This window comes from Cyclobacterium plantarum (assembly GCF_011290685.1).
Taxonomy (GTDB): Bacteria; Bacteroidota; Bacteroidia; order Cytophagales; family Cyclobacteriaceae; genus Cyclobacterium; species Cyclobacterium plantarum.
Genome location: NZ_JAANYN010000009.1, coordinates 1 through 57671 on the forward strand (window position 1 = coordinate 1; position 57671 = coordinate 57671).

Annotated in this window: 41 protein-coding genes (1 of these 41 running past the window's edge); 11 read left to right on the forward strand and 30 right to left on the reverse strand. The window is 43.9% G+C overall.

Going from position 1 to position 57671, the window contains the following annotated elements:
- Nucleotides 1-494: 494 nt before the first annotated feature.
- The 8 genes from G9Q97_RS18730 to G9Q97_RS18765 all read left to right on the forward strand — a co-directional run bounded on the left by G9Q97_RS18730 (nucleotide 495) and on the right by G9Q97_RS18765 (nucleotide 7138).
- Nucleotides 495-1493, forward strand: coding sequence for a response regulator transcription factor (locus tag G9Q97_RS18730; RefSeq protein WP_166149650.1), 999 nt, complete (start codon nucleotides 495-497; stop codon nucleotides 1491-1493).
- A 275-nt stretch (nucleotides 1494-1768) separates the two neighbouring features.
- Nucleotides 1769-2161 carry a hypothetical protein gene (locus G9Q97_RS18735; protein ID WP_166149652.1) on the forward strand — a complete coding sequence of 131 codons (393 nt, stop codon included), beginning with the start codon at nucleotides 1769-1771 and terminating at the stop codon, nucleotides 2159-2161.
- A 43-nt stretch (nucleotides 2162-2204) separates the two neighbouring features.
- On the forward strand, nucleotides 2205-3260 hold the full coding sequence (locus tag G9Q97_RS18740) for a hypothetical protein (RefSeq protein ID WP_166149654.1): 1056 nt from the start codon (nucleotides 2205-2207) through the stop codon (nucleotides 3258-3260).
- A gap of 106 nt (nucleotides 3261-3366) precedes the next feature.
- Nucleotides 3367-4041, forward strand: a complete 675-nt coding sequence (locus G9Q97_RS18745) for a hypothetical protein (RefSeq protein ID WP_166149656.1) — start codon at nucleotides 3367-3369, stop codon at nucleotides 4039-4041.
- A gap of 94 nt (nucleotides 4042-4135) precedes the next feature.
- On the forward strand, nucleotides 4136-4648 hold the full coding sequence (locus G9Q97_RS18750) for a CsgE family curli-type amyloid fiber assembly protein (protein WP_166149658.1): 513 nt from the start codon (nucleotides 4136-4138) through the stop codon (nucleotides 4646-4648).
- Between the two features lie 11 nt (nucleotides 4649-4659).
- On the forward strand, nucleotides 4660-5088 hold the full coding sequence (locus G9Q97_RS18755; protein WP_166149660.1) for a curli production assembly/transport component CsgF: 429 nt from the start codon (nucleotides 4660-4662) through the stop codon (nucleotides 5086-5088).
- Nucleotides 5089-5244: 156 nt separating this feature from the next.
- Nucleotides 5245-6495, forward strand: a complete 1251-nt coding sequence (locus G9Q97_RS18760; RefSeq protein WP_166149662.1) for a CsgG/HfaB family protein — start codon at nucleotides 5245-5247, stop codon at nucleotides 6493-6495.
- Between the two features lie 7 nt (nucleotides 6496-6502).
- A complete protein-coding gene (locus tag G9Q97_RS18765; protein ID WP_166149664.1) occupies nucleotides 6503-7138 on the forward strand; it encodes a carboxypeptidase-like regulatory domain-containing protein in 636 nt (211 codons plus the stop codon).
- 128 nt (nucleotides 7139-7266) lie between these two features.
- Here G9Q97_RS18765 and G9Q97_RS18770 read toward each other — a convergent pair whose 3' ends face one another.
- Nucleotides 7267-9345 carry a CehA/McbA family metallohydrolase domain-containing protein gene (locus G9Q97_RS18770; protein WP_166149666.1) on the reverse strand — a complete coding sequence of 693 codons (2079 nt, stop codon included), beginning with the start codon at nucleotides 9343-9345 and terminating at the stop codon, nucleotides 7267-7269.
- 222 nt (nucleotides 9346-9567) lie between these two features.
- On the opposite strand from G9Q97_RS18770, the gene G9Q97_RS18775 reads away from it, so the two are divergent.
- Nucleotides 9568-9990, forward strand: a complete 423-nt coding sequence (locus tag G9Q97_RS18775; protein WP_166149668.1) for a c-type cytochrome — start codon at nucleotides 9568-9570, stop codon at nucleotides 9988-9990.
- 389 nt (nucleotides 9991-10379) lie between these two features.
- Here the strand turns inward: G9Q97_RS18775 and G9Q97_RS18780 are convergent, their stop codons facing one another.
- From G9Q97_RS18780 to G9Q97_RS18845, 14 genes are all read right to left on the reverse strand, one after another.
- The gene (locus G9Q97_RS18780; protein WP_166149669.1) at nucleotides 10380-11747 is read right to left on the reverse strand and encodes a hypothetical protein; all 1368 of its coding nucleotides are present in this window, start codon (nucleotides 11745-11747) and stop codon (nucleotides 10380-10382) included.
- Nucleotides 11748-11788: 41 nt separating this feature from the next.
- Nucleotides 11789-12874, reverse strand: a complete 1086-nt coding sequence (locus G9Q97_RS18785; RefSeq protein ID WP_166149671.1) for a dipeptidase — start codon at nucleotides 12872-12874, stop codon at nucleotides 11789-11791.
- Nucleotides 12871-13260, reverse strand: coding sequence for a RidA family protein (locus G9Q97_RS18790; protein ID WP_166149673.1), 390 nt, complete (start codon nucleotides 13258-13260; stop codon nucleotides 12871-12873). The genes G9Q97_RS18785 and G9Q97_RS18790 overlap by 4 nt, the downstream gene beginning before the upstream one ends.
- A gap of 31 nt (nucleotides 13261-13291) precedes the next feature.
- Complete coding sequence (locus G9Q97_RS18795) at nucleotides 13292-14071, reverse strand: SDR family oxidoreductase (protein ID WP_166149675.1); 780 nt, start codon at nucleotides 14069-14071, stop codon at nucleotides 13292-13294.
- 20 nt (nucleotides 14072-14091) lie between these two features.
- Nucleotides 14092-14868 (reverse strand): SDR family oxidoreductase, encoded by a 777-nt coding sequence (locus G9Q97_RS18800; RefSeq protein ID WP_166149677.1) that lies wholly within the window; start codon nucleotides 14866-14868, stop codon nucleotides 14092-14094.
- A gap of 1 nt (nucleotide 14869) precedes the next feature.
- Nucleotides 14870-15790 (reverse strand): Gfo/Idh/MocA family oxidoreductase, encoded by a 921-nt coding sequence (locus G9Q97_RS18805; RefSeq protein ID WP_166149679.1) that lies wholly within the window; start codon nucleotides 15788-15790, stop codon nucleotides 14870-14872.
- A 14-nt stretch (nucleotides 15791-15804) separates the two neighbouring features.
- Nucleotides 15805-16755 (reverse strand): aldo/keto reductase, encoded by a 951-nt coding sequence (locus G9Q97_RS18810; RefSeq protein ID WP_166149681.1) that lies wholly within the window; start codon nucleotides 16753-16755, stop codon nucleotides 15805-15807.
- On the reverse strand, nucleotides 16752-17567 hold the full coding sequence (locus tag G9Q97_RS18815; protein WP_166149683.1) for an HpcH/HpaI aldolase family protein: 816 nt from the start codon (nucleotides 17565-17567) through the stop codon (nucleotides 16752-16754). The genes G9Q97_RS18810 and G9Q97_RS18815 overlap by 4 nt, the downstream gene beginning before the upstream one ends.
- A 327-nt stretch (nucleotides 17568-17894) precedes the next feature.
- Nucleotides 17895-19178, reverse strand: coding sequence for an exo-alpha-sialidase (locus G9Q97_RS18820; protein ID WP_166149685.1), 1284 nt, complete (start codon nucleotides 19176-19178; stop codon nucleotides 17895-17897).
- A gap of 391 nt (nucleotides 19179-19569) precedes the next feature.
- Complete coding sequence (locus G9Q97_RS18825; protein WP_246255784.1) at nucleotides 19570-22005, reverse strand: sodium:solute symporter family transporter; 2436 nt, start codon at nucleotides 22003-22005, stop codon at nucleotides 19570-19572.
- An 80-nt stretch (nucleotides 22006-22085) separates the two neighbouring features.
- On the reverse strand, nucleotides 22086-22823 hold the full coding sequence (locus G9Q97_RS18830) for a phytanoyl-CoA dioxygenase family protein (protein ID WP_166149689.1): 738 nt from the start codon (nucleotides 22821-22823) through the stop codon (nucleotides 22086-22088).
- A 5-nt stretch (nucleotides 22824-22828) separates the two neighbouring features.
- A complete protein-coding gene (locus tag G9Q97_RS18835; protein WP_166149691.1) occupies nucleotides 22829-23809 on the reverse strand; it encodes a 3-hydroxyacyl-CoA dehydrogenase NAD-binding domain-containing protein in 981 nt (326 codons plus the stop codon).
- Nucleotides 23806-25116 (reverse strand): aspartate aminotransferase family protein, encoded by a 1311-nt coding sequence (locus G9Q97_RS18840; RefSeq protein WP_166149693.1) that lies wholly within the window; start codon nucleotides 25114-25116, stop codon nucleotides 23806-23808. The genes G9Q97_RS18835 and G9Q97_RS18840 overlap by 4 nt, the downstream gene beginning before the upstream one ends.
- A gap of 9 nt (nucleotides 25117-25125) precedes the next feature.
- Nucleotides 25126-26094, reverse strand: a complete 969-nt coding sequence (locus tag G9Q97_RS18845) for a 3-hydroxyacyl-CoA dehydrogenase family protein (RefSeq protein ID WP_166149695.1) — start codon at nucleotides 26092-26094, stop codon at nucleotides 25126-25128.
- Nucleotides 26095-26454: 360 nt separating this feature from the next.
- Between G9Q97_RS18845 and G9Q97_RS18850 the strand changes: the two genes are divergently transcribed.
- A complete protein-coding gene (locus tag G9Q97_RS18850) occupies nucleotides 26455-27333 on the forward strand; it encodes an AraC family transcriptional regulator (protein ID WP_166149697.1) in 879 nt (292 codons plus the stop codon).
- A 1659-nt stretch (nucleotides 27334-28992) separates the two neighbouring features.
- Here G9Q97_RS18850 and G9Q97_RS18855 read toward each other — a convergent pair.
- From G9Q97_RS18855 to G9Q97_RS18925, 15 genes are all read right to left on the reverse strand, one after another.
- Entirely contained in the window at nucleotides 28993-29193 is a 201-nt protein-coding gene (locus tag G9Q97_RS18855) for a hypothetical protein (protein ID WP_166149699.1), read from the reverse strand.
- Nucleotides 29194-29244: 51 nt separating this feature from the next.
- Nucleotides 29245-30432, reverse strand: a complete 1188-nt coding sequence (locus G9Q97_RS18860; RefSeq protein WP_246255785.1) for a hypothetical protein — start codon at nucleotides 30430-30432, stop codon at nucleotides 29245-29247.
- Between the two features lie 951 nt (nucleotides 30433-31383).
- Complete coding sequence (locus G9Q97_RS18865) at nucleotides 31384-32526, reverse strand: DUF4221 family protein (RefSeq protein ID WP_166149701.1); 1143 nt, start codon at nucleotides 32524-32526, stop codon at nucleotides 31384-31386.
- Between the two features lie 1946 nt (nucleotides 32527-34472).
- A complete protein-coding gene (locus G9Q97_RS18870) occupies nucleotides 34473-35627 on the reverse strand; it encodes a hypothetical protein (protein WP_166149703.1) in 1155 nt (384 codons plus the stop codon).
- A 383-nt stretch (nucleotides 35628-36010) separates the two neighbouring features.
- The gene (locus tag G9Q97_RS18875; protein WP_166149705.1) at nucleotides 36011-38944 is read right to left on the reverse strand and encodes a PVC-type heme-binding CxxCH protein; all 2934 of its coding nucleotides are present in this window, start codon (nucleotides 38942-38944) and stop codon (nucleotides 36011-36013) included.
- Nucleotides 38945-39139: 195 nt separating this feature from the next.
- Nucleotides 39140-41428 carry a family 16 glycoside hydrolase gene (locus G9Q97_RS18880; protein WP_222852029.1) on the reverse strand — a complete coding sequence of 763 codons (2289 nt, stop codon included), beginning with the start codon at nucleotides 41426-41428 and terminating at the stop codon, nucleotides 39140-39142.
- Nucleotides 41429-41884: 456 nt separating this feature from the next.
- Entirely contained in the window at nucleotides 41885-43333 is a 1449-nt protein-coding gene (locus tag G9Q97_RS18885; protein ID WP_246255786.1) for a hypothetical protein, read from the reverse strand.
- A gap of 235 nt (nucleotides 43334-43568) precedes the next feature.
- Complete coding sequence (locus tag G9Q97_RS18890; protein WP_166149707.1) at nucleotides 43569-44750, reverse strand: sialidase family protein; 1182 nt, start codon at nucleotides 44748-44750, stop codon at nucleotides 43569-43571.
- Between the two features lie 139 nt (nucleotides 44751-44889).
- The gene (locus G9Q97_RS18895) at nucleotides 44890-45894 is read right to left on the reverse strand and encodes a hypothetical protein (RefSeq protein WP_166149708.1); all 1005 of its coding nucleotides are present in this window, start codon (nucleotides 45892-45894) and stop codon (nucleotides 44890-44892) included.
- A 29-nt stretch (nucleotides 45895-45923) separates the two neighbouring features.
- Nucleotides 45924-46853: a dihydrodipicolinate synthase family protein gene (locus G9Q97_RS18900; protein ID WP_166149710.1), complete on the reverse strand. Its 930-nt coding sequence runs from the start codon at nucleotides 46851-46853 to the stop codon at nucleotides 45924-45926.
- A 7-nt stretch (nucleotides 46854-46860) separates the two neighbouring features.
- Entirely contained in the window at nucleotides 46861-47991 is a 1131-nt protein-coding gene (locus tag G9Q97_RS18905) for a sialidase family protein (RefSeq protein ID WP_166149712.1), read from the reverse strand.
- Between the two features lie 31 nt (nucleotides 47992-48022).
- The gene (locus tag G9Q97_RS18910; RefSeq protein WP_166149714.1) at nucleotides 48023-49495 is read right to left on the reverse strand and encodes a RagB/SusD family nutrient uptake outer membrane protein; all 1473 of its coding nucleotides are present in this window, start codon (nucleotides 49493-49495) and stop codon (nucleotides 48023-48025) included.
- A gap of 17 nt (nucleotides 49496-49512) precedes the next feature.
- The gene (locus G9Q97_RS18915; RefSeq protein ID WP_166149716.1) at nucleotides 49513-52731 is read right to left on the reverse strand and encodes a SusC/RagA family TonB-linked outer membrane protein; all 3219 of its coding nucleotides are present in this window, start codon (nucleotides 52729-52731) and stop codon (nucleotides 49513-49515) included.
- Between the two features lie 602 nt (nucleotides 52732-53333).
- Entirely contained in the window at nucleotides 53334-53861 is a 528-nt protein-coding gene (locus tag G9Q97_RS18920; protein ID WP_166149718.1) for an RNA polymerase sigma factor, read from the reverse strand.
- Nucleotides 53862-54335: 474 nt separating this feature from the next.
- On the reverse strand, nucleotides 54336-56963 hold the full coding sequence (locus G9Q97_RS18925; RefSeq protein ID WP_166149720.1) for a family 20 glycosylhydrolase: 2628 nt from the start codon (nucleotides 56961-56963) through the stop codon (nucleotides 54336-54338).
- 78 nt (nucleotides 56964-57041) lie between these two features.
- Here G9Q97_RS18925 and G9Q97_RS18930 point away from each other — a divergent pair, with 78 nt between their 5' ends.
- On the forward strand, nucleotides 57042-57671 hold the 5' portion of the coding sequence (locus G9Q97_RS18930; RefSeq protein ID WP_166149722.1) for an acyltransferase family protein. The gene runs 468 nt beyond the window's last position; 630 of the gene's 1098 nt are visible here — the first part of the coding sequence; the start codon lies at nucleotides 57042-57044; the stop codon falls past the right edge of the window.

Here is a 57671-nt window from a genome sequence, read left to right on the forward strand (position 1 = left end):
AAACCGCTTTTCCATAACTTTCTGCTTACGCTGTCAATATACCTGCTTTTTAGTTATTGAAAAAGTGCCTTGTTCAATTAATTAAATTATACCACATAATTTGAATAAAAAAATTTTATACCTAAAATTTATTATATGTATAAGAAATCAAGTGTTAATAAAAAATTGTAAATTCTTCAAAATTTAATATTTAATAAAAAACTCTTCTTTTCATCAAATAAAAAATAATTTTTTTACTATATTTTTAAAATTAACTTTTGTTGAAATAACTAAGTAAAAAATTAAGTTTTAATTTAGTTGATAAAAAACTGCATCTTTTTGTATCTTAGCAGTTGATTTTTGTATTTCATATCAGTTGACAGACCAGGTGTTTCCTAACTGTTCAAAATAAATTGAATAAAGCAAATGACCACTAAAAGAACTGAAAATTATTAAAACTAGACTATTTGAATTTAAATTATATTCTTTATAAATTTTAAAATATTTTTATAACAATGACTAAAACCCAAAACAACCTATTATTTATAAGTCCGCCCGAACATATAAATGAGCAAGTTATTGATCTCATGAGATCCAATGGATTCAAAGTAAATATTGTTTCCGAAGTAGATGATGCCTTGAAATGTCTTCAAAATACCAAATACCAACTAACATTAAGCACGGAATTCATTGATGAGGCAAAAGGCGATCTGATTTTTCAAACGCTGGAACCTGAGCTACTCTCTCAAGCAATTCCTTTTTTTTTAATATTGGAGGATTGCAAAAAAGAGGATATCATGCTTGCGTTAGAGCTTGGAATTGACAATATCATTTTTCTACCATTGGACCAAGAAGCAACCATTAGGAAAGTAAATAAAGAAATCGCTAAAAAAAAGTATTTTAATTTTTTGAATACTTCTGATTTCAAATTTTATTTTAATAATTCCCATATACCTATGCTTTTGGTTGATAACGACCACATTCAGGAAGTCAACAACTCTTTTAGCTGCATTCATCAAAAAAATGGTCTGAAGGGGAAGCGTATTGATGAAGTTTTTGAATTCCCTGATTCCTCACTGGAAAAATTAAATTACAAACGGTTTGATAGCAAAATCTCAAATTATTGTAAAATAAAGAACATTTCCTTTAAAGAGGCTAGAGAAATCAGTTTTAACATATTGATGTTTAAAGGTACTTATTTTAACCATAAGACCTACTTGATTGAATTGTCCCCGAATCCCGAATCTGGGATGGAAATAAGTTATAATAGTAAAAGGGAAGAGCTTGGAAATTACCGAAACCCTATTCTTACACCCAGGGAGCACCAGGTATTGGAATTGTCTTCAGAGGGACTTCCAATTAAATTAATTGCAGATCGGTTGTCTGTTTCAAACCGTACGATTGAGAAGCATCGATCAAATATTATGGAAAAATTAGGAGTAAGGAATATTATAGAGGCAGTTTCGACAGTAAATACTCTAAGAGGGGGTAATAACCATATTGAAGCCTTATAAAATTCTAAGGGTACTTTAACATTTTTCTTGTGTTTATAATTTTTCTTTAAGCGGCCACTTGGAGTCGCACATGGTTGATAGTCATCCTATTGTGTAACGGCTACGTAATGCTCGATTTCAACTGAATTTTCATACGTATTTTCACTAACACGAAATTTTTAGCCCTCGGAAATCACGCATTGCCTGGGTCGATTTTTATACCTAAATTTGTTTTAACAGAGTACGAATTACATTTTAATTATATTGATATGCATCTTTTTGTATTTAACCTTAATATGCTTTTCAGAATATTCTTTTTCCTGACCATTGGTCTTCTACTGGCCAATTTCGCAAAATCACAAGATTTGAAAACTTCAAAAAACGTTGCTCGCGAGCAAAAACGCGATGCTCAGGAGCACGAAATCAGCACTGTTGATAGTATTTATATCCAAACTCAAGGTAATTCGAATTTTATAAAAATTAACGATAAAACCTTTCAAAACATTAAAACCATAATGGTCAAGGATTCAGTAAGCGGGACATTAATTCAAAAAGGAGGAAAAAATTCAATAAATGTAAGCGTAAATAATGTTGAAGGCTCTTCCATCACCGTACGACAATCCGGCCAAAACAACCAAGCGACAATCAAACAGAGTACCAAAAATGAAAGACAAAAAGATGATCAATAAAGATATACTAATCAATCAATTATAAACCAAAACAAAAACAAAAATGAAAAAAGCAAGTATTTTATTCTCCATGTTGTTTGCTGCAGGCATTGCCTTCGCACAGGACGATCCAAACAACACCTCTCAGATTACACAATCTGGAAACAATCAAAACGCTGATGTTGAACAATCTGGCGCAAACGAAAATTCTTCGGTGATCAACCAAGAAAATCGGGACAATGTAGCGAATGTTACTCAAATTTCAACAAGTGCTTTTGAGGAAAACACCACGCTTTCTAACATTAACCAAATTGGACGAAACAATGAGGCCACAGTAGAACAAACCCACGACGGAGCGCTTGAATCAAGAGCTGGAGCTTTGGCGGCGTACATTACACAGTCAGGTAATAATAACGAAGCTATTCAAAGACAAGGTCCACACGGTCAGTTGGGTACAAGTACCGCCTCCATTAACCAAAGTGGCAGTGATAACTTTGCCTCACAAAATCAGGTGAGGTATGGAAATACAGCTTCCATAGTCCAATCCGGTGATAACAATAATGCACAGCAAGCTCAGGACATCAATATGCTTATTGATGAAGAAGGTAGTATGAACAACGGATCGATTAATCAGGCCGGAGATAATAATACGGCTACTCAAGTGCAAGACGGATGGGCCAATACCGCTACAGCCAACCAGTCTGGTAATCATAATTCAAGCACCCAAACCCAAGATGCCTGGGTAAGCACAGCCTCCGTTAATCAAGCCGGTAATGACAATAGTGCCATGCAAGATCAAACTGGAAGTCTTAACTTCGGATATATCAATCAGTACGGAAACAGGGGTACCGCAGAACAAACTCAAAGTTCAGACCTAAGACGTTCTAGTGGATATGATCCATTAAACCTCGCAACCATCAATCAGTATGGAGTTGATAACGAGGCTTATCAAACTCAAACTACACCTGGCGGAGATATCGTATTGAATGAAGCCATGATCCTACAGGACGGAGCTCGCAATTATGCAAACCAGATCCAAACGGGCGGAAGTAATTTTAGCAATGTGTCGCAAGTTGGTAATGACCTAACTGCAAACGTTAATCAAACTTTCGGACTGTAAACTTCGCTCCTATTTTATTTTAGGTTTCCATCAATTTTGTTGGTGGAAACCTATTTTTAAAATAAAATCTTTTTGCAATGTCGCAAAAATTCCTTTTATTGATTCAATGTCTTCTCCGATTTCATATTACTTTATTTTATTGATCAATGTTAGTGCCATACAGGCATTTTCTCAAGAATCAATAGACCCTGAGGCAAGTATTTTACTTAATGTTCAAGCCATTGAAATGTATGAACAGCAGGAACGGAACAACAGTGTAATTATTGAGCAGGTGGGTAGCAATAGCAATGCAAGGGTATTTCAGGAAAATAAAGGAAATGGGGTTAACTTTATAATTCTGAAACAGTCAGGCAATAGCAACAGGGGATACGTAGACCAAAGTGGTAGGGGACATCGTACTGAAGTCAATCAAAATGGTGACCAAAATGAGGCCAATTTATGGTCAATAGGAGAAGGGGTAATCACAAGTGTGCTACAAAACGGTAATGAAAACAGCATCAATAGCTATATTTTTCAGGACGGAATAACCTATAGGTCAGCGGCTTTGATACAAGAAGGGAACCGAAACAGTATTGATCTTTCATTGGTAGGAAATGGAGTTGATACCAATATAACTAATCAAAACGTACGGATTTCACAATTTGGAAATCAAAATGAGGTAGACGCGATGATGGAAGGTTTCAGCTCATCTTTTGAAATAACACAAAATCCGGGTATAAATGGAGAGGGAATGAAAATAAATATTTCCACATCTCAATTTAACTTTCCTATGAAAAGATAAAGAAAAAATTTAATCGCCGAAACTTCTTTTAATTTACAAAAATTTTATATTCCTTCACAGGCGGATTGGTGTAACATTTAGATTGGTATAGGAAATGAAGATGTTGATAATGTATATATCGCTTTTTATATTTTTTTCTGACGATTTATTGGCACAATCTGACAGCACAAAGGTGCAAACCGGCAACGATTCTATTAAAGAAGCCCCAGAGGCCCTGATTAATTTATTGGAATCCATTACCGAAGAAGAAAAAAAACGAGCGAAGGAAGTGTCGGAGTTGGAAATAGATGGCCTGCTTATAGATGAAACAAAGACCAAAAGTGGTAGGGATTTTTTCGAATTCTTTTATAGACAATGGGAGGCACCTCAGGATGCCAGTAATTACTCCATATTTATTAAAGAAAAACCATTTCGGCTCAGTACAACTATGATTGAAATTTATATCAATGAAACGATGGTATTTCAATCTCTATTACAACCAAGAAATGATGTTGTGGAGCAATTGGTGTCACAATCGATTGGCTCAACTTACATGTATTTGGCAAGGTATGAGGAAATAGTAAGGGAACTTGCCGGGGAAGAACGCTCTGGTTCTGGCATATTTTAAACTAAACGACAATGAAGAAGATTCTATTTATTTTAACTCTGTGTATTTATTATTCGATTGGTTTTTGTGAAGCTCAGCAAATGGTATACAAGCCAAAAAACCCAGCATTTGGTGGAGAAACTTTTAATTATCAATGGATGCTAAGTTCTGCTCAGGCGCAAGATACCACCGTCGACCCTTCGCAGCAGCAAAGGACCCAAACGGGATTTTCCCAACGATCGCCACTCAATGATTTTACGGAAAGTTTGAACAGACAAATCTTAAGCAGGCTTTCCAGAGAACTGGTATTGAGACAATTCGGGGAAGATGAAATACAAGAAGGTAGTTACCAATTAGGAGATTATCAAATAGAAATTGGAAGTGGAGGTGCCGGAATTAATATCAATATAGTGGACAACAGAACCGGCGCAAGTACAGTAGTCGATGTTCCATTTTTTTAGTAAGAATATTTTAACTTAGTGTTGATGAAATTTTTGTGGAAGCAGTTGAATTCGTATGTCCAAATTCTAGCAGTATTAATTTTCCTGGGTGGTTGTAGCCCATTTTTTTACCAGCCTTTTGGAGACAGGGATGCTGCTCTTGGCCCTGAAACAAAAATGAAGAAGGAGCTTTTGTCCTTACCTGAGCCAAAAGAACCAGTGGTAGTGGCAGTATACAAGTTCAGGGACCAAACAGGTCAGTACAAGGAGTCGAATGTTGGTGCCAGCTGGTCCACAGCAGTGACCCAGGGGGCAACGAATATATTGATAAGGGCATTGGAAGAGTCTGGCTGGTTTGTCCCCATAGAAAGAGAAAATATCAGTAATCTATTAAATGAAAGAAAAATAATCCGATCAAGTAGGGAGCAATATGAGGGAAACAATAACATTCTTTTGCCTCCGCTCTTATTCGCAGGTGTTCTTCTAGAAGGAGGTATTGTTTCCTATGAAACCAATGTTTTTACAGGCGGAGCAGGAATAAGGTACTTTGGTTCAAATGTTTCTTCGCAGTACAGGGAAGACAGGGTATCCATTTATTTAAGAGCTGTGTCTACAAGTAACGGAAAGGTGTTAAAAACTGTATATACCACCAAATCAATCTTGTCTCAAGAAGTGAGTACGGGCATTTTTCGGTATGTGAAATTCAAAAGATTACTGGAGGCAGAAATGGGTTATACCCACAATGAACCCAGAGAACTGGCCATTACCGAAGCGGTGGAAAAAGCTGTTCACAGCCTGGTCATAGAAGGGATAATAGGTCGACTTTGGGAATTAAATGAACCAATCGACTCGGCACAACATATTATTGATGATTATCTGGAAGAAAAGGAAGCCAACCGTGAAATTGACTATATGGGTCAGCCCCATATTTATCAAAACAGATCGGGATTTTATCTAAACCCCATGTTGACCACTCAAAATTACTTAGGAGATTATCCTTCAAGTGAGATTCGGGGGGGAATCAATTATTCAATCGGATTTGGAATCAATAAATCACTTTATTTTGAAACAAGCCTTGGCTATCACCAGGTTAATGTAGAAAATTTAATGAATTCATTTGAATTCTATGGGGATGGAAACTTGGTTTTCTTAGCTAACCCCACAGGTAAACTATCTCCCTTATTTAGTATTGGTGGGGGTACTTATTATAATTTCGGCAATGAAATAGGCCTCTCTCAAAATCAATTGTTACCATATTTTACCTACGGGGCTGGTATTGAATATTTAGTCTCACCAAAATCAGCACTTACTTTGAAGGCATACTTAAACCAACATATGACAGATAGTTATGATGGTGTCGTTGCAGGCTCACTTGACGATATTATAGTGGGGGCCAGAATAGGATTAAAAATTTACTTAGGAAATTGATCGTAAAATGAAGGTAGTTTATTATTTAATATCAGCCGGCTTGTTTATTTTTTTCACAGGATGTGAATTAGAGCATATCACCGAAGACAAATTTGGCACTATTTCCGGAATAGTGGTTGATGGAGAAAATTACGAACCATTGTCAGGGGTTCAAATTTCAACAACGCCCCCAAGTACCATCGTATTAACCGATGAAGAAGGGGCTTTTCTAATAGAAATGGTAAAAGACGGTGAAGTAGTGATTTCTGCAAGAAAAATGGATTATTTAACCGCCAGTGTGAGTGTAGCCGTAAATGAGGACCTCAATACCTCCCTGACTTTTTTTCTTTTAGAAGATGATAATGATGTTGGAAACGTAGTCATATACGATCCAATACCAGGAAACGGGGCCGTAGGACAAACGGAAGATTTGACCCTGGAGTGGAAAGTGGATCAGGATGTCAGGTCCAGGGAACTAGAATTCAATGTTTATATCTTTGAATCAAATTCCACTACTCAAACCCTATTGGGTGAAAATCTATTAGGAAGGGAAATAGGGGTTTCCAACTTAAAACCAAACACAACCTATTTCTGGTATGTTGTTGCCAAATACCAAGGAAGAAACGTAGCAAATAGTCCAACCTGGACTTTTAGGACTGACTAAATAAAGTTTTTATTGGTATGCTTTAATTTTTGGTGAAGAACAAAATTTTTAACGATTAGATTAGTATTAGATTTTCAGTAGCATTAAATGTAGTAAGTTTTACTTGCCATTGGTACTTATTTTTGGAATTATTCCAACCAGATAAATTGAGTGAAAGCACCATTGGCCGCTATGTCCCAAACTTCTACCCTGACCCAGGATCTTCCCCGGAGGTCAATGGGGAATTCAAACTGCTGACTTCCGAATGAGTGGGTTGCCTTCATGCTGATTTTTTTCCGGTACACCCTTTCCCCGTCCCCTGAGATGACCTCAACAAAATTAAGCGGAAATGTCCAGCTTAGATTCAGGTTCAGGTTTACATCAGCAGGGTCTTCCAATACCAAAACCTCCCCGGACCTTTTCCCATTTATGGTAAAATCCGGGATCAAAACTTCTCCGGTGGTTACAAAAAATTCACCCTTCTCCATTGCATCCAGGACCGGTTGCCAACCATCTTCAAATTTTGGCAGCTTATTCATGCGCAGGTAATTGATATTCATGTGTCCATATATTTCATATTCAGGCTCCAGTTTAAAAAGATCCGCTTCTCCTATGGCATATTTCTTATGGCCCCAATTGGCCATGTCATCCATCAAATCCAGGACCCTTTTCCCAATTCTGGGCTGAGAAAGGTCGGCGGGAATGGCTTTCCATGCGGCACCAAGGAAACGATCGGAATGAAAAAATGCCTCATCCCGGTATTGGTCGGGAAAGCCTGTGGAACCTTTGGTACGCGCATGTGCCGTCCAGGCAAGGCCCTTCTCCTCCTCCAGTAACCTGAGCATTTCTTCTTTGTTGCCTACGCGGTATACTTTGCCATATTCGGGGTCCTCCTCCACAAAAGGCTGACCCTGTTCCCTTGACATGATCCAGTAAACGGGTTTAGGAAAAATGTTCATCCAGTGTCCGCCAAAATGACTATTGGGTTCTTCTCCCGGTAGCATTAAGAAATCCCCGGAAGAAAGCCTGGCACATTCCTCAAACATGGTGCGAAATTCTGACAACCTTCTGGGGCCATGATCTCTCGGGTTCCCTGCCAGGTGAAATTCCCCCAGGTGCATGATGTTTACACCCATATCCCGCAAAGCCCTGACATGCCCCGGAATTTCCGGAAGGGGTTTGTGGGTAAGTACATCATTTACGTGCTCCGTATGAAAATGACTCGCCATGGTTCGGTACCCCGGAAGGGGTTGATATGAATCATCATGAGTATATTTCTTTACCTCCTCAAGCACTTGCCCGTCCTTCTCTGCACTCAACAAAAGGAAAAAATTCAATCGCTGTTCTGTACCCGGTGGAGCATTAAACCAGGGCACATGCCGCCTGTCTCCCATCAAATCCTGCCGTATCCCCAAGCCAAAACCTGGAATCAAATCCCGGTAGCCCTTGCCAAACCAGGTAAATTTAAGGTTGTAGGCGTTGTCCAGGGGATAGAAATATTGGTGCGGAGGGGGGAAGACAGCCAGGCTTCCGCCTTTACTTTCGCCAATTATTGTCCGGTATTTTACGGCAAGCTCCTTGCTTTGGCTTGATGAATCTACACTTTTAGCCTGAAGATACCCCTCCGTATTCGACCAGAAAATCTCCTCCCAAACAGGTTCCTGGCTTACCAATCCGGCATCATAGATAATGGCCACTGAATCTTTTTTCGTTTGCATCACGGCCGCCAGATTCAAAAGGGGACTTTCTTCATACAAAGTGATTTCCAGCTTACCGGAAAAATGATCCGCTGACATTTCAGACAAAATGATTTTTATTCGGCTGCCTTCGTTTTCTACCGTAGCATCAGTTTTTTTAATTTCTACCAAATGCGGGGTGTAGGGAAGGTAGGCTGTCCGGTCAAAAAAAATGTTCCAGCCACTATCCTTTGTCAGGTCCCTTTTGCCTTCAGTGAGTACAAAGACCGGATCAATTCCCTGGGCAATTTCCGTATAATTCCCATCATCGGTGCTTAACTGTATGCTTTTAAATAATGGCTGACCCTCCTCCAGGTTTATTAGGAGTTTTCCCTTCTCCAGGTCACCGGTGGGCCAGGTGACCTCCAGTACATTTTCTCTTACGGAGACGGTAGCCTCTCCCTTTTGATCAAAACCGGAAAAGTCAACCTTATTTTGGGCAGAAAGATTCAAATTTAAAACAAGCAAACAACCTAAAAAGAAAATTTTCATCTGAATTCCTTTAAAACAAGTGGACAATGGAGCGTATTTTCAATTGGTCCCAGAAGCTAGGCAATCTCTATTACTTAATCAAAAAAAGTAAGTGATTTTTCTTCCTTCGAAAATTTTGAAGGTTTTTTCATTCCTCCCCAGTCTGCTTTTTCAAAATAAAACGGGGGAACGATTTTCTAACAACAAATTAAGACTTTTTTATCTTTTTTATTAGATTTGCATATGATTTCTCAGAAGTTTGTCTTATTTCCATTATTGACCTTATTGCTGGTCTCAGTTTTATTAGTAGGCTGTCAGAAAAACGCTCCTACCCAAGAAGAAAATAAGTCACCGAAAAAAGATTATATCCGAAAAATAGAAGGAAAAAGTGAACACATACCAGATGAGGTGGTGGCAAAAGGAGAAGTACTGGTAGCCTATTCCGGATGCGCAGACTGTCACCGGGTGGATACCAAAGCCAAGGGACCCGCTTTCAGAGATATCGCCCAAAGGTACCCGGTTCAGCCTGCCTATGTGGACATGCTGGCCAGAAAGGTTATTTCAGGCGGTTTTGGCTCCTGGGGCAATCCCATCATGAGTCCTCATCCCCACCTGAGTATAGAAGATACCCGGACCATGGTGTATTACATCCTGTCTTTGGATTAAATTTACACCAGGGCATTAACCTGAGATTGATCGATAAACCTTCCTTTGGAATAAATTTCAATTGCTCAAACAATTCTACCAGTGAAAATTCCTATTCAGAAAAAGAAGATCGGGTAAAGCCTCCTTTATAAGTGGGTCCGGTGAATTATCAACCAATTATTGAATAGCAATTTTTATTAAATCCCTTTAATTCAGTTGAAACATCCTCCTGCCTTGGGTTAAAACAAGCCCTATGTAAAGAGGGGTCGCTGGAAATGGAATTCGGTTTGGTGCTTTGGTGATTTGCGGCATCAGGGGATTTTCCATTTGCCTGGGAAAGGAATGGCTCCTTCCAATCGCAATATTTTATTTTCATATCCCGGTTACATTTTTTTCCGGGAAAACATTTTTCATTCATTTCCATTAATCAATTCCAATAATTTATTTCTCAGGATTTCTTCTGCCTGCCCATCCAAATTACTGATCCGGCAACGCCAGGTTTCGTAGCCACCTCTTTCCAGTTCATGCGCTGGTGGCACATAGCCCAGATTTCCATTTGCCATACATACCGTAAAGTATGGCTTTCCCTTCAATTCCTGCTTAATCTTTAAGCCCGTTTCAGCAAAAATCTCCCCTGGCAAAGCCCCAACTCTTCCCTCTCCGATATGAAAAACCTGCACCGGACATTGGGCAATTGAATGAAACTCTGCCAATAATACCTGTTCCCTGGCATAAAGGTATGCCCAACCCTCCTGATTGGGTTGCAGATTTTCATAATCGCCCCTGGCTACCATTTCCCTGGCCCTGGCCAGTTCTCTTTCGTTGGGAAGTCTGCGATTTACCTCCACAACTTTATAGGAGATGCCTAATTCAGGGTGGGTTTCCCATTGCAACGAGGGGATTTGTTCGGTTACTTTACCGGCAAGGTCCGCACCAATCAGTTTACTTTTGGCAAAATGGACCTTAGGATAATTTTTTTCCTTCAGAAAATCCCAGATATTGACATCCCCACTGGTGCCATTGGTAAGGATCCCAACAAAATCTTCATTCGCACCAAGCATCTTTTTCAGTGCCCCACTGAATGTCCCAAAATAATCAGCCGTAATGGTACCGTTTTCCCAATCGCCTACATAATGCATGGAATAGTTGGCCAGGATGCTGATCCATTCTCCTTGCACTGTCTGAACAGCCAAAAAAGCCAGTTCAGTGTCCGGACTGGATACCGGCCTGATGATCTCCTTTTCAGCTCCAGAAGGATTGGTTTTAACTGCGTCCCGGTCTCCGGTTACGGGATTGATAGGGATATAATTCTCCTGCATCCAAAACCTCCTGCAAACCGCATGTTCCGGAGCCCTGGCGGAACCAAAAGCCAGGCGGGCGGGCTTTCTTTTTTCCCTGGCCTGGGAGACTGCCTGGGCTATCTTGCCTGGTATTTTTCTGCGATATGCAAGGTCTGCCTGTACCAAATGTACTTCTTCCACGGCTCCTGCGGCATGGGTATGCGTACTGCAGACCATGATGCAGGAGGGATCCAGGCCCTGCTCCTGCCGGATCTGGGCTTTGGCTTCATCTATTAACTTCTGCCCCATTACACAGATATCTACTACCACAAAGACCAGGGTAGAAACTCCATTCTCCAGCCATAAGGCTTTGGCAAAAAGTGGATCATGGATCTCATTGGCATAATGAGTGATAAAATCACCATTGATAATGGTACCCAGTGGGGGTGTGGTGTCCACTTTGGCTGCTCCGGCCATGAATGATACGTCTGCTTTCATAGGTTGCCTGTTGTTGATTTTAAAATGGCTTTGGCAGGATCTTATTCCGGCAGGGCTTTGCGCAAAAAACGAAGCCAGTTGCCATGGAAAATATGGTCAATATCCTGACTGGAATAGCCTCTTCTATCCAGGATTTCTTCATATTTTTGAAGGTCTGCGATAGAATTCATGTCCCAGGGTGACTGCTCGGTACCGAAAATTCCATCCAGATCACTTCCTATTCCTATGTGCAGGCAATCACCCGCAAGTTGGCAAATATGATCCCAGTGGTCTACCAGCTGCTCCAGCCTGATGTCCAGTTGCCAGGGATCGGATATAGTATCAATAAAGCGGATGTCCATGGCCCAGCAATCCAACATGCCTCCGATTACAGCCCCTCTTTCTACCAGCCGTTTGATCTGTTCATCTGTCAGTTGCCGTTGGTTGGGCACGATTTTTCTTACATTGTGGTGACTGGCCCAGACCGGACCATCATAGCTATCCAGGGCCTGATCAAATCCCTGATCCGTCAGGTGGGTGACATCCAGAATCAGCTGGTATTGTCCCATCACCTTAAGCAGTTCCTTTCCCATGGAAGTAAGATTTCCTTCCGTTTTGGTCCCCGGAGCATACCTGCCGGGACCAAAATGCGACAGCCCCAGGGCCCTCAGGCCATAGGCGTGGGCTTTTTCCAGGTAGGAAACATCCACCAGGGAGTCTGCCCCTTCCAGGTTGAGCAGGTAGCCAATGGGCTTGTTCTCATCCGGAAAAGAATCGTCTTTCCACAGGTCTACCATTTCGTCCAATGTTACCCGGTTGGTGATTTGTTTCATTTCTCCCAGGGCTTCCATTTCCCGGTACCAGGCCAATTGGGCCTGGGTCATGGCCCAGGCTTGCTGGGGCGATTTCCACCCTGCAAGGGCTGAATCGGGAGGAGAATACCGGGCCAGTTGGGTGGCCACCACCAAACCAATTTTGCCTTTTCTCAATTCAGGCAGGCATACTGTACCCTTGCCCCTGTCGGGTTTGTCCGGCAGATGCATTTCTGCTTTCCGAATTTCAACCAGAGGCATGCGCAAGTCCCGGTTCCATTCAATGGCGTTCATGGCCAGGTCAAGGTGGGCATCAAAAATCAGCCTTTTTTTCATGTACTTTGGGGGATCCTGGCGATACAATCAATTTCCACCTTCAAACCTTCTGCCAATACGGATTGCACGGTAATTCTGGCCGGTTTGGTCTCTTGAAAATAACCAGCATACACTTTGTTGTACCTGTCAAATTCTTTAATGTCCGCCAAATGAACCGTACATTTGACGATTTGGTCCATGCTTCCACCGGCAGCTTCCACAATGGCTTTGATATTTTCCAAAGTTTGGGTGGTTTCTTCCTCAATAGTTCCCAACCTAAATTTGGAGGTTTCAAAATCCACTGATGCCTGACCGCTGACAAAGAGAAACCCATCTACTAATATCGCATCAGAATAAGCACCGGTATCAAAACCCTTGTCTCGTTTTGGATGAATAATTTTTTTCATGGTCATTTGATTTCACTGTTAAACATAAATTTTACCAACCTGTCCAACCTCCATCCACCACCAGGTTATGTCCCGTAATGAAAGAAGAAATATCAGACAGCAGAAAAGCAACAGGTCCTGATACCTCACTGGCATCGCCTGTCCTCTGTAAAAAGGTTTTCTTTTCCAGCTTTGCAATAAATTCCGGATGTTTTTTCTTTACCTCCAAATTGGGGAAAGGACCCGGCGAAATACAGTTGAAGCGGACATTTTGAAGCCCATAGTACATGGCCAGGTATTTGGTCATTTGAATAATGCCTGCCTTTCCCACCCCATATTCTATGGGGTTGGGATTCATGGGCGCATCATATAATTTGGGGTCAGGAACCACCATTCCATACATGCTGCCAAAAAATACTACGCTTCCGCCCCCATGGGTTGCCATGGCCTTGCCCATTTCTTTTCCCAAGATAAAATTAGCCGTAAGGCCCGAATGATTTACCGCATCAAATTCTTCACCAGAAAGGTCCTCCATTTTTTTGACCGTAGAAGCATAAGCCAGGTTGACGAGGCCATCGGGAGGGCCGTGTTTTTTGATTTGTGTAGCAATAAATTCCATAAGGGCACTTTCATTTCCTATATCCAGGGTTTCCGGAACCATTTTGTCTGCAAAACCATGTTCTTCGCCCAGCTTAAAGGCTTTACTCTCCAGGTCTGCGCAAATCACCTTTGCACCCAATTCGGTCAGCCGTTTCATTACAGCTACCCCAAGGTAACCCGCACCGCCTATTACCCATATCCATTTGCCCTTTAATCCGAATTGATCTTTCATCGCAGCTTTTGAATTATTGTCTAAGCATTGAGTCCCCCATCCATCAGGATATTTTCACCATTGATGTAGGCCCCTGCGTCGGAAGCCAATAATACCGCAAGACCTTTGATGTCATCATTGTTGGCCATTCTGCCCAGAGGTACTTTTTTACAATAATTGTCCAAAAAGGCCTGTGGCTGATGGTTGAACAGCCCTCCCGGGGAAATACAATTGAATCGGATGTTTTTCCCCGCATGGATTTTAGCCAGGTAACGGCTGAGGTTAATCAGCCCGGCATTGTGGAAGAAATAATCCGGAGGTAAATCACCCATATCCGTACCTTCATAATTGGAAAGGTCAGGGCCTTTCATCCCCATCATGGAGCTAATGCTGATGACGGATCCGCCACCAGAAGCTATGATGCTTTCGATCATGGTCCGCAGCAAATCCACCATACCGGTAGCATTCACCCGCATCGATTCGGCAAACTGCTCCAAAGGGCCATTGTAGCCCTTCATGGGACGGGATACGGCATTGTTTACAAATACATCTAACCTCTTGTACTTTTCTTTCAAATCAGCAGCAAATTGCTTTACCGATCCGGGATCAGCCTGATCCAATTCCATGGGCTGTACGTCCAGACCCCTGCTTTGAAACAGGGCAGCAGTTTTTTCTGCAGATTGCAGGTTTCTGGAGGTGGTAATGACTGTACCCCCAGCTTCCGCCATGCCTTCTACCAGACATTTTCCATATAATCCGGATCCTCCCGTAACCACGATTACCTTCCCCTTCAGGTTAAATAAATCCTTTATATGCATATTAGTTCAATGAAAATTTTTTTCCTCCATTTTCAAAACTTTCCTGAGCTCCAATTACCGTTTGAATGATGGCCTTGGTTTTACTGAAATCCAACCTGGATGCGCCGGATTCCACCGAACGGATAAATTCGACCAGGTTGTCCCGAAACATGGCATATGAATTTTTTATTTCCACCAGGCGCCATCCATTTGTACCAAAAAAAGAAAGCTGAAAAGTACCGCAAATATCCTGAAACAGATGGACAGTGGTTTTCAGGCCATTGGCAAATCCAATGACCACAATATCCTTGTCTTTCTCGCCCACGTGCTGTACCCATAATGGGCTGGGATCATCCAGGGTGGCAAACAAGGCCTCCAGAAGGTGAACGCCATACTTTTTCCAATCTTTTTTGCCCACAGCTGTGACTAAATGGAGTGGACCCAAAGCCTTGATCTCTGTTTTGATCGTCCGGCATTCTTGTGCATAGCGCATGGAAGAACAAGACATCAGGAATTTACCAGATTGATGCTGATCTTTAAAATAGGCCAGATCTTCCCATGTAAATGCCAGTGGTTTATCAATAAATAGGGGAATACCAGCTTCCAAAAAGGGTTTGGCCATGTACACATGGTTTTCGGGGTCATCCCTGGCCAGGATTACTGCATCTATCTCTCCTATCATGGATTCCATTTGCTCTACCACATGGGAAATACCCGAATGCCTGGCAATATCCGTACTGATCTTCAGGTCCTGGGTCCAAACATGACTTACCCTTGCTCCCGGAATGCCCAGGGTATCCTGATTGGCCTGAAGGTAGTCTCCAACTGCAGGATAGCCAGCCTCCGTAATGCGCTCCCGGTCAAACTCCCCATTAATTATGGCAGACCAGGAATATGGATGCGCATTCCCTGGGCTCATGCCGATCATTCCAATATTCAACATAGTGATCATTTAATTTATTCCAACCAACCCATACGGTCCCAATAGGGAATATCAATAAATTCCGGATCGGGAAAAGGTATCGCCCCTTCGAGCAAAGACGCTGCAATCAACTCCATATCAGCCGTTTCCACTGCCCTATCCAGGTATTCCTGTTTGTCAATGCCGACCAATACAGCGGCAAACTGTGGCTGAGCCAGCACAAAGCGAGTGGCATATTCCGGAAGTTCCATGTGGTGACTTGCAGCCAGATTCCTGTATTTGGAAATATGCCTTTCTATTTCGGCAAGTGGAGCTTGCATATGAACGCCCCGTCGAGTCAACATGCCACGCAACAGGACTGACCTGGCCACCAGCCCAACTCCCTGATCCCCTGCCAATCCAAAAACTGCAGATTGCCTTTGGTCCAGCAAGTTGAAGGGCAACTGCACTACCTGCCAGATTCCAGACCGGATGGCCCTCTCGGATTCGGAAACCGAATAGGTAGATGCTCCAATGCTCCTTGCCCATCCTTTCTTTTGAATATCCTGGAATACCCGGCAAACGGTTTCGTGCTGCAGGATTTCCAAATCGGCCTGGTGCAACATCCATACATCCAGGTAATCCGTACGCAGGGCCTTCAGGCTTTCCTCCAGGGATTGGTAGATCAAAACAGCCAATTGCTCCGGATCAGGCAGCCGCCCTGAAGCGTCCCGCAGGTGCCGGCACTTGGAACAAAGCACTACCTCTCCCCTGATTCCCCGGAAGGCCTCTCCCATCAGTTCCTCACTCTTTCCATACATCCTGGCCGTATCAAAAAAATTGATACCCTGATCCAAGGCATTTCTCAGCAAATGTACGGCCTCGTTTTCGTTCAACATTTCCTGTTCATTACGGATGCCTGGTCCATAAGGTAAGCCAATTTCCACTCCGCCAAATGCTATTTCGGAAACTGAGATACCGGTATTTCCAAGTAGGTTGTATCTCATCCTTTGTAATATTGATCAGCAGGACCACCATTCTGTTCCTCATCCTTAAAACCAGTCAACAGCCCCTTACAATATTGTGTCAGGGCGATAACGTCAGCACCAATGCTGATAAACTGATAACCCATGGACTGATAGGCCTGTACTTTGTCCGGGGTTCCGGTGGTACCGGCAAATTTCCCGTATTTCAGTGCCACCTCCACTACCTTTTTCCTGGCGGAAACAATCTCAGGATGATTCATTTCTCCAGGAGCGCCTATGGCCTGGCTAAAATCTCCGGGGCCAAAAAAAAGCATGTCGTAACCCTCAAGGCGGGCAATGTCTTCCAATCCTTCCAGCGCTTCAGGATCCTCAATCTGAAGGATCACAAAACGCTGCTGATTGGCATCCTTCAGGTATTGCTTGAAATCAGCAGCAGTATATGCCCCATCAGCATTGCCCCCGTCAATGGCCCGCATGCCCAATGGATGAAACCGGGTCATGCCCACCACCTTTCGGGCATCGGCCACATTCATCACATGAGGGACCATGATTCCCGTGGCATCCATTTCCAGGGGCTTGACATAATCACTGTAACTGCCCCTGCACACTCTCACCAGTGTATCCTTATTTTGAGATTTGGCCGCCCAAATCTGAGCAGCAAGGATAGACCAGTCCTGCCCTATGTGCTCCTGATCCAGCCAGATGCAGTCAAAGCCGGCAAGGGCTGCGATTTCCACTACACGGGCATCGGCCAGATTCACTTTAAAACAAGCCACATTTTCACCGGACCGCAATTTTTGCAGGACCAGGCTGGGTTTCATGGATACAGTCATATAGGTTTTTGCTTGATCAAATGTAAGGCTGTCGCTACACCATAACTATTACTTTTATCTGGAAAGATGGTACTTTTTTTCCAATCCGTAAAGAACAAGGACCTGCCTGAACTCCAAATTACCAGATTGATATGAATAAAAAAAATCGGCCTTGCCTGGCTCGAACTTCAAATCCAAATTAACTGGTGGAAATATAAATATCTATTTCGGCAAGCTGAAGCCCAAGGAGTTTAAATCCGGGAATAGTTAATTTTTCCATTATTTTCAAGGCGTTGATTGGTTACATTTGAAGTGTTCGGATTGAAGCAGAATACCGCTTACGGAAATTTACCTGCTAAACGAGGCATTGGGGCGGGTCCAGCGGATTTTGGCCACATAGACGCTGCCATCGCTGCCCTGCTTTTCCACTCCCTCAGGCTGCATCCATTCCGATACCGTTACCCAGGTTTCATCCGGGCTAACTGCGGTCACTCCGAAATTACCCAGTCGCGCTCCTCTTTCGGGAACCAGGATCCTTTCTGTATGGCGAATCACCTCCAGCTTTTCGGGATCTACCCTGGCCATAAAGAGGGGTGCCCGGTGTCGGAACACATGGTCATTGCCTGCTCCACGGCGGGTATAGACCAGGTAAAGTGCTTCGCTATGCATCACCCAGTGCTGCTGGGTATTGTAATTGCCCAAATCCGTACCATCATCGAATTTCCAGGGCTGAATAGGTGCGTAATGTAAACCATCATCACTATGGGTAACAAACCCCTGATTGTCATTCCGGATGGTAAGGAAATATTTACCCTGAAAGTGTGTCAACGAAGGTTCGTGCAGCCCCCTGCTATCATCGTCAATGGACAAGTCATTGCCTTGTTCCAAAAAGCGGAGCGCTTTCCCATCAAAAGCACATCTGGTTACCGTTACCTGGGAGTTGCTTCCCGGGGGTGTAAAATAAATGGGTAAAAGGATGTTCCCATCAGGTTCATCCCACCGCTGCACGCAACCTGCGCCCGCATTTTGAAATTTTTCATTGTCTCCCATGTCCAATTTCTCCCAATCAGACCAAAGGTTTCGGTCCGGTTCATATACGGCAAATGCGGTATGGCGGGGTCTTGGGTGGGCCACTTTCCAGTCCTTGGTATAGACAATTGTATGCCCGGTACCCAATAGGGTTTTGCTGTCCTTGTGCCAGGTGGGCCAGAAATCACTGGCTGCTACCGGTCGATCCTCTCCCTCCACCTGTTCGAACCTGGGAGCCAGGGATGGCAGGGCTTCCGGTGCTGTCCAGTTGGCCCCTCCATCATCCGAATGCATGCCAAACATCCCTTTAAACACATCGCTCCCGGAAAGATCCAGGGTATTCATCGTCATCACCATGCGGGGCATACCCTCTTTTACAGCTTCAGGAACGACCCCTGCTCTGGGATGCACCCAGCATTTTTCTCCATCAAACAAACGGGTAGGAACCTGTAGGTCAAGGCTGTAATTCAGTGCCTCCTGTACTGGAAAAGACCTGTCCTTATTGGCAAAAAGGGAAAGCGGAGCCATACCGGAAAGTGTTATTCCTGCGATCAGGCTATCCTTTACAAAAGATCTTCGGCTTTTTGGGCTGGCATGGTTCATAAGGTATTCCGGGATTTTGATTTAAGAGTTAAAATACAAATTTTATTCTTTACCTCTAAGATTGTGTTGCAGTTGTTCCAAGGCTTTTTTCAGGGTTATTAAATTCTAAGGTAATTCATTTAGTTTTTAATTCTATTGGATGTACAAGAAAAATTTGGCTAACCGACGGGCATATTTACTCAACCCAAAATTTGCATTAATTATTCTCCTTGATTCCCTTCTGGCATCACGTTGGATTACTTCAGGCAGTTTTCCTGAATCACCTAAAAAAATATTTTCAATCAATCAAAGTAATTGTCCACCTGATTAATTATTTTTTACTAAGCCTTAAAACCAAAACGGTAACCTTGAAAAAAGGGCTGATTAGCAACTTTCCCTTTTTCAATACGCACTATTGTTGGCTTTCTCTGGAGGCTTTGAAAATAGCCGCTTCCCTGCTTCTTTTGGCCATGGTCTCTTTGTTTCCCAATAGCCAGTGGTCGAAATAACTGAAAATGGATCCCGATACCATTCCTACAATAAGCGATACCGGCAGGATAAAAAGCACCTCAATGCCCATAATTTTATAAAATGAGATGGCCACAGCGACAGCTACACTGAGAAGCCCGCCCACAAAGGTGCCCCTGGCCGTGGCAAAGGGCACAAACAGGGCCATGAAAAACAGGACAAATAAAGGTGAAACAAATAAATTCACCACCTTGACGATCACATCGTACAGGTTTCCCTCCACCTTGCTGATCAACACGCTGAGGAACAGGGCAAATATCCCCACAAAGAAAGAAAGATTGCGCACCCTTGACATTTGGTTTTTAGGGGCTTTGTAATTTTTTGTAAACCTTTTGATCAGGTCTTCGGAAATTACGGAAGAGGTGCTGTTCAGTCCGGAAGAAAGACTGGACATGGCCGCTGCCAGTATGCCTGCAGCCACCAGGCCGGAAATACCCACAGGCAGGCCTACCAGGATAAATTTAGGGAACAACTGGTCGGCATGGCTGGCTACCGTTTCTCCTGGATTCAGGTATTGGGGAAATTCAATAAAATAAGCCAGTACAGCAAGCCCCACCAGGCCAAGTAGAAATTGGACAACAAAGTTGGTGAGCAGGGAAACCCCAAAGGTTTTTCTGGCAGTATGTAAATTTTCGGTGGCCAAAAATCGCTGAATGGACATCTGGTCTGAGCCAGAGGAAGCCACATACCAAATAAAGGTAGTCAGCAGGGCATTGCCTATGGTCAGCCGCTCCATGGCATCCAATCCTAATTTTAGCTCTCCCCAGTGCCCCAACCACTCACCGGGAATCCAGGAGGTAAAAGATCCCAGGGAATAACTGACCACCAGCAAGGTAAGGATGGCTCCTCCCATTAACACGCCGGATTGGATCACATCGGTAAAAACCACCGCTTTCAGGCCTCCCAGGGTGGTGTAAAATATGGTTATCCCCATCAGCAAAATACTGATCAGCAGGGTATATTTGGAATCAAATCCGAAAATGGCCAATATGGCAGTATGGACGGTAATGAAAATTATGGTACCCATCCAAAGAAAACGCAGGGACAGGAAAAAGAAAGTGGCCAGCAAACGGATGCTGACACCCAGGTTGATTTCCAGGATCTCATAGGCACTGGTGACCCGCAATTTCATGAATTTGGGAATCAAAAACCAGCCTACCACATAATACACCAAAGGAAACACCAATATTCCGGATAGGATCACCGGCCCATATTTTACCATTTCACCCGGATAGGAAAGGTAGCTTAGGGAGCTTAACAAGGTGGCAAATAGGGACAATCCAACTGCGACAGGATTCATCTTTCCTCCTCCCAAAAAATAGTCTTTTTCATTTTTGTTTTTTTTGGAAAAATAATAGCCGATACCCAACATGCCACCCAGATAGCACAGCACCACCAGCCAATCACCAAATGCCAGGCTGTATGTCTGACTTCGTTCAAGTGTCAATATACCATAGGCAGCAGTAGCCCTGATATCTGCCTGATCCTCTGGTTTAATGATCGCATTATCTCTCTTACCCTCCTCCAATGGGGGGTATTTATTTTCCAGCAGCTCCACCAATACCGGTAAATCTTCCGGCAGGCCACTCTTTCCCAGTGCAATGGCCATTTCCATTCGCTCTGCTTTGCCTGGAGATTTCGCATAGGCCAGCAATTCGTCCCTTATAGATTTCCAGGTTCCCCCTCCTTTTTCTGATACAGGTGCATGGATATAGGCCGCTGACAAAAGGTATACCTTCTCCATTGCCCCCTCAGGCAGTGCCCGTGCTTCCGCTGCAAGTTCCTTCCATTGAGTAATATTTCCCTCATTTCTCAGGGCATAAGCCGCTTGCATGCGGACGAGATCTCCCAATTCCCTGTCCAGAGCCAAGTCCATCAATGCCGAAACACCAGCTGCCGACGCAGTACCCTGAAGTGTGCTCCAGAGGGTGTAAACATACAGCGAGTTGATAGGACCGGCCAATACCTCCCTTGTGGCCTCCGGAGCCCATTCGTTCAGGTTTTGACCCAATTTGGCCATGGTTTCGGCTGCATGTACCCTGTCCGTTCCCTGCCTGTCCTGAAAAGCCTTGGTGATTTTCTCCAGGTACTCGTTGGCTAATGCCGGATCGGATTGGGCCAAAACACGCCAAATTCCTATCCTGTACGGGGATTGGGAGCCCCTTTGCCGCTGCTCTTCCAAAAATGCCTCCTTTACGCCCTCCGGATATCCCAACCCAATTTTGTATTCTGCTGCATGCACCGTCACCCAGGATTCCTGGTTTTCCATCACACTGTCCAGTTCCTGCACAGCGTTTTGCCTCAATGATTCAGAAAGCATTGCACCTTTATTGTTACAGCAAAAAGCCATAAACAGCCAGAAAAAAAGCAGGAATCCAGAAATTGGGTTTTTTAAGGTCATCAGGTGCTTTGGTTCAATGCTTTCACATAGGCCGCTTTGGCAGCAACATCCTCCATGGCAGAATCACCAAAATAAATCAGGCCCAAGGCCTTGCGGCTTCTTTTGCTACTGGTATTTGGGCTGGCCCGGTGGATCGTCAAAGCATGATGTACGAGTAGGTCTCCGGGTTCCGCAGGAAAATACACTTCATTTTCCAAATCTGAAGGCAAACCAAAATCAGGAATTCCTTGTGAAAAACCGGGGGTTTGGGTGAGCGAATGGTCCCGCATGCCCTTTTTGTGTGAACCCCGCACATAACTTACCCAGCCGTTTTCCTGATCCACCTCCTCCAGAGCCATCCACATGGTAACCGCCGACATTGGATTTAGCATAAAATAATAACCATCCTGATGCGGAGGAGTCGCTTTTCCTATTTTGGGAGGTTTGTTAAAATACTCCAGTGTTTTACCGATTACCTTTTCTTCAAGTAGTACTTCAGCAAGCCTCGTGAAGGTACTTTCAAAGAGAATATCTGCAAAAAAGGTATCGTATAGCTGCAAGTCCTGCAGCATTTTTAAAGTTGATGGATCGCCTTTTGCTTCAAACTTGACGTGTTCAGGGGGCAGTTTGGAAATTTTTGAAATTATGAAAGCCTTTAGCTTTTGGTTGATTTCTGCTACCTGATCCCTTTTCAAAAAACCGGGCATATGCAGGTATCCATCTTCGTCAAATGATCTTTTTATTTTTAAGGCATCCATTTTTTTTACTTTTTGTGGTTATTGCTGGTATTTTTCTGCTTAGCGGTAACCCCCACTTCTTCCGGATAATCCCCTTTGGGAAAAGGGTACCTGTCCATAAGGCTTCTCATCTCCCGGCTGAATTCCAAAAAGGATAATTCCAGCTTTTCGTTTTCATCAACCGTATGGGTATAAAATCCCTGGGAAGTTCTACCTTGATCGAGGGATATCTCCATCAAACTATTGAATTGATCAGGTATTTCCCTGGCCCTGGACAATTCTGGATTGAGGTCTTCCATGACAATACCGTAAATAAAAGTACCCATCAGGTCCATGTAGCGGCAATTTCCGGCAAAAGGAAGGTAATATCCCGGATCATTTCTGCAGGCCCGGTCAATATCAGCGACTTCTACGTACCCCTGATCTACAAGAAAAAAAGCTTCCCTGGCCATGGCAGCCATTAAGCGGCTGCGAATCCCCATTCCTCTTTTCAACAAGTAGGGGTCCTTATCCCAGGTTTCACGTACCAATGTCATCAGGTTTTCTGTCATTTCGGTATCAGTTTGCTGATTGGCAATAACCTCGGCAAAAAGGGTTTGGTGTGCAGGATAAGTCCAGTTTAAACCCACTAATCTTGAGGGTAACTGCATTTGGTCCTGCAATTGGTCCAGGGTTATGCTTTCTGAATTCAGCGCTATTAAAGTATCCTGATTGGCGACTTTTTCAATCTTTCTAAGCATGGCCGCCTTTTCTTCCATCTTTTCCGGAGTCAGGGCCACCACAATGGCGCAATCTGCCAATTCGGGATGCCCTTCAAGGTTTTTCTCCCATTCCCCGTTGCCCAAACAGGAAAAGCCGGCAATTTCCGCCAGCCGCCTCACCTCACCGGCAGGGTCCCGTGAAGTAAAGGATTTTACCTGGTGCCCTGCCCTGAGCAGACAACAGACCACGGAGGGGATCATATTGCCCTCGCCAATTACTGCCACTTTACATTTCAGGTAATTCATATGTCTTGTGCAGTTAATACTTCTCTGGCCAACCCCAGGGCCTGGTCAATTTCCTCCTCAGTGTGTACCGCGCTGATATACCAGAGCCCGCGACCAATGACCCTCAGACCACGGTCATGCAAGCGGGAAACAAATGTTTTTAATTTTGTTGTATCAAATTGAAGCACATCCCGGAAATCTACTGCTTTTTCCTGGCTGGTAAAACCTGTATGCACCACAGGGCCAATACCCGAGACCAACAGCTGATGGCCGGTTTCTTTGGCAATTTTGCGGAGGCCCTGCCTGAGTCTTTCTCCCAGAGCAAACATTGCGGGGTAGGGATTCTCCCTTTCCAGAATGCTTATGGTGGCAAGCGCAGCCGCCACGGTGGGATTTCCGGTGTTCATGGTCCCGGCATGAATGACCCTGGCTGTAGAAATTTCCTCCATCCATTCCTTTTTACCAACAATGGCACTGATGGGATATCCACTCCCTATGGCCTTGGCAAAAACGGCCATGTCCGGTTTAACTCCAAAAAATGCCTGCGCCCCACCCAGGCCAAGCCGAAAACCGGTAATGACCTCATCAAAAATAAGGGCAATCCCATAATCGCTGCACAACGCTCTCAGTCCCTGCAGGAAACCCTCTTTGGGAGGAATGCAGCCATTGTTGCACATGACCGGTTCCGTAATAATGGCAGCCATTTCCTGATGGTGTTTTGCCACATGCTGCTTTACCAGATCCAAATCATTCCAGGGCAACAGAAAGCTTTCCTCCTTCGCACCATCGGGCAAACCCTGAGTCCAGGGATGCATTTGGGGACTCTCCCGGGGACCCATGGCCTCCGGTGAAGGGCTGGAAATACCAAAGCAAACGTTATCCAGCCAGCCATGGTAATGCCCTTCAAAGCGTAAAAACTTTTGCTTCCCGGTTTTGGCCCTGGCCACCCTCAGGGCAGTTTGTACCGCTTCCGAGCCGTCCAGGCAAAAACGCATCAGCTCGGCAGCAGGGATGATTGCTTGCAGCTTTTCTGCCAATTCAATTTCTTTGGCATGCTGCCCTGCATACAATTGCCCCTGTAAAGATTCCTGGTGAACTGCCTCCAGCACTTCTGGATGGGAATGCCCAAGGATCAGGGGACCCTGGCTCAGGGTGAAGTCCAGGTATTCATTGCCATCTACATCATAGATTTTGCTGCCTTTGCCGTGGGTATAGAAAAGGGCATGGGGGTGATTGTATTTTCTAAACTCGGAGGAAACCCCTGCGGCCAGTACTTTTTTTGCCCTTTCCAGCCAGGCTGCAGATGATGAATAGCTAAACTTTGTCATAATAAAACCTTATTCGTTTTTTATTTTTTGGTAATTATCTGCCAGCTGGTAAATCTCTTTATTGAATTTCGCAAAGGCATTTTCCCATGCCCTGGCCTCCTCAGGGCTATAGGCGTACAATCCCCTGGCTTGCTGAACACCTCTCACCTTTCCCGCCACCATTTCCTGCATCATTTCAGGTACCCTGGAAGTATTGCTCAATTTCGGAAAAACCCGCTGAAATGTTTCCCTAAAATCGGATAATCCCATTTGATCCATCCTTTCGAATATCCCCATAAAAGTCATCCATGAACCGGCATCATAACGGAAAGCTTTATCTGTGTCTTCTATACTGGTTTCACCGGATTCGATCAAATGGAAAATTTCCCGGTAAACGGCATACATCAGGCGGTTGGTAACAAATCCCCGGATATCCTTTTGCAAAAAGGTAGGTTCTTTCCCCCACAAATGAGCCAATTCATAGACCCAGTTGGCATGGCTATCCGCTGTTTTCTCTCCTTTGGTAATTTCCATAAATCGGGTCATGTAAGCCGGTTCTGCCCAATGGATTCCCAAAAAACGCCCAGGTTCGGGTACCATATCCTGCAAAATACTTACCGGAATGGCAGATGTGTTGCTGGAAATCACGGTATCCACTTTGGTTTGGTCTGCAATTTTTTGGTAAACTCGGGATTTCGCATTTTTGTCTTCAATCACGCACTCCTGAACCAACCGGCAGTTTTGCAATATGCTATAATCCTCTGAAAGGGTTATTCTTTTCCAATAATGAGGCTTGGATTGCTGCAAAAGTCCACTGTCAGCTGCATGCTGTAGCAGCTGGGCAATGGTTTTTTTTGCATTTTCTAATTCATTTTTCACAGGAGCCACCGCTTTTACCGGGTGACCTGCAATACATAGTGCCACCGCGATACTGCTGCCCATCATTCCCAAACCTACCACTCCTGTTTCTATTTCGGAAATATCCATTGGCTTCCTCATCAATACCTTTTCATTAATTTAAAAATTATACCTGCTATGATTGAATTTGCACTTAGCGGATGGTTTAAAATGTAATCAAAATTATCAGGAACATCGAAAACTTACTATTCATATTATCTGGAATGCTGGTACTATCTTTCATAAAGGGTCAACCGCATTTTATTATTGCTGGCAGCAAATGGGTTAAAAAGTTGCGACATTTTCTTAAATTACTGACATCCATTCAAATAAAGTGATGGTAAAACCATACTTCAACTGTTACTATTCTTTATATTTATGGTACTATTTTTCAGATGACGAACCTTATCCTTTTATGTATTCATACTTTATTTTATATTAATAAGCCAAAAGAAGGACCCTATGAAATCGATAGAAGTAAGATTACCCCAGGATTTCGATAAATCCTTTATCGTGTTTAAAGAAAAAGGGCAATATTTCCCCTGTCCCTGGCATTACCATCCGGAGTATGAGTTGGTTTTGGTACTCAAGAGTCAGGGTAGAAGGATGGTGGGTGACCATATCGGCTACTTCCAGGAGGGAGATTTGGTATGCATGGGCCCCTATCTGCCCCATGTCTGGGTCAATGAACCCAATTTTGTAAATGGACAGGCCGGCTATGAGGCAGAGGCCATTGTGATTCACTTTCAAAAAGATTTTTTGGGCGAAGATTTTCTGAAAATCCCTGAAATGGAAACCTTGAAAAATTTTCTGAGATTGTCAAAGCGGGGCCTGGCCTTACAAGGTAAAGCCAAAGAGCAAATTAATGCCTTGATGAAAGAAATGATACATATGAATGGCATTCAGCGCTTGTCCAGCTTGCTTTCCATATTTGATATCCTTTCCCAAACCAGGGAATATGAACTGCTGGCCAGCCCGGGTTACCTGAATCAGATTGACCCCCAGGGCTCAGACCGGCTGGATAAAATAAAGGCCTATATTCATAAAAATTTCGACAAGGACATCTCCTTACCGGAAGCAGCAGCCATGGCCAATATGGCCGTGACCACTTTTTGTAATTTCTTTAAGGAACAATACCGGATTACCTTTGTAGAATACCTGCATACGGTCCGGCTGGGTCATGCCTGTAGAATGCTTTCGGAAACGGACATGAACATAGTAGAAGTGGCCTTCGAATGTGGTTTTAACAACCTGGCGAATTTTAACCGGCAATTCAAAAAGTATAAAAAAATGACACCCACTCATTTTCGGAAAATGGTCAACATGCAGGAGGTGGCGTAGGAAGCTGTCCTTATTTTGGGCTAAAGCCCATCAATTTTCATAGTTTTCTCTGGAACGAGCTATTTCCTATTGAATATTTATATCAATTTCCTAATAGCTGTAGGCAATAATTCATTCGCCAGCATCATTGGCTTTAGCCAAAACTTTATCCCCAAACCATAAAATCCAAATTTACAGTTCAACCTGTGGATGGGGCAATTACCTATTGAGGGCTAATGATTTGCTGGTGTTATTCCCAGCAATTTTGGCTAAAGCCAGAGATTGGAAATCTATAATTAGGAATGGGCTAAAGCCCAATCCTATTGAGGTAGGTTTGGATTCCGGGAGTCTGCAAATTTATTTATAAGCCAAAATCACGCTGCTATTTTGGAATCAGCATTCTTTTGGTTCAATTGCCTCCTGCTTTAGCTGGAGGCAATATGGGATTTTAATACCTCCCTTGGCTTTAGCCAAAACTTTATCCCCAAAGCCTAAAATCCAATTTTACAGTTCAACCTGTGGATGGGGCAATTACCTATTGAGGGCTAATGATTTGCTGGTGTTATTCCCAGCAATTTTGGCTAAAGCCAGAGATTGGAAATCTATAATTAGGAATGGGCTAAAGCCCAATCCTATTGAGGTAGGTTTGGATTCCGGGAGTCTGCAAATTTATTTATAAGCCAAAATCACGCTGCTATTTTGGAATCAGCATTCTTTTGGTTCAATTGCCTCCTGCTTTACCTGGAGGCAATATGGGATTTTAACACCTTCCTTGGCTTTAGCCAAAACTTTATCCCCAAACCCTAATATCCCAATTTACAATTCAACCTGTGGATGGGGCAATTACCTATTGAGAGGACTAATGATTTGCTGGTGTTATTCCCAGCAATTTTGGCTAAAGCCTGGGATTGGAAATCTATAATTAGGAATGGGCTAAAGCCCACTCCTATTGAGGATTGTTCGGTTAATGACAGATCCATCATGATCCGGAACCAGCTTTACCTTTCATCAATTGCTTAAAAGCTGTAGACAATCGGATTATTGTCCGCATCCCTGGTTTTAGCCAAACCTAGATAACCTTACATTTGCCCGATCCAATAGTTTGGCCTAAAGCCCAGAAATTTTGATTGCTATTTTTTATGGAATGGGCTATTTCCTATTGAAGAGGGATCGCCCATTGATTTCGGCCCTAATTTGGAATCAGGGGTTTTTTGGTTCAATTGCCTCCTGCTTTAGCTGGAGGAAATATGGGATTTTAACACCTTCTTTGGCTTTAGCCAAAACTTTATCCCCAAAGCCTAAAATCCAATTTTACAGTTCAACCTGTGGATGGGGCAATTACCTATTGAGGGCTAATGATTTGCTGGTGTTAATCCCAGCAATTTTGGCTAAAGCCAGGGGATTGGAAATCTATAATTAGGAATGGGCTAAAGCCCAGAAATTTTGATTGCTATTTTTTATGGAATGGGCTATTTCCTATTGAGGAGGGATCGCCCATAGATTTCAGCCATAATTTGGAATCAGGGGTTTTTTGGTTCAATTGCCTCCTGCTTTAGCTGGAGGCAATGTTGAATTTATTGATATCTCCGGCTTTAGCCAAACAATTTATACCTAACAGCTAAAATCCCGATTTCACATTAAATGCTCTGCCTCCCTCATGAACAGAAAAAAACCAAAATGCTATTCGCTAATCGCCAACCTGACAAACCCCATTTCATCTTCCATTTTTTCATAAATCCATATCTTCCCATCCTTGGCAAAATGTCTCGCAGGTTTTTTTCTCAATTGGGGGACTAAAATTTCTCCCAGCATGTTTAAGTCCTTGTCAAATGCGGTTAAATACACCTTTGTTTCGCTCTCATTTTCCTCATAGGTAACCAATAAAATTATGGCGAGGTAACATTCATTCCATATCTCGTATTTGTTTTAAAATCAATCCAAGCTATTCTTATTCGCCACCCTGAGTTCCACCCGAAAAAGTCGGAAATAATCTCGCTCTTCTTCTTTATCCGGTTTTTCTTGCATCCATAGCTCATTATTTCTGAGCAACATGCTTTGAGGAATCAATCCCTCGGGCACAAAATCTCCAATGGTGTTGCCTAAAGTGTCTAAAACGGCTATCCTTTTGGCATATTTATTCAGCATTCTTTCCCGGAATAGTAGGTTTTCCTGCTGGGTTTTATTCTCGTTTTCCGCTTCCTTATCTGCATCCGAATACCCGGGGAAATAGGCGATCACAAAATACCCATCTACCTTCTTTATATTCAAAATATTGCCAGAAGTGAACATTAAGGTGTGATCTACGGAATTATCGATTGAACCCCTGAAATACCGGTAATCTGCCAGATCAAGTGGAATACTTGAAAGCAAAGAATAGGGTTTTTTTAAGCTGTAAACATAGATCACTGGTTCGGCTCCAAACACCACATATATCCGGTCATCGGCCAGTGTAAAAGAAGGTGCCCAGGAATCCCTAAAAAAGTATTTTCCACTTTTAAATATACTGCTTTCGGGAAATTGGATAAAGGGTTCCTTCTCTCCTGTTTCCGGATCCAGCCAATTCAATAATCTCATTTCATTGTAAGCCTCTATGCTACTGTAGTCGATATCCTGGGATCCCTGATCTACATATAAATATTTGCTTTTCCATTTTTCCATTCCAAATCCCATCGCCTTCCGTGTAAAATTTGGAACCCGAAATTCTTTCAGTTTTACCCGTGATTGAAGTTCTCCGGTAAAATCATAAGTCATAAAACCATTGTATCCGTAGGCCAGAAAAGTTTTGTCATCAAGTATTCTTAATGTTGACATCAACTTTCCATACCCATCGGGGACATCTCCCAATTTGGAGAAGGATGCGAGGATTTCTCCTTCAAAATCAGCCCCCATGATGTCTTCTGATGATTGCCTATGTTCCATAAACAGGATGGTACCTGACTTAGGGTCAAGGTCATGTACGGAGGGGTTTCCCAGGTAGTCAATCCGAATGCTGTCCAGTTTTTCAAAATACACGGCCGTATTTGAACCTTCGATTTCTTTATTACCGCCTTTATCCTTATTCCCAGAATCACAGGAAAACAACAAAAGGACAATCCAATAGGGATACAATAAACGAAGCATGGCTGGTGAATTTTTCACCATAGAAAAGGGATGGCTCATTTACACTACCTGGGATATGGTTTAAAAACGCTTTTTCAACTATTAATTTATTAATTAAAATTTTAAAATCAAACTTTTCTTATGGGTTAAATTAGATTTAAGATTTGCCGATCCGAAATTTGGGCTAAAGCCCGGGACCTTTAATTGCTAATTTTTTTTGAATGGGCTAAAGCCGCATTCCTATTGAGGAGATTTGGTTTTTGAATTATAGACAAAATTTGGAAACCAGATTCATTTAAATCAATTCTCTAATAGCTGAAGGCAATCTGGAATTTGCTATCATCCCAGGCATTAGCTAAATCTGGATTACCCTACACTTGTCTTTTCCCAAATTTGGCCTAAAGCCCATGAACATTGATTGCTATTTTTTATGGAATGGGCTATTTCCTATTGAAGAGGGATCGCCAATTGATTTCAGTTCTAATTTGGAATCAGGGTTCTTTTGGTTCAATTGCCTCCTGCTTTAGCTGGAGGCAATATGGGATTTTGACTCCTTCCTTGGCTTTAGCCAAAACTTTATCCCCAAACCATAAAATCCAAATTTACAGTTCAACCTGTGGATTGGGCATTTACGTATTGAGAGGACTAATGATTTGCTGGTGTTCTTCCCAGCAATTTTGGCTAAAGCCAGAGATTGGAAATCTATAATTAGGAATGGGCTAAAGCCCAATCCTATTGAGGTAGGTTTGGATTCCGGGAGTCTGCAAATTTATTTATAAGCCAAAATCAGGCTGCTATTTTGGAATCAGCATTCTTTTGGTTCAATTGCCTCCTGCTTTAGCTGGAGGCAATGTTGAATTTATCGATGTCCCCGGCTTTAGCCAAACCATTTATCCCTGAAAGCTCAAATCCCAATTTCACCATAAATGCTCCGCCTCTCAACTGGAATAGGTACAGGATAATGTAATGATTTCATTCACTTATGTCCAGCCTGATAAAGCCCAACTCATCATCCACATTCTGAAACACCCATAGCTTCCCATTTTTGGAAAAGTACTTTACATAGTCAGTACTCAATTCAGGAATAGCTGTTTCAGCAATTAAATTGAACGCTTCATCAAAAACGGAAACGTATACCACAACTTCTTTTATCTCCGGTAGAAATGCTCCTTCTTCCCGAATGTCTGAGAAAATCCTTTTTGCTGATAAACGCAGGTACCGTTTTTTTGCCTTATCCCACACCGGGGGGCCAAACCTTACCTGCTCCAAAAGCTTTTGATATTCCGTTTCAATATGATCATAGGAGCTAATGGTTGTTGTGCTAAGATCTCTGGCCCGCTCAGGAGTCATTTCAGGCTTATAATTAACCATTTTAATAAATTCTCCTATCAAATTAAACAGGTATAGTTCATTTGAAAATTGATGGCTCACCAGGACAAAATCATTTTCAAAACTCAGGTATACAATAGGATCCAGATAGGTGTAATCTTTCGGATCGTCCACCGTTAAGACGAAATGGTGATAGGACTTTTCGGAGTCTATATCGTATCGCTTAATAGAATTTTCACCAACCGACAATACATCAAGAAAGACATTCTTGTTTTTTCGGTCATAGTTTAACCCAAATACTTTCAAGTCTCTGAAATTAGTGGCAACCTCATTTTGAGGCGTTCCCGAATAATCCATTCCATTAGAATCAATGGCATTACCCCAGTCAATTCTTTCCACAAGGTCTCCATTCTTTGCGAATAAACCGGACCTACCGAAGGATTTAATAAAAATCAAACTGTCATTTAAAAAATTGATATAATTAACGTGCTCACCTGTTCCATTTGGTCCCTCGGTTTCCAAAGGGTAATTATTTGTAATTCTAAACTGATCAAGGTTTACCTCATCAATTGAATGATCAAACCCATTATATAAAAAGATAGCACTTTCGTCATCATTCAAATCTGAGTTCCATATACCTCTTTTCAAATCCAAAAGCCGATCCTTGGAATCAATAATGACAGTATCAACACTGTAAACAATTGATTCTACGCTAGCGGAGTCTTGCGATTTTCCACAGGAAAAACTTACTATAAGTAAAATGCCAAGGAAAATTCTGTTGTACATCGGATTTAAAGGTGTATATAATAAAAGTAAAGCAACATTCCCTAAACCTATTCATTTTAAGCACATAATGGAAGTAAAATGATTTAGTTTAACCATTTTTAACCCCAAATCATGGACAGATAAATTGGAATAGGCGATTCCCTATTTAATATTTATATCAATTACCTAATAGCTGTAGGCAATAATGAATTCGCCAGCATCCTTGGCTTTAGCCAAAACTTTATCTCCAAACCCTAAAATCCCAATTTACAATTCAACCTGTGGATGGGGCAATTACCTATTGAGAGGACTAATGATTTGCTGGTGTTATTCCCAGCAATTTTGGCTAAAGCCAGAGATTGGAAATCTATAATTAGGAATGGGCTAAAGCCCAATCATATTGAGGATTGTTCGGTTAATGACAGATCCATCATGATCCAGAACCAGCTTTATCTTTCATCAATTGCTTAAAAGCTGTAGACAATCGGATTGTTGTTCGCATTCCTGGCTTTAGCCAAACCTGGATTAGCCTACATTTGCCCGATCCAATAGTTTGGCCTAAAGCCCAGAAATTTTGATTGCTATTTTTTATGGAATGGGCTATTTCCTATTGAGGAAGGATCGCCCATAGATTTCAGCCCTAATTTGGAATCAGGGGTTTTTTGGTTCAATTGCCTCCTGCTTTAGCTGGAGGAAATATGGGATTTTAACACCTTCCTTGGCTTTAGCCAAAACTTTATCCCCAAACCCTAATATCCCAATTTACAATTCAACCTGTGGATGGGGCAATTACCTATTGAGAGGACTAATGATTTGCTGGTGTTATTCCCAGCAATTTTGGCTAAAGCCTGGGATTGGAAATCTATAATTAGGAATGGGCTAAAGCCCACTCCTATTGAGGATTGTTCGGTTAATGACAGATCCATCATGATCCGGAACCAGCTTTACCTTTCATCAATTGCTTAAAAGCTGTAGACAATCGGATTATTGTCCGCATCCCTGGTTTTAGCCAAACCTAGATAACCTTACATTTGTCCGATCCTATAGTTTGGCCTAAAGCCCAGAAATTTTGATTGCTATTTTTTATGGAATGGGCTATTTCCTATTGAGGAGGGATCGCCCATTGATTTCGGCCCTAATTTGGAATCAGGGGTTTTTTGGTTCAATTGCCTCCTGCTTTAGCTGGAGGAAATATGGGATTTTAACACCTTCCTTGGCTTTAGCCAAAACTTTATCCCCAAACCCTAATATCCCAATTTACAGTTCAACCTGTGGATGGGGCAATTACCTATTGAGAGGACTAATGATTTGCTGGTGTTATTCCCAGCAATTTTGGCTAAAGCCTGGGATTGGAAATCTATAATTAGGAATGGGCTAAAGCCCACTCCTATTGATGATTGTTCGGTTAATGACAGATCCATCATGATCCGGAACCAGCTTTACCTATCATCAATTGTTTAATAGCTGTAGGCAATCGGATTGTTGTTCGCATTCCTGGCTTTAGCCAAACCTGGATAACCTTACATTTGTCCGATCCTATAGTTTGGCCTAAAGCCCAGAAATTTTGATTGCTATTTTTTATGGAATGGGCTATTTCCTATTGAGGAGGGATCGCCCATTGATTTCGGCCCTAATTTGGAATCAGGGGTTTTTTGGTTCAATTGCCTCCGGCTTTAGCTGGAGGAAATATGGGATTTTGACTCCTTCCTTGGCTTTAGCCAAAACTTTATCCCCAAAGCCTAACATCCCAATTTACAGTTCAACCTGTGGATGGGGCAATTACCTATTGAGGGCTAATGATTTGCTGGTGTTAATCCCAGCAATTTTGGCTAAAGCCAGGGGATTGGAAATCTATAATTAGGAATGGGAAAAAGCCGCATTCCTATTGAGGGAAATTGAGATTGCGGGAGGTCCAAATTATTATGTATTAGCCAATACCTCCATTAAATTTAAAAATATAATTCCGGTCAAATATCCGACTTTAACTCATAAACCGAATAGGTGGAGTAGGTAGGTTCATCCTCTCCCCTATATTTGTCCCTCAGCAGAAATCGCTTGCCTGGCAAGGAAAGGACCTCAGAATGGGGCCCACAACCCGCTGGAAAGACAATCTCTTCCTTTTGTTGTACCCCATCCTGAAGAAGTATGAAATGGTACAATCCGGGATCCTTAAAAGGGAAATATTCCGGGTCATTGGCTTTTCTCGCCCCGGTGGCCGCCTCGGAAAGGCCTTCGAAATAAAGTACCCCGACGAGATCATCCTCAAAATTAAACAAGGCCTTATTTTTAGCATTATTAATAGCAGAAAAACGCCGATGCTCGAAATGGAGCATCTCTTGCAGCCCGAAATCCTGGTCCATATCGTAAACTCCAATAGTATTTGACCGATCGTAGGTCAGGTACAAGCGATTGGCTGCTCTGTCCAGCGCAAATACCTGTGTGGGCTTCTCCTGATCGGTTCCTGGATCTTCCATAATCTGGGGAAGCGACCCGGGATCTTTGGCTAAGCCCCATTCCAGGCTTTCTTTATTGGAATTGTAAAACTCGATCAGGTTATCAGAGGCGTTGCCTTCATTCATTCCACGCACAGCGTTATTTACACCAGAGAAAAAATTGGTAAAAAAATACGGCTTTAATTCATCCTCAAACCGGAAATAGGGAACTTTAAACCTCGGACCTGAATAAAATCTGATGAATACAGAAGGGGTAAATCGTGCCCTTTCTTCCACCTCCCAATCCGGGTTATACCACAAAAATTCACCTGAACTTTGTAGAAAATAGCCTCCTGCTTCCTGATTGAAGGAAGCTGCCAACAAACTGCTGTTGTACTCATTGGGACCCTCTCCTATCCGATAAACTGCTTCCAAAAGCTCACCTTTTCCATCCAACACTAAAAACTCCTCCGTAATTTGGTCATATGCCAGAAAACGATCTTCAATTGGGTGATAGTCAAGAATGGTAACCCTATTTTCTCGCGCTATACGGATGGAGTCCACCTTTTCCAGATAGTAGGTAGTACCTATACCCATTTCCTCTTCTGACTTACTGCTTGTATTACAGGAAATTAAGACTGGCATTGCCATAATGATAAAGACTCCCGTTATGTGTTTTTTCTTTAGCATGCTTATTGGTTTTAAAGATAGTTTTAATAAATATACACCTGATAAATAAGTTAAAAAATTGTTTTATCAGTTATTTTACTAAATTTTTATTATTTACTTTTAAACCCTGATTATTCATTAGGCTTCGTAGCAGCCTGTCCCGACCAAGGACGGGAAGGGCTTTAAACGCAGGAAAATCAGTCACTTTGGAGAGTGATGCGTAGCCACCCCTCGGTGAGCTCGAAAAGTGAAGCGAAGCAGCTGATTTTGTCCGCCGCAGCGGAAAGTCCACAGTAGATGTTCTCATGCATATTTCGGGTTAAACCTCAACCTTTTAAAAAGGGTCCCACAAGTTGAAAAAAGGCGAGAAATTGGACAATCGATTTGATCTTCCTGTGAAAAAGCTATAACCCACCTGACTTTAGAAAAGCAATCAGGTTGGCCATATCCTCCTCTGTCATCTGCTGCTCCAAACCATCCGGCATCAAAGAAAGCCCTGAATGGTGGATGGTTTCAATGTTAGCTCTTAAAATGGATTCATCGGTGCCGAAAGCTGTCCGAAGGGTGATACTGTTATCGGACTCGGCAGCTATCCATCCGGAGAGGGATTTCCCATCTTTGCTGCTGATGGAAACGGCCTGATAAGCCGGCAACACTTCATAATTGGGTACAAGGGTATGCAGCAGCAACGCATCCAGAGGTTGGTTTTTGACGCCGGTAAGGTCCGGCCCCACTTCTCCACCCTCTCCTGCATAGGTATGGCAGGAAGAACAGGTTTTGTCAAAAACCACCTTTCCCAGGCCAGGGTCAGCGGGAAGGTCCAGTACCTCAAGATATGCGTCATATACCGCCATCCGGCCTCCTGATTCCAACTCATTGAAAAGAAGAGCAGCTTTTTCCTTTACATTGTTATTTTTATCATTCATCAGGCGCTGTCTTGTCATGGAAGGAATCTCTGCCGGTTTCACTACATTTTCCTCAATGGCTGCAAATAACCAAAGCACTGTAGACCTTCTGGCTACCATTGCCGATATCACGGCAGATTTAACCCGGGGAGTATAGGCAGCCCAGGTTTCACCGGAGAGCAATAGGAGAGCAGCCCCGGGTTCATTTTGTCTGCCAAGTGACTTTACTGCCTCAAGTTGGATTTCCACCGGGTTTCCGGGCTTCAGCAGTTGCTTTAATTCATTTTTCACCCAGTCAAATGGGGGGAACCCCAGTAGGGCAGTGGCCACAACCCTGGATGCCAGGGATTCCTTTTCATCCAAAGCCCTTATGGCCACCTGGTCAATAAAGTCCCTTTTTGCTACCACCTGCAGGTCAGGGGAAGTAGCTGTTGCCAGGGCATAAAAAAGTCCATTTTCCGATAGTTGCACATCCCTTACTCCCAACCCGTTCAACAAGCCAAGGACCGTGGCCATCCTCCACCCTAGATCTCCTTCCGAAGTAACCATATCATGCAACAACTCACGGCAGTCGGAAATATCGGCCGCATTCCCAAATAATTCCCCCAGTTCCTGCATCATCAAAGGAAACGCCGGATAGGCCACGGGATCCATTTTTCGAAAACTTTGTAAAAAGGCGGACAGCTGACCCCCAACGCCACTCAATACAGCTGCCCTTGTCCATTGGTTCACCCCATCCCGGGCAGCTAACCCGGCGAGGGCATGAATGACTTTTTCTCCTTTCACCGATCCCAACTCCAAAGCGGAAAGGTACCTGACCCGGATATCCCCATCAGTAGTAGCAGCCATCAATAGTTGGATCAGATCCGGATATTTCCCCAAAAGTTTTCCTGATAGCAATACCGCCTGTTCCCTGACACCTGCTTCCTTATCCCTGATGGCCTCCTGAAGCAAGGGAATATCCAAAGCCTCCAGGCCATATAGAAGCCACAATGCTCTTGCCCTGCCTTCAGCCCTTTTGCCATTGGTAGCCATATTGCTCAGTAGGGGAACAGTACTTTTATCCGATCGCTCCAGTAGCAAGCGATGAGCAGTGGATCTTTCCCACTCTTCCTCTGAGGCCAATAAATTGACCAAATTCTGCTTGCCGGATAAGGATCCCATGAAATTTTTGCCAGGGTTGCGGTTTTGTATAAAATCTTTTTTTGTGATCCTGTAAATCCTGCCCTTGTCTTTACCACTTTCAAAATCCAGTCCTGCTCTGGCACTTTCCGGTACATAGGAGGGGTGATCGATCACTCTTCGATGCATATCGGCCAGATATAGTGCACCACCAGGCCCATGGGAAAGGAATACGGGGTTGAACCAACTGTCAGCCGATGCCAAAAACTCCCGGTTTTCATAGGCGGGCGAAGATCGGAAAGATACATTTTCAGGGCTGATGACTTGTCTTTGTACCAGGTTTTGGGCCGGTTCACATATAAAGGCATTGCCCAAATGTTCGTCTTTCAATGCAGTGCCATTATAAATTACCGGACCACAGGCAGAAGTAAATGTACCCTTATGGGAAAGCCCCATCAATTTTGGGATAAAGTCAGCAGTTGTTACGGACTGACTGATGGGATAGACTGTGGCCGCTGCTTCGGAGCTGGCAACATCCTGAATCGTCTGGTTAAACAGCAAATGTGGATTGCGTTCCAAATACCAGGGTTCCAGGACCACATGCTGCAAAGGATGCCTGTTGGATGTCCCGAAGCGACGGCCATAAGCATCAAATGCCAACCCAAATTGACTTTTGCCTCCTGTGGTCTGAAATTCCAGGGTTTCCGGATGAAAACGGCCATCCGAGGGCGAAAAAATAACGGTATCCCGTTCCGGATGCTCGGGAGAATATACCTTTCCACCATTCAGACCGCTGGTAATATAGATCCAGCCATCCATGCCCATTGTGGGGTGGCTGGTTCGGATCTGGGCGGTTTTGTCGGCATTGAAACCGGTGAGCACCACCTTTTTCTCATCGGCAATACCATCTCCATCGGTATCTTTAAGGTAGTAAATATCGGGAGCACAGGTAACAAAAACACCCCCTTTCCATACCATGATCCCATTGGGATAGGTGAGCCCCGTAGCAAATTCGGTCCTGTGGTCGTATTTGCCATCGCCATCCCGGTCCTCCAGCCTGGCAATTCTACCCAGATGGGTCGGCTTTCCTCCCTCAGCAGGGTCCGGATAACCCCTGTTTTCCGCCACATACAGCACACCATTCTCATCAAAAGCAAAGGCTGCCGGATCAATCACCAGGGGTTCTGCGGCAATTAATTCTATCCGCAAGCCCGGCTCCAACTGGAAACTGCCCATGGCTTCTTTGAGTGCAGCCGAATCGGGATACGTATACAAGGGGGAATTCACAGGAGCATCTTGCAATTCAAACACTACTTCTCCATTTTGGACCCCTTCCCTATTTTTGTTCTTACAAGCCCAAAAAATAATTAATGGAAGAAAGCCCAACAAAAAGCACCTCAAGAATAGATCTTTGATCATCGAAATCATATTACAATAATATCTTGAAAGGGAATCTCAGACTGGTTGCCATCAGCAAGCAGGTTTCGAAAAAACCCTTACTCATTTTTATAGAATGGGACTGAGGTCCACCCTTCTCACCAACATTTCCGCAGCCTCGGATTGGATCTGGATTTTTCCTCTTCTGGGTTTTACTTCCAGGGCCTTGTTCACCAAAACCCCATTCAGGTAAACCGCGATTTCTCCGTCCAAAACATGGCATTCCAATGTATTCCACTCGCCTACCGGATTTTCCACATCATTGACTCCTCTAAAGTCAATTTCATCCTTCCATTCAGGGTCCCTTCCAAACCAGTTGACCCTTCCGCCATGAACGGTTATCGGGTCCCCATCAGGTTGGTAAACGAAGGCTCCGCCCACTTTTTCTGGGGCTACCGGACAGGTAATCGCAAACTGCTCCGTGCCGTCTCCCACCACAATAAAATCACCCGTACCACCTTCGATGATCTGGCATTCGATGGAATTCATCCAGGTACCCGAATAGTTTCCATCCTTACCCTGGGAATGAAGCAAAACCCCGCTGTCCCTGGCTTTCTCCAGTCGGGGCTCGTGGGTTCCTCCACCCCATTTAAACTCCACCACCAATTTATAGTCCTCAAATTCTTCTTCAGTGGTGATACAGCCCCACTCCTCCCCGGAAATGTGAATGATGCCGTCTTTTACTGTGAAAACTTCTTTAGGGTCATTATTTTTCCCTCTATCTTTCAGAAAGGTATACCAACCCTTCAGGTTTTGGCCATTGAATAATTTTACTGTTTCACCCAAATCCAGTTCATCGGCATTCAGGGGTTGGGAATACCTGGATGTAGCAGGGGATGATTTTAATTGCCCCAGCAAATCCAGGAGGTTATCTAAAACTTTAATGGAAGCCTCCTTTTCCAGGTAACTGGACCTGGCCCTCCAGGTTTCATAGCCACCCAGGGCATGGTGTTCTGGAGTAGGCAGGTACCCATGATACCCATTGGCCAGGGAGACGCTAAAAGTCTGGTCAAAGGGGCTCTTCTCTTTGATCTCCAAACCAATCTCTACAAAAACCTCACAGGGGATAGCTGTGATGGCCAATTCCCCCAACCGGATGGCCTGCAGAAGGATATTTTCCCGCTCCGGATAATCATTTATCAATATGGTCTCTCTGGCATAGATTTCCTCCCGAGTAAGCATTTGGGGACCTTTGGCATCGGATATGATCTTTTCTGCCCTTTGCAATTCCTCAGCTGAAGGCTTCCTTACCCCAAGGGAAATTTCCTTTTGAGCAACAGCCAACGGTACCCAATCCTTATATTCGATGTTTTGATAAACCTTAAAGGCCTCGGCTGCGATGGTGTTGGCCACTATTTCCATTTTGGCATATGGGGGCATGGGTTTGGGTGCCTCTCCTCCAAAATTGATATTATTGATATCTCCACTTGTGCCGTTGGACATCATCCCCACAAAGGGAGGATCCTGATGGTCTGCTCCTATCATTTGTTTGATTTTTTCAGCGAATATCCCAAAATAATCTGCAGATATTTCTCCATTTCCTGTCCCCCCTACATAATGCAAGGAGTAGTTGGCCATTATCGCAAGCGGACGGCCATCAGCAGACTGAATAGCAATTACCGGGAGTCGAGGGTCTACGGGTCCGGCAGGTTCCAGCAAATCAGGATTCCCTATCCCGGGGTTCATCTTCACCTGATCCTCCCCTCCAAAGGGATTGGACCTATCAGCTCCTGACTTCATTTTCCACCTTCGGTTAAACACCTGGCTGGATTCATGACCAAAACCCCAGCCGATTCTTGCCGGCTCAAGGTTATTGTTGGCCCGGATAATGGCATCGGCAGCCCGTTCCTCCAAAAATGCCAGGTATGCCGAATCCGGATCACTCTGAAATACAGAACAGGCCGTTCCTCCGGAATGGGTATGGGTAGCTGAGATCAACATGTTTTCAACAGGAATAGCGGTAAACTCATGGGCCCTCAACTTGGCCTTATCGATGGTCTCTCTGTAGGCCATGCATAGATCCAGGGTGACGATGGCCAGTTTAGTAATCCCATCATCCAACACCAGGCTTCGCGCATGGGTATCGTCATGGACATGAAGTACTGACCGGTCCTGGAAGCCTCCATTGATGGAAGTACCTATTTTAGGCGTTATGCTACTCATCGCAGCTCCTGCCCGGAAAACTTTTATGGCGGGGTTTTTCTCCTGCCCAGCCTGCTGCCCATATGTTTCCAAATTAAATGAGGCCAGCAGAAAGCCGATGATAAAAATTAAACCTGGTCCCAAAATTGGAAAAGGAACTGAAAATTTAAAAAAATCAGCTTGTTCGTTTATGGTGGGTTTTCTATGCTGCTTCATTATTTTCCATTAAAGGTTTACCGCTAAATATCCGTTACAATATAGCAATCAATTCTGCGCTATGCTATACCCGCCCGAACTTCGTAGGAGGATGTTCTGACTTCATCAACCAGATTCAATTCATTCTTATTAGCAAGGTAAAATAATTGAGTAAGGTTTTTTCTGAAACATATACTTCTGCCTTATTGGATGAAAATCATGTTTCATCTGTTTATAATTTGTTTTTAGCGGTCAGATGCCCGCCCGGCTGACGCCAGTCGGACGGGGAATCTCGCATGGTTGTTAGTCATCCCAGTGTGTGACGGCTACGTCATGCTCGATTTCCTGTGTTAATAACTGTCTTTAGAGGTCACATGCCCGACTGATAACTCGTACTTCAATCGGCCAAAACTCCATTTGAACTAACCGTTCAGCACAGATTGCTTCCAACTTAAGGCTTAGGATTTCCGATTCCGGTTAGTAAAACCTGAAAGAATACAAATCGGCATCCTTTAGGTAGACCCGCATTCTGATAGGTTTCCCGGATAAATCAGAAACATCACTGCTGCCATTCCACAACACTTTTCTTGAGATTTCATTGCCGATAACCAGCTGGCCTTCCTCCATGGAATAACCTGGCAGCTTATTCCCATCCCCATCCAACAATTCTATTCTGATTTCCCCCGCTGCAGAGGTGGAATAATTGAGTTCCAGATTTTCCCCTTCAAAGACAAAGGGTTTCGTGAGCATTTCACCTCCTTCATATCCGGCGGATAGGGAAGCGAACCCATCCAAACGCAGGCTATATCGGCGCAGGTGAGCGGAGGCCTGGGCATAATCCTGGTTGACATAAATGGACATTTCGGTTTCTCCGGTTTGCACCACGTTCAAGGCGGGGTAATTGGAGCGGGAAACCCAATTCTCCAAGCCTATCCCAGGTCTGATAAAGGATTCCATAAACTGCCGCTCATATTGGTCCCCTCCCCGGGTTGACATCAGGATTACATCTGAACAGTCGTTGTAATATTTCGGATCCACTCCCAATTTTTCAGCTTCAGCATCCGAAACCACTTTGCGGTTGGGCATGAACCGGGCACCGATGGCCAGGTATATGTGTGGTGCACGGAAATAGGGGCTGGTTTGTTGGGTGTACAGGTGTTCGTAGGGCGTATTCCCAAAGCCCATGGGCTCGGGATCTGTCCAGTGAATAAAATCCTTTGAAGTGGTTCGGCTTACCGAGCGGAAACCATTGTATCCCTTACCTGTCCAGGAGCGGAAATAACAGACATATTGATTTTCACTTTCCGACCAAAAAGATACATTCTGTGAATCAAATACCCCTTGGGTGAATACCGGTTCTTCCTGAAGTCTCTTCCAGTTTTTACCATCCGCAGAAGTAAAGGCCACCAGTCCGCTTTTGGAGGTTCCGCCAAGGGCTTTGAATTTTTCATTGGGTTTTGCCGAGGGGTTGCTGTCCAAAAAAGGGCTGAAATTATGGGTGAGTGGAGCGGCATTAGCCAGGATGACATTGTTATTTTTGCTACCTGATATTTCATAGATACCCAGGTCGGGCTTTTCCCAATGGATGCCGTCGCTGGATTCGGCATAGCAGGTCACTTCGGCACTATTGCCATCTTTACCAGCTGTCGGAACACCTCTGTAATAGGCTCTAAAAAAGCCATCTTCTTCAATTACCGTGACATAAGCAGAAAATGCGCCCTCCCAGGGGAGGTCAAAATCCAATACTTTCCCCTTGTCCTCTGGGTGATGCATCCTGATGGTTGCCTTGTCCAGCCTCTCTATCAGATATGGATCGACAAAAAGCTCCCTGTCGCTTCCTATCGGTAAGGGCTCCGCCATTTGGCCATAGGACCCTGCGGAAGCAAATGTCAGAATAATTAAAGTGAAAATCAGGTACTTATTCATCGCTGTATATTTGTTTCTTACTGGTATCTGCTTGCCTCAGGTCTAAATGCCCAAAACCAGATTTGGGTGAGTCCCGCATACTTGAACAGCCTGATTCTATCGGTGCTATCGGGACATCTTTCCTTCTGTCTGTCTCGTCATGCTCGATTTCATGGCAAATAATAGCTTTTGGGCCAATTTTGGGAGGCTAAACTTTTTTAATACCCCTTACAATGCTTTAATGCCAGCAATTTACCTAAAATTCTATGATGGTACCAGCAATATGTCGGGTGCCATTGTCAATATTGAAGTAATAAGTCACCAGAGCATGGTGGTCATCCAGCACTACGGCCCAGGGATAACCGATATCTCCGCTGCCTCCATCTTCCCTAAGGACAATTTCTTCTGCAGTGGCGAAATCCGTGCATTCCGAATTCAAAATTCTGGCCCTGATCCCATAGGGTTCATGCCGGTATCCATAGACCAGAAGCACCCTGTCATCCGACAATCTTGTTGCCTGAAGGGGATGTCCCTGAAATCCCATAGACTGCCATTGTCCAAAGCTTTTCCCTCCGTCAGTGGACCTGGCAATGACGGCCTGATCTTCGTAGTTAGCGGTACGGATAAACGCCACCAAATCTCCTTTGGGTGTTTCGTAGATGGATGCTTCATTGAATATGACCTCCTCATCTTTGGCAACGGTCGATAGGTGCTCCCAATTTTTACCTTTATCGTCCGAAACGAGCAGGTAATTGGAGGTTCGGCGGGGTGTTTCCTGGTCATTTGCTGCGACCACCCAATAGATGCGCCCGCTTTTCCCTTCGTACATGGCTCCCCGATTGTAGGCGGGAACCGGATTTCCCATCGGAGTAAAATTGATCTCCGGTTCTATGTGTGGGGGGTATATCGGTTCGGACCAATTTCTCCCGCCGTCAATAGAACGTAACAGGTATCCACCCAAAAATACGGATCCATCGCGATTCTGGAAATGGGGATCTGGCAGGTTTTCCAGACCATCCTCCCGCAAAAATGCCCAACCGTAGCTGGCACAAAGCAGCGTTCCATCACGAAGGTGAAGCAGACAAGGATCCTGTGAGCCACCAAAATCATGGGCATAGAGCAGCTCCGGTTCGCTTTCCCAGGTAAGGCCGTCTTTTGAAGTCATGCTTACCAGGTAACTATTCGGATCTACATGATTATTGCCACTTTCGCCAAAGACAACCCTCCTGTTCGGAGCACGTCGAAACGAAAGGAGGTACCCGCCATCTGCTTTCTGCACGATGGATGGAAACGTTGCGTAATAATTTGGGTCTTCATAAATAACCAGATCCCGGATTTTGGTTACCGAAGACCTGCTTTTGCCTGGGGATGGCTGCTGTGCAAGAAGCGGTAAAGAAACCAATAACAGTCCCAGAGTTGGGAAAATAGATGTTCTCATAATGCTATTCATTTAGTCATGATACTTAGTAAAAGCGGAAAAGGCCATTTCCTTATCCTTTTGGGTAAGATACCAGAAAAAAAACCTACCTGCATTCTTTAGAATTTTGCGAGTAGACAGTTTAAACATGTTTACCTGTTTATTTCCGGAGCGACTTCAATGGAATCTTTGAAAGGTAAATACTCGTCTTGTCTTCGTGACTGGAATAATAGACCATCCACAGCTTGTTCTTATAATACAACATACCGGGGTAACTGGTGTCGCCTCCACTAGGAAATTCGATCGTCTTTTCAATATTCCCTTCCCGGTCTGTTCGGTGTAGGACGGTTTTGGCGCCGGTATCCCGGTAATCCCGGGTGCCGATCAACAAGTCATTTTTTCCAAAAAATAAAAAATTAGGACCTCCCAGACGAACAGTAAGTTTGGTAAAATCCCAATTGGTATAGGGATAGGCACTTTTTGCCAGTACACCCATCTTGTCGGAAGTTTCCCGTCTGACCAAAACAACCATCTTACCTTCTTTATCAAATCTAATGGTGGATTCATTGGGATTGCCATCGATGGGTAGCTGAGAAACATGTTCAAAGTCGATGCCATTTTTGGTTTTTAACAAATGCACTTCCCAACCTCCGGGTTTAATCTGGTAAACTATACCGTAACCAATCTCCTCATGCCAGGTAAGGCTCCAAATCCAATCCAGTGACGGTTTCATATCCATAGTGGCTTTTTGAAGCGGTGAGAAACTCCCACCATCAGCATTAGAAAAAGAGACCATGGGGTACAATACCTTGTATCCTTTATCATAAATACCCACCGCAGTCAACACCATAATTTTACCTTCCGGTGTTACCGACAGCCGTGCTTCACGGACATCCATGTCTTCCTTTTCAAGCAAGCCCACCTTTTCCCATTCATCTCCGTCTTTTGACCGTATTATTTGTATCCTTCCACTATTGTCAGGCATGTGGTTATTTCCTTCCCGAACCGCCACATAAAAGTGGTCCTGAAACCGGATCATGTCCGGAAATGCATTGTGCGGGGCCTCATCCCATATCTTTGTGATATTCAAACTTTCCTCGTTTTGGGCAAAGCCGGTTAGAAGGCTTATAAGAATCAAAATCAGGAATAAAAATGCTTGCTTCATCGTATTTTGGTATTGATTGGTTCCATTCATTATTGAAATAAACCGGGAAGTATCCCTTCCAGTTGTTTTCTTTTTTCTTGCGCCAGTGCTACCGGGATTCCCTGGTATGGCCAGCGCAATCGGGTACCGATCTCGGCCCAGTCTCCGATGGCTGCCAGAAACTTATCCACGGCCGTATCGGAATACCCGTCCTTTTGGATTAGCGGAAAAATCGCTTCCTGGAAGAAAAACCCCAGTTTTTCTTCCCATACCTTTGCTGTGATTGGGTCGGACATAATCATTTTGTGCCATTTTAGCGCCCCCTTGGGGTGTAGGCAGGCAATATTGGAATAGGAACCTTTGGCTCCTTGCTTAATGCCGGAAGCGAGCCGGTGACCCGGGACAAAATAAGAAAAAGGAAAGGGAAGGGATCGCATTTTTTCGTACCAGCGATCATCCCCTCCTGCCGTTTTGCAGCCCACAATCGGAAAGCCTTCCAATAAAAGATCCCTATAATCCTCAGGCCTCAGTTGCTTTTTAGCATGAGGCGGATTGTAAATCACCAGCCCAACAGGATCCGCCACACTGGCCATTTTTTCGATGTACCGGAATAACTCCGCCCGATTCGGAGCGACCCAATCCGGCAAAATAATCTGTATGGCCCCTGGTTGAAGGGATTTTGCGCGTTTTACCCGCTCCATGGAGGCAAGTGGCAATGGGTGGGCACAGCCTAATTGAAAGGGAACTCCTTTTAATTCCGCAGCAGCCGCCAGCTTTTCACTAAGTGTATCAAATTCACTTTCAGTCTGATTGTAAAACTCACCGGCTGTACCGTTGGTATAGATGCCATGAAGTCCCGACTCAAGCAAGACTGCGATTTCCTCGTCCAGGCGGCCCCAATCAATGGCTTCATCCTCCTGAACAGGTAACAAAACAGTCCCCCATACACCCACAATTTCTTCAGCTCGAAGTGGCTTCATCAGGCAATTATGGTTTTTTCCAAATAACAGTTCCCATATGGTAACGGTCATGCACCGAATTTCCGTTTGAATAATAAGCAGTCATGATGCTTCCATCCGGCAGCTGTACACTGGAAGGATAGCCACAATCGCGGCTTTTCAGGTCATCCACCACCAGAAATTCGTTGGACCAGGTTTTGCCCTGATCCGAACTGAATTTAACCGCCACTCCGTATTCTCCTGGGATTCGATTGCCGTAGGTCAAGAGCAGTTCTCCATTCTTTAAAGAGGTAATGTGTCCGGGGTGCTGGCTTTCTTCGGTTAACTGCCTAAGGTATTGCCAACTTGCCCCATCGTCCTCGCTTGTAAATAAATCCATGGCTGCCCCTGCCTTCCACCTTCTGGCCGCCGCGATCCAGGTCTCAGGTCCGGTTTGATAAAAAGCCGTCTCATTATGTCCCCCGGCAAAAGCAGTATGTCCGCTGGCATCACTCAGATGAGATACCCAGCGCCAGTTTTTTCCCTGATCATCGCTTCGGAACATGGAAACTTTATTGACAGCCTTGTCCAGGGATTGGGCGTAGGCAAGTACACGTAAACTTCCGTCCATGGCTTCCAGGACGTCACCAAAGGGGATGAATTCAGTCATTCCTTCCTCGGCTCCCGGGAAGCCGTTTTTGTAGGTTTTCCATTTTTCCCCCCCGTCTTTCGATATGCTGGTCCAGGCCCGCAATACACCTACCAAATCCATTCGGGCATCTTCGGATTCTCCCGGCTTTAGCTCCCAACCCGAAGCTACAACCACCAACTCTCCGCTACCGTTTTTCCCGGCAGCGACATTCATGCGGTTGGTTCCAGGATCGTGAGCGGCCGCCACCCCAGACTTTTCCCAAAAATGCCCCCCATCAGTAGTAGACCATACCTCCACGCTTCCCTCCATCCGCGCATGACTGGGCTGGTTGAATATACTCGCATGAATACTTCCATCCTCTAGCCGGGTAAGGTTGGGCCAGGCGCATACGTTGTCGATGGACACCCATCGATGAAGGACCTCTACGGTTTTCTTTTCTCCTGGCAGGGGATCGGGATTGTCAATGGCCGGGAGGGCCAGCAGGTGGGCCAGTATCAGCGTAGAAGTGATTATCCAATTGTGAATCATCTGTTTTCTAATTTTTATGATTATAGTAAATTTAATATCCGGGATTTTGCTCTATCAAAGGTTCCTGACTCAGTACCGAATTGGAAATGGGGAAAAGCAACAAATGATCCTCTCCAAGTCTGTCCTGCAGGGCCGGGACCATTTCAAAAGCCTTCCCAAACCGGACTAAATCCCACCACCTTTTTCCTTCGTGCAACAATTCTAGCAGGCGCTCTTTCAGGATGGCTGCATCATTGGTTTCCCTACCCTGATCAACAAACTCCCTTCCCGCAAATTGATCACCATAAGCCCTCTCTCTGATTTGGTTGATTTCCTGGGATGGATCCATATCCAGTCCATTTTTGGCCTCTGCCTTCATCAGCAATACATCAGCATAGCGATACAAAATCGGGTCACTCAGGAAAACCCGGTTTCCTCCGATAATGGTCCCCTGGAATTTTTGCTGAATATTGGTCAGGTAATCCCTGCCTCCGTTTTCGTCAATGGTGTAAATATCAAAAAAAGAAGCCTCACGTCGGGAATCTTCTGCTTCAAATTGATTTCGTACCAGGTCGGAAGTCACCATCAGACCCTGTCCTCCTCCTATGGGAAAAATCTTATCCCGGGTGTCCTGGTCTATATTGCTGGGTACCCCGGCGCCTATGATCCACATAAACCACAAATAATTTCCCGGCTCCAGGTCCTGGTGCCGGATGCTCATTAGAATTTCCCGGTTTCCTTTGTTTTCAAAATCAAAAACCTCCTGAAAATCATCCAGGAGCCCCACATCGGCCTGGTCTACTTCCTCCAGGGCGTTCAAGGCTTTCTGCAAGTCTTCGGCTCCTCCACCCAATAGTTTACCTGTCCAAAGGTATACTTCTCCTTTCAATGCATTGGTTGCAGGCCTGGACCAAACAGATCTCCCAATCGTAAACCCATCGTCAGGAAACAATTGCAGCGCTTCCTCTATATCCTGTTTGATCAATTGAAACACCTGGGATTGTGGGGACCTTTCCCTTTGGGTGACTTCGGCTCCAAATCCTTCAGTTGGCTCCTCCCTGATGATCAGGTCACCCCAGGTACGGGTCATCACAAAATACACATAGGCCCTCATGGCATGGGCTTGTGCCAACATCTGATTTTTTCTGGCTTCAGAGGAAAAAGTAATTCCGGGCACATATTTCAGAATAAGATTTGCGGTGTTGATCACTCGGTAAAATCCACTCCAATCTGGATGACCTGGTGTATCGGCATTCATTTGGTTACGGTGTAAAATGAAGACTCCTTCTCCAAAAAGGCCTGGCGAGAGCACCTCACTGCGGTGTTCTCCAAGTTGGTGCAAGCCCTGGGAAAGGCTTCTCAATTCCACATACATGGCCATTAATGCTCCTTCTGCATCATTTTCACTCTGCCAAAAAGAATTGGTAGTAATGACACTGGTAGGCTTCACCTCAAGAGTTTCCGTACACGCCCAGCCCAATATTAATGAAAGGGATATGGCAAAATATTTTTTTATTGCTTTCATGACTTTCAAATTTTTGATTAAAAGGTAATATTGGCTCCGAAAATAAAGTTTTTGGGTATAGCATATCTGCCATCATCCCTGCCTCCTTCTTCCGGGTTTAGTCCCTTGTAGCGGGTAAAATAATGCAGGTTATTGCCAGTAACATTTAATCTCAATCCACTGATTTTTATCCGCTCAAGTATGGTTCGTGGTACCGAATAACTAAGGGTAAGTTCTCTAATGGCAAGAAAATCCCCGGACTCAAAAAATACAGAGTTGCCAGAGGAGGCTGTTCCGTTAAAGTTGTTTCGCTGTATCCTTTCCCCTCCCCAGTAAAACCTGGAATATTGGGCGATGTCTCCCTGTTCTTTCCAGGAATTATCCACCTTATCCTGGGTCATGTTATTGTCAGCAAATAAATTGGTATCGATAAACATCTTTGCCCAATTGAAAATCGTATGGCCGGTGGTATAGTCCATCCTTAAGTAGAGGTTGAAATTTTTAAAACTAACGGAATTGGAAATTCCACCGGTCCAGACGGGAAATTCCTGGCCCATATACACCTGATCCCGGCTGTCGATAATTCCATTGCCATCCAGGTCCTGCCAGTTGGTATCCCCTCCATATTTGGTTTTATCAGCTGATACAATGTAATTGTCTGTTGGAGCATTACTTGCTTCCTCATCAGTCGCATAAATGCTTAACTGGTTTCTACTATACATTTCTCCAAGCCTACCGCCTTCCTGAAGTCCTCCTTTCCATACATAATCTTCCTGTGTGGGATCCCATACCAAAACCCCTCCAACCCGGTTGTTTTCCACTCCATTGGGTGGAAGCCTCAGGATCTTATTTCTTACTTTGGATGCATTTAGGGATAAATTCCAGGTTACCGGACTGCCCTCCGGCAATAGGCTTGCCCCCATTTCCAGCTCAAAGCCCCTGTTTTCCAGGCTGCCCAAATTGGTCAATACACTGGAAAAACCGGTGGACTGTGGAAGGGGTAGGCTTGTGATCAGATTATCCGTTACCCTACGGTACACATCCACAATAAAATTCACCCTTTGATTGAACAAACTGAAGTCTGCCCCAATATCCACCGTTCGGGATTGTTCCCACTGCAGGTTGGGATTGGGTATGACCGTATTTTGAATGGCAGATATACCAGCATACCTGGTGCCTACCCCATAAGCTCCCTGAGCAGCAAAATCACTCAATCCCCCTATATTTCCATTTTCGCCATAACTTGCCCTAATTTTCATCCTGAATAGATTTTCCGGGAAGGTATTTTTCCAAAAATCTTCACGGTGCAAGTTCCAACCAGCAGAAATCCCAGGGAAAAAACCCCATTTGTTATCCGCACCAAGGTTAGAGGCACCATCATACCGCATGTTGAGGGAAAATAGATATTTCTGTCCCAAATCGTAATTTACCCTGGCAAAGTAGCCTAAAATCACCTGGTCAGTGATGCTACTGCTCACGCCAGTAGGCTCAGTAGCTGCATTCAGTGTTGGGATCAAATCTGTAGATGCCCCCCTTCCAGATGCGCTAAGCGTGGAAATATTTCTATCGTAATAGGCAAAACCCAATTTGGCATCTAAATTATGGTTTTCACCCAAGGTCTTACCATAAGAAAAAACAAAATCTGCCTGATTTTGCCTCCACTGGTAGTTGGAAGCACTAGCATTCCGGGTATCTACAAAGTTGAGAGGCCCGTTCAGAAACCCGGGTTGGAAATTATAACTGTCATTATTGACATTGTACATAGACAATTGAGGGTCAAATGACAAGCCCGGCAATATATCCCAATGAGCTCCCACTGTAAAGGTTGATTTTTCGGCAGTACTTTCGGCTACCCGATTATTAAGGAAATACAAGGGATTTCCAATATTGGCAGCAGTACCGGGAGCAAGGCTGCCATCTTCAAAGTAGATCTTGGCTGTAGGAGCAAGGCCAGCAGACCGGTAGAACGTGACGGCTGTGGATTGTCCTGTGGTATTGGTGGTATTATAGGTATAAAGAACCCTTCCAAATACACTTAAATTCTCCTTTACCTGTAATTCACCGTTTAAATTAAAAGTAAGGCGATCATAAGCGGTAGTGACTACCGTCCCTTCATTGGACAAATAACCCAGGCCAGCATTAAAAGTAGCTTTATCTGTACCTCCTTGTATTCCCACATGATGATTGTGTGATACTCCTGTCTGATAAATTAGAGATTGAATGTCGTTATCCTGAAAAATGAGCGTCCGGGAAGGATCAACAGGGTCAGGCATACTTTCCCAACCCTCGTTGAGTTTGTATTCATTTTCGGACGTAAGGTATTGGGTGGTAAATGCCGTATTGTTAGTCAGGTCATTTCCTGTTCCAAAACCATTCGGCAGGCCTAATCTCACCGTTTCATCCGGAAATTTATCAGGCCTGATATGGCCCAATCTAAACATGGTCAGGTAATCCCGGGCATTGGCCATTTCATACAGTTTACCAGGTTCGGATAAGGTCAGGTCATACCGGTATGTTATCCTGGATTGTCCTGACTTCCCGGTTTTGGTTGTAATAATCACCACACCATTTGACCCCCTGGCGCCATAAATAGAGGTGGCTGCTGCATCTTTTAATACCTGCATGGAAGCGATATCATCAGCGGAAATATCATTCATGTCCGGACGAATTACCCCATCTACTATATACAAAGGTGCGGCTCCATTGGGATTATTGATGGAAGTACCTCCTCTTACAATGATTCTGGGTGCAGCTCCGGGCTGACCCGAGGTACTTTGTACCCTGACTCCAGATACAGAACCCTGTAATGCTGAAGCAGCATTTGGAAACGGTACACTTTCCAAAACCTTTTCATCCACTTTAGTAATGGATGTGGTCAGGGTTTCTCTGGATTGTTCCCCATAACCAATCACCACCACTTCCTCCATATCCGAAAGCGAAGGAAATAAAACCAGGTCCAGCGTATTGCTGTTGCTTACTCCTACTTCCCTGGTGGCATAACCAATAAAAGAAAATACAAGTGTATTACTTCCTTCGGGAACATTGATTGCATAACTTCCATCAATATCGGTAATGGTACCGACAGAGGTGCCCTTGACCAAAACATTTACCCCGGGAATGGTTTCTCCGGATTCATCGGTAACTTTCCCCTTTACTTGTCTGCTGGTTTGGGAAAATGCCTGCAGACCATTCAGCAATAAGATCAGCATCGTGACCAGCAAGCAAAAATGACGCAGTGGTTGTATGAATATCTTCATGGAATAATGATTAAAATGACACATTAACAATTACCTACCAAAGATATTATATGACACTTCCTCGCTCTTCTACTTTCTTTTTAAATTACAATACGATATTACGGTATCACAAAATCCCTAAAACCATCTCACAAATTAAATAGAATCAGCACGTTAACTGTACGGAACTTTGTCCGGATTTTTCTACCAATCCAAAAATCAAGTCCCCGGATCAATGCCGGCCAGTACGATGACAATTGCCATATGGATAAAAGGAAAAGCCAGGCCCTCTTTCAACACTGCCCTGGTAATCAGTAACAACCTGTTTTGTAATGATCACTGCTTCCGGATATCCTGCTCTGTATGTCCGATGCTAATGCCGGAAATTCGGCTGCCTAAAAATAGCCTAAAAAACCCACCTGTAAAGGCAAAGCCCTCACGGACAAGAGAATGGTTTATTTATTTCAAACATTTTAAAAAATTCCTTCAGTCCTTCAATAGTGTTCTGCTTCAAAACGCTGGCAAAAAATTGCGTTTGCTATTAGAAAAATAAACAAGACTGTCCCGTTCGAAAAATTACAAAGGATTTTTCTCCACAATACAAGTAATGCTGCCATTGCAGCCTATTCCATTTCCTTTCTCAGGATAAATTTTGCTTTTACCAACTGGTTCTTCACGGTGTTTTTGGAAATCATCAGAATATCGGCAATCTCATTATAAGACTTCTTTTCAAAATAGTTCATTTCAAGAATTTTCCGCCTTTTCGGTGAGAGGTTTTGAATAATGCTTTCCATTCTGGTGAGTTGCTCCTCTTTTGCCTTACCACATTCATCTTCCTCCTGATGGATCTTTTCCCAAAATTGTTCCTTAAGACTATTGTTTTTATTCAAAGCCTTCAGGTAATCAAAAATTTCGTTTTTCACCGAAGTAAAAACGTAGGAATTAAAATTCAACTCCGGCTTGATGTTTTTTCTTCGTTTGAGGATTTTCATGAAAACCTCGTGGTAAATGTTCTCCGCCTCCTGCTCATCCTTGATAATGGAAACACTGAAACGGATCACAGGTATCCTGTAATATTGGTAAATCTTTTCAAAGGCCTTTCGGTCTCCGTTTCGAAAACCATCCAGTAAATTTTTGTCAGGTTGTTCCATATCCCAAGTGATTTAGTTGTATTAAAATTTTTGGTCAACGGCCAAAGCATTTTATTTGGATTGGCCCGCCTTATTTTTTTATGAATATCAAGGTTTAAAACCACAGTTTCTGCGCAAATCACGTATATAAATCTTCAATTTGCGAATTTAACAGAAGCATTATAGATTGAAAATGAATGAATTATCCATTCATTCATAAAAAATTCATGGAATATTTAAGAATGACATCACAAAATGAACCTCACATTATAATTGTGTTAACTTTCAGCCTATTTGATGTTAATTTCTTGAAATCTGATTTTTTCAAAATTTATTGTATTATCCGTAAGAAAAATTTATTTGGATAAAATGCTGGAAAATTTATTGTTTTAAAATTAAATTTTAAAAAATTAAAAAATAAAATTTAACTCACTTAAAAAAGGTGAAAAAATCAATTCAATCAGAATATTATTAAAATTGCTTTCCCCACATGGATCAAGGCCTCACCATAAGCGTTCTGCTTGCCCTTCCCGCAGGATCAATTGCCCTGATCTTTACAGGACCATCAATCTCAATCGGGTCTTCATACAAATATGAATTTTTATCAGGCTCACTATTATCTGTAGAGTACCTGATTTCTAAGCCTGGGAAATTGGTATTGGCATGCAACTTACCATCAATTATTTTTACTCCGGGAGGGGCGATTCTATAGGCATATCCTCCGTTCCAATGAGCCAATTTAGGATATTCTCTCGCTGCAATGGTACCGGCAAACCGATTCCAGCCTTTTTCTATTTCCCAATCCATTATTGCCAGGTCTTTTTCCTGTTCCCAATTCCGAGCTTTGGCCCAGGCACTTTCGGCAAAGCCCAGTAATTTGGGGAAAATGTAATATTCGGCCATATCTCCTCCTTTTACGGTCTCTCCCCATAGCTGGGCCTCCAGACCAATGATGTTGTCTTTTGCCTCTGGATTTATCCGAACCATGTCCTTGAAATACGCTTCCCTGTCCAATGGCTTGCCCATATTTGATTTGTAGGTGGTTTTAAACCAATCGAATGGAGCAAAGGTCCAGGCATTTTTCGTATTGACAAATCCTGCCCAATACAATCCCGGTTCGACTGGATCATTTGAATAGGCCAGGTCAAAGTAAAAATTGGACACATTGCAAAGCACCACCTCGTAGCCCTGATTGGCCAGTTGGTAACCCAAATCGGGGTAATCAAACATGTTGTTCCATATATAAGGTATGACCTTCCTTCCTACAAATTCCGGATTGGGCCTCAAAGTGCCTGTTTCATCCCTTTTCAATGCCATTTCCTCCCATACATGGACTTCCAGGTCGCGCTTTTCTAATCGCTTCAATAATTCACGAAAGAAAAAAGCCTGTAGGTTATCCATATCTCCTATAACAGGTAATTCTTCCAGCAACAATTCCGAATTGGGTGATTCTCCCGGAGACTCCTCCAACAACTCCGCCACCATAGGAGATTGTGTCCAGGAGCCCACAGGAACTTCATCTCCCCCAGCATGCATTTTTTTCATTTCCAGACCAGCCTCAGCATACATCGCAGCCAATTCATCTACTACCTTTTCATAAAAGCGATAGGTAGATTCCCGCACTACGCTGACCACATTATCCTTATATGCCTGTGCGGAAAGATACTCAGATTGGTCAGCCGGGTCGATCAAGCGGTATTCTTCTGCAGCAACCTCATCCCCCGCTTCCATGAATTTCAAATACCTGGCCTCCATGGACTTGATGGCCGCACGGGCATGTCCCGGGAAATTTAACTCCGGAATGATCGTAATGTGCCGGTCCCTGGCGTATTTGAGGATGTCTATAAACTCCTCACGGGTATAAAATCCGCTGCCATGACTGCCTTCGCTGTAAGCTTCCGGACCGGACCCATATCCCGGATGCAGGGCTGCCGCATCCATTCCAGCTACATGCTGCCGCTGTGCGCCCACTGCTGTCAATTCGGGTAAACCTGGAATTTCTACCCGCCAACCCTCATCTTCAGAGGTATAAAACAGGAAGTGGTTCAATTTGTAATGGGCCATCATATCCAATGCCTTTTTGATGGTTCCCTTTGTTTGAAAATTCCTGGCGACATCCACATGTAAACTTCTGAATCCAAACCGTGGAACGTCCTCAATATAAACGAAAGGCAGTTCCACAGCTGATGTGTCACTCAGGTAAACCTCTGGCCCCATCAGTGCCAGCAGGCTTTGCACACCGTAAAAGACCCCTGCGGCATCTCCTCCGGTAATAGAAATGCCCTCTCCCTCAATCTCCAGTCGGTAGGCTTCTTTTTGTTTGCCATCCACCCTGATATCAGACAGGCTAAGGTAAATGGCCGCATTTGCCCCATTTGCCGCGTTACTACCAAGATTTACTCCTGTAAGACTTTCCAGTTTTTCATTCAGGTAGCCTGCTTCATTTTCAAGTCCCTCCTGATAGGCAATGGTCATTCCGGTTTCTATTTTAAATATCCCATCCCTTTTTTCCAACCGGTAAGGGGAAGGGATTATGGGTAAGAGTTCCGACGAAATGAGGGCTTCCCTCTTATCATTGGCTTCAAATTGGCTGGCCGGGCTGTAGGGAATTTCCTCATCCATGGCACCCCGGAGCAACTGTTCTTTTCTTTCAAAAGGTCTTACCTTCCAATTGCTCACAGGGATGGTAGCCAGCTCCTGATCCTCCTGGCTATAAAATACCATGTATAAACCCATTGGTGCATCGGTCTCTTTGATGACACCTTCAATTCCCGTGTAGGTGATTTCCAGTTGTTCCCCGGCACCCAGATAAAAACCATCCCTTGGACTAAGTTTATACCAATCTCCATTGATGTGCGTAATATCTGCCTGGGTACTACTTACAATCCTTCTTGGAGACATGTTGAAAAACAGGGCCCAACCCTCATCTCTCAAAGCATCTCCCCCTTTATTTTCCATGATAAAGCGTGCTTCAAACTGCCCTTCCTCCCCAACAAAGTTACTGACCAACTCCCATTCCAAATGAAGCTGCTCTACCCTATTTAGCCAGGAAGTCTCTTGCTGGCAGCTGTTAAAAAAAATAATAATGGAGAGAAACAGAAAGTAAGTATTCCTTTTATTCATAATTCAAAAGATTTAAATAGCCTTATTATTACCCCTGAAGGTATTAAATTGACTATTAAAAACACATAATTTTATTCTATGAAGCCTACGATTTCCCGATTGATATCCCTGGATGCCTTAAGAGGGTTTACCATTGCAGCCATGATCCTGGTTAATTATCCCGGGTCCTGGAGCCATGTATACCCCCCACTCCTCCATGCCTCCTGGAATGGTCTTACCATGACGGATTTCATCTATCCCTTTTTTCTTTTTATTGTCGGTGTCTCTATTGCCTTTGCCTACACCAAAAGACTTCAAGGGGGTTTTCCCAAGAATGAAATGTATAAAAAAATACTGGTTCGATCCCTGAAAATTTTCCTTGTAGGTGTATTTCTTAACCTCATCCCTGATTTTGATTTTTCTGACATGCGTATTGCCGGGGTATTGCAGCGTATTGCTGTGGTGTTTTTGGTTTGTGCCTTTCTTTTCCTGAACACAGACTGGAAAAAGCAAGCCTACCTGGCGGGCAGCTTATTGTTCTTTTACTGGCTTGCCATGACCTTAATTCCCACTCCGGACGAGGGAGTAGTCATGCTTGAACCCGGCAGAAATCTGGCAGCCTGGATAGATCGCATCCTCCTGCCCGGAAAAATGTGGGAGGGCACCTGGGATCCTGAAGGTCTATTCAGCACCATCCCTGCGATCGTTACCGGCATTCTAGGCTTGTTG

Bases quoted from the DNA above. Each gene is read 5' to 3' on its own strand.
- G9Q97_RS18890 (WP_166149707.1), bottom strand. From the start codon at position 44,750: ATGAGAACATCTATTTTCCCAACTCTGGGACTGTTATTGGTTTCTTTA.
- G9Q97_RS18745 (WP_166149656.1), top strand. From the start codon at position 3,367: ATGTCTTCTCCGATTTCATATTACTTTATTTTATTGATCAATGTTAGT.
- G9Q97_RS18845 (WP_166149695.1), bottom strand. From the start codon at position 26,094: ATGAGGAAGCCAATGGATATTTCCGAAATAGAAACAGGAGTGGTAGGT.
- G9Q97_RS18840 (WP_166149693.1), bottom strand. From the start codon at position 25,116: ATGACAAAGTTTAGCTATTCATCATCTGCAGCCTGGCTGGAAAGGGCA.
- G9Q97_RS18820 (WP_166149685.1), bottom strand. From the start codon at position 19,178: ATGAACCATGCCAGCCCAAAAAGCCGAAGATCTTTTGTAAAGGATAGC.
- G9Q97_RS18755 (WP_166149660.1), top strand. From the start codon at position 4,660: ATGAAGAAGATTCTATTTATTTTAACTCTGTGTATTTATTATTCGATT.
- G9Q97_RS18805 (WP_166149679.1), bottom strand. From the start codon at position 15,790: ATGTTGAATATTGGAATGATCGGCATGAGCCCAGGGAATGCGCATCCA.
- G9Q97_RS18865 (WP_166149701.1), bottom strand. From the start codon at position 32,526: ATGTACAACAGAATTTTCCTTGGCATTTTACTTATAGTAAGTTTTTCC.
- G9Q97_RS18785 (WP_166149671.1), bottom strand. From the start codon at position 12,874: ATGAAAAAAAGGCTGATTTTTGATGCCCACCTTGACCTGGCCATGAAC.
- G9Q97_RS18810 (WP_166149681.1), bottom strand. From the start codon at position 16,755: ATGAGATACAACCTACTTGGAAATACCGGTATCTCAGTTTCCGAAATA.
- G9Q97_RS18830 (WP_166149689.1), bottom strand. From the start codon at position 22,823: ATGGATGCCTTAAAAATAAAAAGATCATTTGACGAAGATGGATACCTG.
- G9Q97_RS18850 (WP_166149697.1), top strand. From the start codon at position 26,455: ATGAAATCGATAGAAGTAAGATTACCCCAGGATTTCGATAAATCCTTT.
- G9Q97_RS18765 (WP_166149664.1), top strand. From the start codon at position 6,503: ATGAAGGTAGTTTATTATTTAATATCAGCCGGCTTGTTTATTTTTTTC.
- G9Q97_RS18925 (WP_166149720.1), bottom strand. From the start codon at position 56,963: ATGAATAAAAGGAATACTTACTTTCTGTTTCTCTCCATTATTATTTTT.
- G9Q97_RS18735 (WP_166149652.1), top strand. From the start codon at position 1,769: ATGCTTTTCAGAATATTCTTTTTCCTGACCATTGGTCTTCTACTGGCC.
- G9Q97_RS18825 (WP_246255784.1), bottom strand. From the start codon at position 22,005: ATGCTTTCTGAATCATTGAGGCAAAACGCTGTGCAGGAACTGGACAGT.
- G9Q97_RS18905 (WP_166149712.1), bottom strand. From the start codon at position 47,991: ATGATTCACAATTGGATAATCACTTCTACGCTGATACTGGCCCACCTG.
- G9Q97_RS18870 (WP_166149703.1), bottom strand. From the start codon at position 35,627: ATGCTAAAGAAAAAACACATAACGGGAGTCTTTATCATTATGGCAATG.
- G9Q97_RS18770 (WP_166149666.1), bottom strand. From the start codon at position 9,345: ATGAAAATTTTCTTTTTAGGTTGTTTGCTTGTTTTAAATTTGAATCTT.
- G9Q97_RS18730 (WP_166149650.1), top strand. From the start codon at position 495: ATGACTAAAACCCAAAACAACCTATTATTTATAAGTCCGCCCGAACAT.
- G9Q97_RS18915 (WP_166149716.1), bottom strand. From the start codon at position 52,731: ATGAAGATATTCATACAACCACTGCGTCATTTTTGCTTGCTGGTCACG.
- G9Q97_RS18910 (WP_166149714.1), bottom strand. From the start codon at position 49,495: ATGAAAGCAATAAAAAAATATTTTGCCATATCCCTTTCATTAATATTG.
- G9Q97_RS18880 (WP_222852029.1), bottom strand. From the start codon at position 41,428: ATGAAGCAGCATAGAAAACCCACCATAAACGAACAAGCTGATTTTTTT.
- G9Q97_RS18795 (WP_166149675.1), bottom strand. From the start codon at position 14,071: ATGAAAGATCAATTCGGATTAAAGGGCAAATGGATATGGGTAATAGGC.
- G9Q97_RS18780 (WP_166149669.1), bottom strand. From the start codon at position 11,747: ATGAAAGCAGACGTATCATTCATGGCCGGAGCAGCCAAAGTGGACACC.
- G9Q97_RS18775 (WP_166149668.1), top strand. From the start codon at position 9,568: ATGATTTCTCAGAAGTTTGTCTTATTTCCATTATTGACCTTATTGCTG.
- G9Q97_RS18760 (WP_166149662.1), top strand. From the start codon at position 5,245: ATGAAGAAGGAGCTTTTGTCCTTACCTGAGCCAAAAGAACCAGTGGTA.
- G9Q97_RS18895 (WP_166149708.1), bottom strand. From the start codon at position 45,894: ATGAAGCAAGCATTTTTATTCCTGATTTTGATTCTTATAAGCCTTCTA.
- G9Q97_RS18815 (WP_166149683.1), bottom strand. From the start codon at position 17,567: ATGACTGTATCCATGAAACCCAGCCTGGTCCTGCAAAAATTGCGGTCC.
- G9Q97_RS18835 (WP_166149691.1), bottom strand. From the start codon at position 23,809: ATGAATTACCTGAAATGTAAAGTGGCAGTAATTGGCGAGGGCAATATG.
- G9Q97_RS18920 (WP_166149718.1), bottom strand. From the start codon at position 53,861: ATGGAACAACCTGACAAAAATTTACTGGATGGTTTTCGAAACGGAGAC.
- G9Q97_RS18750 (WP_166149658.1), top strand. From the start codon at position 4,136: ATGAAGATGTTGATAATGTATATATCGCTTTTTATATTTTTTTCTGAC.
- G9Q97_RS18860 (WP_246255785.1), bottom strand. From the start codon at position 30,432: ATGCTTCGTTTATTGTATCCCTATTGGATTGTCCTTTTGTTGTTTTCC.
- G9Q97_RS18790 (WP_166149673.1), bottom strand. From the start codon at position 13,260: ATGAAAAAAATTATTCATCCAAAACGAGACAAGGGTTTTGATACCGGT.
- G9Q97_RS18740 (WP_166149654.1), top strand. From the start codon at position 2,205: ATGAAAAAAGCAAGTATTTTATTCTCCATGTTGTTTGCTGCAGGCATT.
- G9Q97_RS18800 (WP_166149677.1), bottom strand. From the start codon at position 14,868: ATGCATATAAAGGATTTATTTAACCTGAAGGGGAAGGTAATCGTGGTT.
- G9Q97_RS18885 (WP_246255786.1), bottom strand. From the start codon at position 43,333: ATGAATAAGTACCTGATTTTCACTTTAATTATTCTGACATTTGCTTCC.
- G9Q97_RS18900 (WP_166149710.1), bottom strand. From the start codon at position 46,853: ATGAAGCCACTTCGAGCTGAAGAAATTGTGGGTGTATGGGGGACTGTT.